This is a genomic window from Yokenella regensburgei, assembly GCF_051486985.1.
In the GTDB taxonomy this organism is placed as follows: domain Bacteria; phylum Pseudomonadota; class Gammaproteobacteria; order Enterobacterales; family Enterobacteriaceae; genus CBFFRJ01.
In genome coordinates this window covers 1-54737 of the sequence record NZ_JAHVDV010000009.1, presented here as the reverse complement: position 1 = coordinate 54737, position 54737 = coordinate 1, and the positions used below count along the sequence as shown (strand labels likewise).

Sequence of the window (54737 nt, the reverse complement as noted above, 5' to 3'; positions counted from 1 at the left end):
CCGGCCTTTGACAAGAAGTGCAATGCCGATAACCGGCAGTACAGGCAATACCAGCAGAACATTCAGCGGGTGATGACGCAGAACATAGCGCAGAAAAGTGCCGAACATGTCCTGCTGGTGCAACGTGCCATCAAGATCAAAAAAAACAACGCGACGCTCACTGGTAGTCAAATGTTACTCCTCAGGATCGTTGAAACCTAAAAGCCAGGTGAACAGGAAGCCGGCAAAAACCGCTACCAGATAGCCTAACAGATAGAGCATCACTTTTCCGGTAACGATAGTTAATGCGAGCGGCAATCCAGAAATACCAAACGTAATCACCGTTGCCACTTTCGTATAGCCGATTACTGCTCCACCTACAGCGCCCCCCAGACAGGCCCCCAGAAAAGGTTTACCCAAAGGCAGGGTGACACCAAAGATGAGAGGTTCTCCCACCCCTAATAACCCAACCGGCAACGCGCCTTTAATGACTTTTTTGAGCCGGATGTTACGGGTTTTCATCAGCACGGCGATAGCGGCCCCTACCTGCCCTACTCCCGCCATGGCCAGAATCGGCAACAGCGCATTGTAACCATGCGCCTGGACCAGTTCGACGTGAATAGGCACCAGTCCCTGGTGCAGCCCCGTCAGCACCAGCGGCAGGAAAGTGCCTGCAAGTACTGCCCCCACGAGCAGGCCGCCACGCTCGATGGCCCAGGTGGCCCCGTGGGCGATGGCTTCAGAAATAATGCCGCCCAACGGCTGCAGGGCCACGATTGCGACCGTCCCTGCAATCAGGGTCGTTAACAGCGGGTTGAGGATCAACTCGACCGAACCGGGTAAAATGCGCCGAAGACGTTTTTCAATCCAACACATCAATCCCACTACCAGCAGAACGGCGATCACCCCGCCGCGCCCCGGTTGTAAGCTTTCACCAAAAAGCGTGATTTGAGCGAGCTGTGGGCTGGAAAGGATACCGGCCATCACGCCACCGAGCGCCTGAGAGCCGCCAAACACTTTCGCCGTGTTTACCCCCACCAGAATGCTCATAATGGCAAAGACCGCGCTGCCAAAAATGCCCAGCAGTCCAAGCATGTTGGGGTATTGCGTGGCAAAGTCACCGACGATATCAGGGCGTTTTAAGATGTTGATAATGCCGGTAATGAGTCCAGATGCGATAAAAGCCGGAATGAGCGGAATAAAAACGTTAGCCAGCTGACGCAAAGCATCACTCATCGGGGCTTTGTATCTGGCTTTTGCCTGCGCTTTGGTGCGATCTATGTCGTCAAAACCTGGCGTGACTGCCTCCTCCGCCATGCGTGCATGCATTGCCTCTACCACCTGAGCGGCTTTTCCGGGCCCAACGATAAACTGATGCTGCTGGCCCTGTTTTACGTAGCCGCTGATACCGGTTAGCTTTTTTATGCCTGTAAGATTTAACCTGTCGTCGTCATGCAACTCAATACGCACGCGTGTCATACAGTTTTCGAGCCGCAGAATATTACCTTTCCCACCGACACCCGTAAGGATGCCGCTGGCGAGCGCCGCTGTCTTCTCCATCACTGCCTCTTTAGTTTTCTAATGCTGCCCGTAAAAAACCCTGGTGATGTTCAAGTCGGGTTCTGGCTGCTGTCGCATCAAGACCGCTCAACACCATTAAAATGGCGGGCTTAACCTCATATTCCGTTTGCTTAAGCACAGTTTCCGCCTCCTTACGGGTTACTCCCGTCGCTTCCATTAACATCCGACAGGCTCTGTCTATCAGCTTCACGTTAGTCGCTTTCATATCCACCATCAGGTTCTGGTAAACCTTGCCAAATTTCACCATCGCCCCGGTAGAGATCATGTTCAGTACCAGTTTTTGCGCAGTACCGGATTTCAACCGCGTGGAGCCGGTAAGCGCTTCCGGGCCCACCACTGGTGAGATGGCGATATCGGCTTCATGCGCAATGGGAGAGTCCGGATTACAGGAGATGGCGACCGTGGTGCAGCCCGAACGGCGGGCAAACTGTAGTCCACCAATGACATAAGGTGTGCGCCCGGACGCGGCCAGTCCGACCACCAGATCCTGCGGCTTAAGCGTGAGGGCCACCAGGTCGTCCTCACCCAGTTGGGCATTATCTTCCGCCCCTTCAACCGCTTTAAGCAGCGCCCCCGGCCCTCCGGCAATCAGCCCCACGACCAGCCCGTGTTCGACACCAAAGGTCGGCGGACATTCAGAGGCATCCAGCACACCCAGTCGCCCGCTGGTCCCCGCCCCCATATAAATAATGCGCCCCCCTGCTTTAAGGGAGGCCGCCGCCGCCTCTACCGCGCGGGCGACGTCGGGTAAGGTTGTTTTAACGGCGTCGGCAACCAGCGCATCCTGCTGGTTAAAACGGGTAACAAGCTCAAGGGTTGATAAGGCGTCTAAATCCATCGTCTGTGGATTACGCGTTTCTGATACCAGTGCGCCCAGATTCATTTTTTGCTCCTAAGGAATTTTTAATTCATAATAACCGTAATAATCTGGAATATAAAATTCATCTGCCTGCGTAACATGGCTGTTTGTAATTGTCGTCACATTTTTGCACCGGAGTGGTTATGAATTGTTTGATGCACATTCGCCAGCGTTATGCCGGGTTTGCCCAGAGCGACAGGAAACTTGCTGATTTCCTGCTGACTCATCCTGAACTGGCGCGCCATTTAAGCTCACAGCAGCTGGCGGCCGATGCCGGCGTGAGTCAGTCAAGCGTGGTGAAATTTGCGCAGAAGCTTGGGTATAAAGGTTTTCCGGCTCTGAAGCTGGCGCTCAGCGAAGCGCTGGTCAGTGCGCCTGAGCCCTGGTCAGTAACCGTGCATAACCACATTCGCGGCGACGATCCGCTGCGCGTGGTGGGTGAAAAGCTCATCAATGAAAACCTGAGTGCGATGCGCGCTACGCTTGACGTAAACAGTGAAGAGAAGCTTCGCGAAAGCGTCGAGATGCTGCGTAATGCCAGGCGGATTGTAATTACCGGTATTGGTGCGTCGGGTCTGGTGGCACGAAACTTTGGCTGGAAACTGATGAAGATTGGCCTCAACGCGGTTGCAGAGCAGGACATGCATGCTCTGCTGGCTATCGTGCAGGCGATGTCGCCTCAGGATCTCCTGCTACCGGTTTCGTATTCCGGCGAACGCCGCGAGATCAATATGGCTGCGGATGAAACCTTGCGTGTCGGTGGAAAAATTCTGGCTATCACCGGTTTTACGCCTAATGCGCTTCAGCAGCGCGCCACCCGCTGTTTATATACGATTGCTGAAGAGCAGGCCACGCGCAGTGCGGCCATCTCATCGTCCAGCGCGCAGATGATGCTGGTGGATGTGCTCTTTATGGCGCTGATCCAGCAGGATCTCGACCATGCGCCGGATCGTATCCGTCAGAGTGAAGAGTTGGTGAAAAAACTGGTCTGAGCAGGGAATGCGCGTATAATTCCCGCCCTGTTTGTGTGAGGTTTCTGAGATTTTCCTGATGGCGCTGTTAATCACTAAAAAATGCATCAATTGCGATATGTGCGAACCGGAATGTCCTAATGAGGCCATTACGATGGGCGACAGCATCTATGAGATTAACAGCGATCGCTGTACCGAATGCGTCGGTCATTATGAGACGCCAACCTGCCAGAAAGTGTGCCCGATCCCCAATACCATTCTGAAAGATCCGGCACATCCTGAGAGCGAAGAGCAGCTGTGGGATAAGTTCGTGCTACTGCATCACGCTGATAAACTCTAACTTTCGAGGATAACCGTCGCGCAGGCATAGCGGCGTTCATCTGCCAGTGTGACGTGCATATGTGTCACCCCAAGCTTTTCTGCCAGCAGTAACGCTTCGCCCCATAAGCGCAGACAGGGCTTACCGAGCGCATCGTTATAAACTTCAAACTGGTCAAAGGCGAGCCCGTTACGAATGCCGGTGCCAAAGGCCTTGGCGGCAGCTTCCTTCACCGCAAAACGTTTAGCAAGAAAGCGCACCGGTTGCTGGTGCGTTTCCCAGATTGTCCACTCGTAGTCACTGAGTACACGTTTTGCCAGCCGATCGCCACTGCGGGCGATCACCGCTTCAATACGGGCGATTTCAACAATGTCCGTCCCCAGCCCCAGAATCGCCATTACTTACGCGCTTCCACCATCAGACGCTTCATTTCTGCAACGGCTTCTTTAAGGCCGCTCATGACCGCCCGGCCAATAATCGCGTGACCAATGTTGAGTTCATGCATTTCCGGCAGACGCGCGATTGCCTGAACGTTATGGTATGTGAGACCGTGCCCGGCGTTCACTTTCAGACCGAGGCTTGCCGCGTAGGTTGCGGCTTTGGCAATACGCTCAAGCTCATGCGCCTGCGCGGTTTCGTTTTTCGCTTCGGCGTAACAGCCAGTGTGAATTTCGATATAGGGGGCACCGACATCGGCTGCGGCTTTGATTTGCTCAACGTCAGCATCGATAAACAGCGAAACCAGGATGCCCGCATCCGCCAGACGTTTGCAGGCGTCGCGCATTTTGTCGCGCTGGCCTGCCACATCAAGGCCGCCTTCGGTGGTCACCTCCTGGCGCTTTTCCGGTACCAGACAGCAAAAATGCGGCTGTGTCTCGACGGCAATCGCCAGCATCTCTTCGGTTACCGCCATTTCGAGGTTCATGCGCGTATCCAGCGTCTGACGCAGCACGCGCACATCGCGGTCAGTGATGTGGCGACGGTCCTCACGCAAATGCACCGTAATGCCATCTGCCCCTGCCTGTTCGGCAATAAACGCCGCCTGCACCGGATCCGGGTAGGCGGTACCGCGCGCATTGCGCAGGGTGGCGATATGGTCGATGTTGACGCCCAACAGTAATTCAGACATGACAATCCTCATTCTTCATTATTCGTTTTGGTTGCTCGCTTCGGCATGAACTGCCGGAACAATTCCCGACTCTTCAGCGGTTTACCTCCAAGATACGGCTTTAGCGCTATGCGGGTAAAGCGTTTAGCCGCCCTGAGGGTGTCCATATCAGGAAATTCACGTTCAGCCAGCGCGCGCAGTTGGCGGCCGGTAAAGGTGGTGTTATCTATCACCACGCTGGCGATAAACCCTTTTTCTTCACGGTAGCGGTAGGTCATGGTGTCTTCCACAGCCTCGCCGCTACCTGCACAATGCAGGAAATCCACGCCATAGCCCAGGTGCCCGAGCAGGGCCAGTTCAAAGCGCCTCAGGGCGGGTTCTGGGGATCCTGCCGCCCCCGCCAGTGCCTGAATGCAGTGCAGATAATCAAAGAAGAGTTCAGAAAAGCGGGTTTCCTGTTCAAGGACGCGTGCAATGAGTTCGTTAACGTACAAGCCGCTGTAAAGGGAGATACCGCTGAGCGGGAGCGCCAGCGAAACGGCTTCCGCGCTGCGTAGCGTTTTGACATCGCCGCGGCCACCAAAGCGCACCAGCAGAGGGGTAAAGGGCTGTAATGCGCCTTTGAGGTTAGAACGTTTGGAACGTGCACCTTTGGCAACAAGGCGCACGCGACCCGACTCTTCCGTGAAGACGTCCAGCATCAGGCTGGTTTCGCTCCAGGGACGACTATGCAGAACGAAGGCGCGCTGCCAGCCTTCCATTAATGCTTATACTCTATGGCGTTCAGGTTGCAGGAAGGCGGCAAGCTTGCCAGCCCCCTGGCGCATAGATAGCTATGTGACGGGAACGAACAAGCGTAGCCAACGTCTATGCAGCCTGAAAGATGACGAGGATCAGAGATCGTCGACGTAACCGAGACTACGAAGTGCGCGTTCATCGTCGGCCCAACCGGATTTCACCTTCACCCAAAGCTCCAGGTGTACCGGGGCTTCGAACATCTCCTGCATATCTTTACGAGCTTCAATACCGATGGTTTTGATTTTGGCACCCTTGTTGCCAATCACCATTTTCTTCTGCCCATCACGTTCCACCAGGATGAGACCGTTGATGTCATAGCCGCCGCGCTCATTGGCAACGAAACGCTCAATTTCAACGGTGACCGAGTATGGCAGTTCCGCCCCCAGGAAACGCATCAGCTTTTCACGAATGATCTCAGAGGCCATGAAGCGCTGAGAACGATCGGTGATGTAATCTTCCGGGAAATGGTGAATCGCTTCCGGCAGATGCTTGCGCACGATGCCTGCAACTGTATCGACGTTAAAACCGGTCTCAGCAGAGATCGGCACGATATCAAGGAAGTTCATCTGGCTGCCGAGGAACTGCAGATGTGGCAACAGGTCCGCTTTTTCCTGCACGTTATCAACTTTGTTGATTGCCAGGATAACCGGTGCCTTACCGTCACGCAGTTTATTCAGCACCATTTCGTCGTCCGGCGTCCAGCGGGTGCCCTCAACCACAAAGATCACCAGTTCAACATCACCAATGGAACTGCTCGCCGCCTTGTTCATCAGGCGGTTAATGGCGCGTTTTTCTTCCATGTGCAGACCGGGGGTATCCACATAGATAGCCTGATAAGCCCCTTCCGTGTGAATGCCCACGATACGGTGCCGCGTCGTCTGCGCTTTTCGCGACGTGATCGACACTTTCTGCCCCAGCAGATTGTTCAGTAAGGTCGATTTACCAACGTTAGGACGACCAACGATGGCGATAAAGCCACAATAACTTTTTTCTTCAGTGCTCATTCCAGCTCCAGATTTTTCAGTGCCTGTTCGGCGGCAGCCTGCTCAGCCTTACGGCGGCTTGACCCTGTGCCAACCACCGGCTCTTTCAGGCCACTGACCTGGCAGTGGATAGTAAATTCCTGATCGTGCGCTTCGCCCCGCACCTGCACCACCAGATAGGAGGGCAGCGGTAAGTGGCGACCTTGCAAAAACTCCTGCAAACGCGTTTTCGGATCTTTTTGTTTATCGCCCGGACTGATTTCATCCAGACGCGTCTGATACCAGCTCAGGATCAAACGCTCGACGGTCTGGATGTCGCTGTCCAGAAAAACACCACCGATTAAGGCTTCAACCGTATCAGCTAAAATAGATTCACGACGAAAACCGCCGCTTTTCAACTCGCCCGGCCCTAAACGCAAACATTCGCCCAGCTCGAACTCACGAGCAATTTCTGCGAGCGTGTTACCACGAACCAGCGTTGCCCGCATACGGCTCATATCACCTTCATCCACACGGGGGAAACGGTGATAAAGCGCATTGGCAATCACAAAGCTCAAAATGGAGTCACCCAGGAATTCGAGGCGCTCGTTGTGCTTGCTGCTGGCACTGCGGTGGGTTAATGCCTGCTGCAACAACTCCTGATGTAGAAAAGTGTAGCCCAGCTTCCGCTGAAGCCGATTTATTACGATGGGGTTCATGCGATACCAATAGAATGAATGCGTCAACAATGCAGCACACGAAACCGACCTGTAACAACCAACGCGGTTTCGTGTGCTGTGGCACCCGTAGGGCCAGCCTTAAACTTCGGGGGAATATTCTATACGTAACGACAAGGTATGTCGTTAGTCTGAAGGATTTATAACTGAAATAATTTGGGGTGCAGAATTTGTTCTGCACCCCAGGTAAATTAATGAATCCCACCGATGCGATTTAAACGCACGCCGGTCGGCCATTCACCTTCCTGTTTCTCGAAACTCATCCAGATAGCCGTTGCCCGACCTACCAGATTCGCTTCCGGTACAAAGCCCCAATAACGGCTGTCAGCGCTGTTATCGCGGTTGTCGCCCATCATAAAATAGTGTCCGGGCGGCACAATCCAGGTCGCCAGCTGTTGGCCCTGCTGTTTGTAATAGATCCCAAGCTGATCCTGGGCAATCGGCACGGTCAGAATGCGGTGGGTCACGTCGCCCAGCGTCTCCTGACGTTCAGTCAGACGTACGCCATCGTCGCGGGTTTCGCTTTTGGGCATCTGGAAGAAGCCACTATTTGCTTCACCGCCTTCACGACGACCAAAGGTCTGTACGAAATCGCTCGGCTCAACGTTGCTGTAGGTTATCGGTAAGGCATTCGCACAGGCCTGGCCAGAACTGCAATTTGGCTGAACCGTTACCTGCTTGGTCACCGGATCGTAGCTCACTTTATCGCCAGGAACACCAACCACACGCTTGATATAGTCCAGACGAGGATCGTCGGGGTATTTGAACACCGCAATCTCGCCGCGTTTCGGGTGCCCGGTTTCGATCAATGTCTTCTGGTAAATCGGATCCTTGATGCCATAGGCAAATTTTTCTACCAGAATGAAGTCACCAATAAGCAGGGTGGGCATCATCGAACCTGACGGGATCTGGAAAGGTTCGTAAATAAACGAGCGCACGACCAGTACAATCGCCAGCACCGGAAAGACCGACGCGCCGGTTTCCAGCCAGCCCGGTTTCGGCCCCACTTTCTTCAGCGTCTTTTTATCGAGCGCATCCTGCGTTGCGAGCTGAGCCGCAGCCTGTTGCTCACGACGCTTTGGTGCAAAAACAAACTTATCCAGGCACCAGAGCAACCCTGTAACCAGGGTCGCAATCACCAGGATCAGGGCAAACGTATTCGCCATGCCAACTCCTTAAAGGTTATTTGCCGTCTTTCCCAACGTGCAGAATGGCGAGGAACGCTTCCTGGGGCAGCTCGACGTTACCGACCTGCTTCATTCGCTTCTTACCGTCTTTCTGTTTCTGCAGCAGCTTTTTCTTACGGCTGACGTCACCGCCATAGCATTTCGCCAGAACGTTTTTACGCAGCTGTTTTACGGTGGAACGCGCGATAATGTGGTTGCCGATGGCCGCCTGAATAGCGATGTCGAACTGCTGGCGCGGAATCAACTCTTTCATCTTTTCTACCAGCTCGCGACCACGGTACGGCGCGTTGTCATTGTGGGTGATCAGCGCCAGCGCATCCACGCGCTCGCTGTTGATCAGTACGTCAACACGCACCATGTTGGAAGCCTGGAAGCGCTTGAAGTTGTAATCCAGCGACGCATAGCCGCGGGAAGTGGACTTCAGGCGGTCAAAGAAGTCGAGAACCACTTCCGCCATCGGGATTTCATAGGTCAGTGCCACCTGCTTACCGTGGTAAACCATGTTGGTCTGTACGCCACGCTTTTCGATACACAGTGTGATGACGTTACCCAAATATTCCTGAGGCAGCAGCATATGGCACTCAGCGATGGGTTCACGCAGCTCATGAATGTTATTCAGCGGCGGCAGCTTGGATGGGCTGTCGACGTAGATAACCTCTTTCGACGTGGTTTCCACTTCGTACACAACGGTAGGCGCGGTAGTAATCAGATCCAGATCGTATTCACGCTCCAGACGCTCCTGGATTATCTCCATATGCAGCAAACCGAGGAAGCCGCAGCGGAAACCAAAGCCCAGCGCTGTGGAGCTTTCCGGTTCATAGAATAATGACGCGTCGTTAAGACTCAGCTTGCCAAGCGCATCGCGGAAGTTCTCATAATCGTCAGAACTTACCGGGAACAGGCCCGCATAAACCTGCGGCTTAACCTTTTTAAAACCAGGTAGCGCTTTGTCGGCGGCGTTACGAGACAGCGTCAGGGTATCGCCAACCGGTGCACCAAGGATGTCTTTGATAGCACAGACTAACCAGCCAACTTCGCCGCAATTCAGTTCGGTGCGATCGACCTGCTTCGGCGTGAAGATACCTAAACGGTCGGCATTATAAACCTGACCGGTGCTCATCACTTTAACTTTATCGCCTTTGCGTAAGGTTCCGTTTTTCACCCGGATGAGAGACACAACGCCCAGGTAGTTATCAAACCAGGAGTCGATGATCAATGCCTGCAACGGTGCATCCGGGTCGCCTTCAGGGGCCGGGATTTCACGTACCAGACGTTCGAGAACGTCAACCACGCCCACGCCGGTTTTCGCTGAACAGCGAACGGCATCGGTTGCATCAATGCCCACGATGTCTTCAATTTCTTCAGCAACGCGCTCCGGATCGGCAGCTGGCAGGTCAATTTTGTTCAGGACCGGCACAACCTCAAGGTCCATTTCCATCGCCGTGTAGCAGTTTGCCAGCGTCTGCGCTTCTACGCCTTGTCCTGCGTCCACCACCAGCAATGCGCCTTCACAGGCTGCCAGTGAGCGGGAAACTTCATAAGAGAAGTCAACGTGACCGGGCGTATCGATAAAGTTCAGTTGATAGGTTTCACCATCGGAGGCTTTGAAATCCAGCGTAACGCTTTGCGCTTTGATGGTAATACCGCGTTCACGCTCCAGATCCATTGAATCCAGCACCTGGGCTTCCATTTCGCGATCGGACAACCCGCCACAAATTTGAATAATGCGGTCAGACAGCGTCGACTTACCGTGGTCGATGTGAGCAATAATGGAGAAATTTCTTATGTTCTTCATAAATATGAATTTATTAACTCGCTATGCGGATTGATTCTTCTTGATGGACACAGCGGTGGACATTCCACGATAACTACCCCATCAACGACTGGCGAGCATATTACACTGTACCGTTGAAATCGTCAGCAAACGATCTGTTAGTTAACATATGATGTTACATCACCGGGCAGCCGTCCTCATCCGCCCTGTTTACAAAAAAAGTGACCAGACCGATCACCTGAATCCCCTCCATACCCTCACCCTCGTAAACGTCACCATCAGGCGTGACGAATGCCTGTCCATGCAGCCGTACAAATTGAAATCCAACGCTCCCTCCAATAAGCAAAGTATCCCCCTGCTCGATTCTGACCGGTTGTGTTTCAATAATCGCGTATCCGGTGGCAGTATCAATAACGCCTGCTGTTGGCGTTAGTCCGCAGACCGTGTTCAGGTTTATTCGCTGCTCTACGTAGTCGTGCGCTGGCGACGGGAATCCCATATCAAAGCCCCCCGTTCGGGTTGTAAAGCATGAAAGTGCGGTTATCGCCCTCCTGGGTGGAGATGTCTTTAAAGGTGCTGACGTAATTCTCAATCCACTGATTCGCCTCTTTTAATGTCCAGTTCCAGTTATGTTTAGCCAGCTCTCTTACAAAGCCTTGAGTAGTGACCGTTCTCTGCCCATTTTTCGGCCCAAAGACGATTGCCTGCCGAAACGAATGCTCAATATCACTGCGACGCGCCATAAATCCCCCTATCCAAAATACTGTATATACAAACAGTAGTTTTATTTGACGGGCAAATCAATACTGGTTTCAGCTATTAATCTTTACGGCAGAGGAAGTTGTTGGTTAAGGCTGTTGGCTGTCAGAGCAGTCATTTTCAGATGACGAACAAAATTCATGGATGCTTTGTGGAGTTGGCCAAATGTACCTGTCTCAAGAGAAGCCTGATAAGGCTAGTTTGTGCCAGAAGTGGACGCTCGTAAAAACATTAACGTCAGTAAGAAAAGGTTTGTCTCACTACATTCAGGTTAGAAAACCGATCTCATCTTCTAATTATTTTTCGCTGTGCGATTGTCACGATATCTTCAACGAAGCCGTGGAGGGGTCACTCCACGACTGGGATTGCTTCTCACCGGGACAGGGAAGACGAAAAACGTAGCGCAGTTTACGCTCAGTAAGTTTTTAATTATCGTCTTAGATCAACAAACTTTACTTCGAATTTTGCCAGACTGCAATTCACTGCCCAAATCAGAAGAAAATAAAAGTGGATTTATGAGGCTGAAGACTTAGCTTCTGAAGAAATAAGCTGTTTTCTTGCCGAACAGTTTACCAAATACGATTCCCAGAACCCATATAAACATGAAAATAACGGATGTTTCAACAAATGAATAACCCTGAGTTATAGCATATCCCACGAAAGCAACAGCGAGACCTAAACCTATCCATTCATATAGTCTTATAGGTTCGTACCTAATCCGAGCTGTGCAGCCCCGGCAATATTTTTTTCCCCAAACGCTTTCCGTTTCGCAGTAAGGACAGGTGACTTTTTTGATACTGTCTTCGGTTCTCTTTTTTTCTTGATCCGCTTCAATTTTCTTTAGCGTTTCAAGAGCACTTTGGTTGCCATTCTCACCTGCCATACGAAGATAGTCTTTGCCTTTTTCATAGTCATTACGGGCAATGTACATTCTCCCCAATTGCGCTTGGCTATCGCTATCCCCTTGTTGCGCTGCCAATGAATAGTATTCGAGTGCCTTATTTTCATCTTTTGGCACCCCTAATCCTCCCCTGTAAAAGTTTCCGAGATTATATTGACTAGTGCTATTACCCTTTTCCGCCGCAAGTGCGTAATATTCCGCAGCTTTTGAGTAATCTTGAGGAACCCCAAATCCCTTTTCGTGTAGCCACCCCACGTAAACCTGAGTATCCGAGTCGCCCTGATCTAACGGAAATTTGAACCACTCAAGGGCTTTTGAATAGCTTAGAGGGACTCCATTTCCCGAAGCATATATGTCGCCCAAAAAGTAATGGGCATTTAGACTACCTTGCTCAGCGGCCTTAGTTAACCACTCGACGGCCTTCTTGCCGTCTTTTTCAACTCCGTCGCCGTCACGGTACATTTTTCCGAGTTTAATTTGGGCCTCGACATCTCCCGAAGAGGCAGATGCATAGACGGGATTATAATCGCGACCTGAAACTGAATTTGATTTAAGTTCTTCCATTTCTGTAACAACCCTCTGAGAAGTGCCGTAAGTTATTTATCGTCTTGTAAAGCTAGCGCGGACCACTATCTGGGAACCTTTCAATTGAGGTTAATTCATGTACGTCCGGCGATATGATTATCGAAAACACCTTACTAAAATATCATGAATCAGTTTCGTCATTAAAGTACCAGGTATCGAACCATTTATTTTAAGCCATGCTAATCAAAAATTAATTACTAACTCACTTCGTACGCAAGTTGACACCCACCCCTAATATTTAGTATGAGCAAAAATATTAGCACTCGACAGGGATTGTACGAACTAAAGCCAGCGTAGTTAAGAATGTCAAATCACCTCGTAAAAGGCATAGTGATTGACCAGCTCTAAGATATGACGCTGATTAAGGCAAACTCAAGGTCCACTCCTCGCTCTCAACAGACACTGATTACGCATAATCTGCCCGGGAGCATATTGGCGGGCAGGTCGATACCTGTTCAATCATCATTTTTCACGGCTGAATATCTGGCTGTTTTTCTTCGCTCGCAGATGTATCAGATGGTGAGTTACCTTCTTCAGAATTACCTGGCTCTTCTGCAGTCGGTGTTTCCGTGGGAGCCGCCACCTGCTCACGCTGCAAATCTTCCAGCGACACCGTTAACGCCTGCGCCTCAGCCTCAATATCTGCAATCTGCTGACGCGCTGCATCCGGGTCATCCAGCGCCAGCTTAACCAGCCCGAACAGGGCCTTTATCGCCTCGTTATGGTAGGCCGCTGAGACCCCCGACACGTCCAGGGATTTATGTTCAGGCAGGGCGGTCCCGTCATCAAAATACGTAACCTCATCGTGAATCGTGACGGCTTCCGGGTGGAATCTTTCCACCTGCTGCGCAATCAGACCGATGCCCGGCACCGGTGCGGTGGTCACCCCTTTTCGTGGTTTATATTTCCACTGCGCTCCGACCAGAGAAAGCACCGCCGGCAGGGCCGCTGTCACCGGTTCCACATCATATTTAACGTGAATATCTGAGCCTGTCTGCCACCCTCCCGAGGCATAACCGATCCCCGTGTTTGCCAGGGTGAACCGGGACATTTCCTGGCTGTTTGCCTGGTTTACGGTGCGCATTACCCAGCCACCGGCTGTGCCCGCGCCGATATTGCAGGTTAAAACCCCTGACCCGGATGAGCCCAGATTCCAGCCCAGATACGCGCCCTGGTTCGACGGTGAATACGTGTCGTTTGCACAAATAAACGGCAGCGTGATACCGCCATTGATATTCCCGCCCCCCATGCCATTTACGGAACTGAATCGCGGGTCGTTACCCGCGGCTACTGTCCCGGCTGCTGAACCCACATTCAGCACTGCGGCTCCACCCAGGCCAAGGCGTGAGCGTGTGTCCGCCGCGTCCACGCCCGCCGCCACCTCCAGAATGGAATAAACGCGGTTGCCGTTTGTGCCGCGAAACACGCCGTTGAACAAACGCCGGGATGTCCCCCCTGTTGAATACACGGCCACCTGAAACAGGCACCAGGCAATCGAGGTGGTGCTCGACGGGTCCCCCGACATGCCGAGGATGTTTACCCCTAACGACGCGGAGGTAAATGCATTGAGGGGCGCAGGCGCGTTTGCCTGACTGGCACCGGATATCTGATAGGCAGCGCCGTTTACGAAACTGAACGTCTGCCAATCCACGCCGGACTGAGACGAATTGGATGCCCCGATCCCGTAGATAATCCCGATGCTGCTGTCGTCCAGTACCTCACGCCACGGCGTCCAGGGGTTGGTGCTGTATTTTGAACGGGTGAATTTACGCCCGTTATACTGAGCCCCCGAACCGTACAAATACCAGTCCTGTGTCACGCACAGGTTAGCGCGCAGGGTGCGCACCTCAAGGCGGCAGTTATTCACGCCCGACGATAATCCGGCAACGGCAGGTAATCCCGTCGTGGTTGCCAGTGTCGGATAGCTGCCGTCGTCAAAAAGCGTATCCGCGTTTCCCGTAAAATAAGCGGGGCAGGCCTGAATCGACGCGTTGACCCACGCTGACCAGGCGGTGGGGGTATTCAGGTAACGCAGGTAGACGTTGCCGTAAACAGATACGGCGGTCTGTTGTGCGCCGCTGCCGTAGCCCTGCTCGACAGTCAGCGTCCCGGAAAACCCCTCATAGGGCCAGCCGTTGGCTACCGTGCCGTTTGCAGCCGCCACACGATACGAGCCGAACGCGTTAACGTTATTCAGGGTGCTGATATCCACGTTACCCAGCAGGGTGGACCGCAGGGAGCTTGTCGCGACGTTACTCCAGCCTGACCAGGGTCCGTCGGTTCCGTTCCAGGCGGCGGTTAATGACCGTACCCAGATATACGCGGGGCCGTCGTAGCCGCTGTTGGTATAAATCTGCGTCCCGCCGAATCGACCGCCAGCGACAACTTTCAGCACCCCGGGTAATGCGCCAGCGGGAAAGCCGTTCGCCTCATTCAGTCCGGTGCTGCTGCCTTTGCCCCACTCACCCTCTGTGGTGGCCGGCGCCATCGTATTCAGATTAGCGTCAGGCGGTAACGGTCCCCTGTCCTGCCACGACGATCCGGCGTCAGCCTTCAGCTTTGCCCAGGACGGGCCGGAAACCTGTTTACCTGTCGGGGTGCCGTCGGGAAGCGTTACAGTGATATCCCCGCTGCCGGAGTAAAACGCCTGCCAGTTGGCATTCTCCTGGAGAATACGCCTCACGGCCTCTGCGGTCTGCGTGGCCAGCGCGGCAGTGATGCGGTTGAGCGCCAGCTGCGGTACCGCGACGTATGAGACCCCGGTGGTCGTCGGCCCGGTAAACGGGTCAGTAATAGTGACAGCGGTGTTACTGGTTACGGTATCCACAAACAGGGTGTAAAACACCCCACCGACGGTCGCCGTAATCACGTCGCCCGATTTCAGGTCTGAGGTGAATGTGGTGCCGGTACCGACAACCGCTGTCGAATTGTTCGTGAGTCTGATTGTTCCTGCGGACATATTTTCTCCGGGCATAAAAAAACCCGGCCGGAGCCGGGTCTGCTTGTTGTGAGGACGTGAGGACTAATTATCTTGTCTGTACGAATGAGCCGCTGCCACGCATGACCAGCACCGTCGGACTGAGTATTTGCACTGCGCCCATCCGTGCGAAAAACGAACAATCAACCACCGGCGCTCTGGTTTTTACAGTAAACATCAGGGTGGTATAAAAACTTGCGGTTGAACCGGATGGATACGCAGGGCACTGAATCACAAACTCCTTGGTTCTGTTACCGATAGAGATAGCAGCTGTTGCCCCTCCGCCGTTAGCCAGTCTGTATGTGGCCATTAACGTTATATTTTTTTCACGATTAGTCGTTCCTGAGTCCGTATATGTGAATGACACAGTTGAGGAGGTGTCATACCCGGTATCAGGGAACGACTGCCCGTTTGCAACGTCACCGACAAACGAATCAGCCTCTACGGTGCCTTTAAAGGAGCCGCTGGTCGCAGTAATTTTCCCGGTAAATTCACCATCTCTGGCATAAACAACTCCATTAAACACGCCATCGTTAGCATAAACATTGCCGCGAACCGTCACACTGTTAAACTCCGCGTCGCCGCTCTTGTTTATCAGCCAGCCCGAGACATTAGTCCTGTAATTATTCGAGGCGATGTAATTGCCAATTTTCGCGTTTGTGATAGTGCCGTCCTGAATAAACGCGTCATTCAGAAACACCTGACCGTTTACGATTGCAAACGGCGAGAACATCTGGCTCGTACTGCTGCCGGATAACATCACCAGCTCGTTGGCGTTGATGGCCACACGCGTCGTGATCCTCCCGTTGTCAGCCAGCACAGCGACTGACAGGCCTGCGTCGTAATAATTGCCGTTGTACTGAACGCCTGCCTTCAGGGTGTAGATAGCGTTGGCACTGGTGGCGTCTGCGTAAGCCGTGAATTTCTGGTTTATCGCTGCCGACTGCTCGATAAATTTCTGGTTAGTCGCGTTTGCCTGGTTAACAATCTGCTGATCCTGCACCGTAAATTTTGCCGTCGCCTGCTGCTCAAACGTAGCCAGAGACTGCTGTGTATCAGTCTGTGCCTGGCTGATACTCACCACACTGGCTTCAGTTTTCGTGATCCTTCCAGTAAGAGCATCCACACTTTGCGTGGTGGCCTGTACCGTTGTGGTCAGAGAGGCCATCGCAGAATCCGTGGTAGCCTGCGCTTTTTTAACGGTCAGGATTTCAGCTGCACTGTCACCGAACTGAACAGCGACCAGATCCTTGAACTCGGCGTAGGCCTGATTGGCATCAGCGATTAACGTCTGAGCCTGGGATATTTCAGCCCGCGCAATGCCAAACTGCTCGAAAGAAACCTTTGCCCCCTGGATGTCTGCCAGCGTGCCCTGCAATATCCCGGCGATGCCAAAATCAATTTTTTCAGTCAACGCCTTACCGTCCGCGGCCAGAAGCACCTGGTCTTTGATGGCGTCCAGATAATCGCTGGCCTGGTCGTTCGACATCCCGCGCACCCAGTCAGTCCAGTCTGACTGGTTACCGATACGGTCGACAAGGCGTGCCCGGTACCAGAACTCCTGCCCGGCACGTAAACCCGCCTGGGTGTATGAATGCTGGGGATAAGGTACGCCGGCCAGGAGCATCGGGGTGTTACCCGTGCTTGATACTGAGTATTGAACTTCTGTCTGAAGAGTATCTTCGCTGCCTGCTGGGAACGCCCAGTTGAGTTGAATACCCCAGTTGATTGGCGTGGCAACGAGCCCAACAGGCTTGGGTACCGCGCCGATTCGCCCACTTAGGTGCGTAAGAGTGGAGGAAGCCCAGAGGCTCGTCGCCCCCCCGGAATTAATGGCACAAACTCTGACGAGATAGTCGCCTTCAAATATCCCAGGCACTTCAATATTACGTAGCCCTGTCGCAGGAACATTGATCCACTCGTTCTCACCCCGCTTCCACTGCACCCGGTATGAAACTATATCTGCCTGGGGGTTGCCGTTCTTATCCAGAGGAGGATCCCAGGATGCAACCAGAGTGGCGATACGCTGCCCCTGCCGGACTGAGTCATAACTGGAGATAACTACATTTCGTGGTTGTGCCACCAGCCCGGTCGGGATGAGGCTAATTGGAGGCGTATCCAGGCGGGCATTATTATCTACGGCATCGTATTTTGATGCATTGTATTCGACCCCGGTAATGGTGAATGTATTTTCCTCATCATTAAATGTCAGGTTTGTTACTCTGAAATACTGCAGACGGAGTTGTCCGGCATCGATAACGAATATGGCGTTAGGGAGTGGTGCAGCTTTGAACGGTGTGGATACAATCAGCTGCGTGCCATTTACTGCCTGGATAATCCGACTTTCAACAGTGCCGCCCTGAGTGCGGATCAGCAATGTATCCCCTGCAACAGCACTTGTCCCGCGATCCGTTGTAACAGCTTTAATCCCGGCCTTATATTCGGTGATGCGTCCGCCATAAATGCGACCGGACACCCGTTCATCAGCAAAGGCAAAAACTGTTCCCGGTACATAAACAACCCCGTCCAGACCCGTCTGCAGTGTGATGATTCGGTCCAGGAAATTAGAGTAAACCGCCCATCCACCTCGTCGCTGCGCCTCGCTTTCACGCGTACAACCGATAGCTGTTAACTGTGTCTGCTTAAATTTGAACTGCTTCACGAGTTCGGGGAACATCACTGCCGTAGTACGGTCCTGATAGTGATTGTCCGGATCGCTGAAGTTAACAAGCGCACTGGAGAAGCGGGTCTTTTCACTGGCGCTCGAGTACACCGGCTTGCCAACAACCGAAGCACGGGTAAGGATCTGCAACCTGGACGTGTCAGCTGGCATATCGGAGACAACATTGAACATGTTGTTGCCCCAGAAAGTCATTCCGTTGAAGCCCGCGGCGATATCCTTAATTACCTGCCAGGCATCGGCTTCGGACTGGATATAGACGTCGAACATGAAGCGAGGCTCATTACCGTTGCCACCTTTCCCGTCCGGTACCTTCTGATCGCAGCGTTGGGCAATGCGGTAAAGCTCCCACTTATCCAGCATGTCTGCAGTTACACGACGACCAAGACCAAAACGCGGCTCAGTAAGAACGTCGAACCATATCCAGGCTGGATTGTTGCTCCATCCCCATTTGAACGTACCGTTCCAGGTTCCGCTGTAACTGCGGGCAACCGGGTCATAGTTTTGGGGAATACGGATGATGCGCCCTTTGGGCTTGCAGGAGATCTTGGGAATATTGCTGAATGATTTTGCATTAAATGACACATACAACAGCGCTGTATGCGGATAACGCAGGCGCGCATCGATCACTTCAGTAATCGCCTGCACCTGCGTTTTATTTTGCAGCAACTGACTGGTACTGTCTGCGGTGTCGCGGACTACACGAATTTGCCAGCCAGTATTGGCCTTTGGCAAATTAATGCGATGCGTCAGTTCGTACAGCGCGCTGAGTTTCTCCGTGACTGTTTTAGTCATGATGGTGGAATAAGCGCCACCATCTGTAGCCAGGTCGATATGGTATTTGACGGTTGTGCCAACAATATCACCGTCTTTTTCCTGCTTTTGTAGCTGCGGAATACCAATGCGCACCAGCACTGCGTCGAGCTGGGTATTGCTGATAGCCCGTGTCCATGACGTTGCTTTCGTGAGTGAAACGCCAATACTTGTTTCATTTTCGACAGCGGGGAAACCGGGAATTGGTGTCTGGGTCTGCGTTCCCGGTCGAAAATCCCACGAAATGCCCTCAAAATTCATTGTGCCGTCAGCATTGCCCAGCGGAGTGCCATCCAGGAATATACGTGTCGCATCCAGCCCACCCGCAAATTCCCCCTCCCCTAACGCCAGCAGCATACGGCACCGCGCCATCGACTGAGCTGAATCCGGCTGTTCAACGGGCTTATGCTGCTTCTGGCCGCCGCCCTTTGCACCAGTAATCGTTGCCATATTGCATCCATAAAAAAGCACCCGATTGGGTGCTAATTGAAGAGTAAGAAATTCTCAGATGTCCTCGGCCACGATCCCCGCACTGATTATGGCGCCGCCAATCTCGCGCTCACCATAAAGCAGGGCTACAGGATTGCCCATTGCCATCGTGTTAACAGCTCCACCGAAGGCATAGCTTGGTTTGTTATCAGGATCTTCTCTGCCCTGTAACCCCTTAGGTTGAGGAGAAAGCATCTGATAGATACCGCCAGCCATCATTGAGGCACCTGACATAATAAGTCCTGCGCCAAAAGTTAGACCGGCACCTGTCCACAGCGTAGAAACACCGACAACGATCCCGGCGACAACCATCACTGCCCCCAGTATCGTCTGGAACATGCCCGCCTTTTTAGCGCCCTCCATCACTGGAGCAATACGAATATCGCTATCGCCATTCAGATCTTTGAAATCCTCCACGCTGATATTTCGCTTTCCGCGAAACACCGCGAACGTCATTCCGTTATTTTTGGCATTCATCAGGTAGGCTTCCAGCCCATCAAGGTTGATACACAATGCCTTCACCGCTTCGGCTGATGTCTGAACAGCCAGTCTGTGAACGCGTCCAAACCGCGCACCCATTACGCCATAAAGTCGAATAGTGGTTAACCGCGCCATGGCTTAATCTCCTGAGGCAAGTTCTTGTGGCGGACGCATATCATCGTCCGGTCTTTGAAATAACCGCGGGCGTACGGCGTAATACAGGATGGCTGGCCGTACAAGTGGTGAAGCAGCTCGCCTTCTTCGGTGATGATCCCCGCATGGTTCCACTTGGCAGACTCAACCTGCATGATGACCATGCAGCCCGGCGCCGGGTCGCATTCGATAAACCCCTCACGCTCCCAGTTCTCGAAATACAGGTTGTCCGGGTACTGGCTCTCCCACCATGGATAATCCACACGGAAATCGTTAAGCGTCACGCCCTGGGTGGCGTGCCAGTCCATGATCAGCCCCCAACAGTCGTGCGAACCGAGGATGAACGGGCGGCCAACTAATGGGGTGACATCAGGTGCTATCTCTGCATACTCATCGCAGTCCGGCGCGTAGATTCCCCAGACCACGCCGGAGTTATTGCACTGCTGGCGATCGCGGTCTGAAGGAATAGGCCGCGCCCCATCGCCCGGATGGGAGTGGATGACGCGAACAATCGTTCCGACATCCTCAGCATTCGCCCAGTGCTCGCCGTCAATGCGAAAATGTTCTGTCGGATTTTCGTGGCTGTTCAGTACCGGGATGTAACGCTGACGACGTCCCGACTGAACGACGAAGCCGCAGCATTCACGCGGAGATTCCTCCAGCGCATGTGCGCGGATCGCCGCCATTATAGTTTTGTTCATTGGTATGTCCGGTTATCGGGAGAAGAGAACAGTTGCCGGGAAGCCGCCAAAATCGAGGTTTGCTGCGTTAGGTTCTGCCAGTCCGGCCCCAAACCGCTTACGACAATCACTCAGGCAGCCGCCGCACACATCCAGCGCCGGATCAGTGATTGCATTCCCCTTCGCATCGAAATACGCCGTGCCGTTGTAGGTGCAGCCGTCACCGCTGCGATATTGTCCACGTAGTGCCCATTCGCATAATGACGTGATTTGCCGGGTTGGAATCACGAGGCTTTGCAAATCCGCAGGGCTACTCAGTGACCACGTTACAACCTCGTCGTCTTCAGCCGTTTTCGTATCAAACCAGAAGGTCTGGAGAGAGAACATTGTCGAATCTGCTGTCGGGTTAACACCACCCGGGAAGTTCACCGCATCGATGTAAACCGCGTAGGTGTCGATGATGCTCACTTTCGCATTCACCATGTCCTTAAACTGAAGGCAGAGCGCCGTGATGTGCCCGTCAAGGTTGGAAACGCTCAGGGTTGGCTCAGCGGCCTGGTCAGTGGAGAGGGCGAGACCTGTTATCTGGAACGGCCAGTAATCGAAAGTTTTACCACCCCATATAATTGGTTTGGGCCCCAGTTTGTTCTCGTCCCCTTTAGCCGCATCGATTTCAGCTGGGGTATGGTGAAATGGCGCGTAGTGAAAGCGGTGGATCCCGCCGCTGAACTCGGAGGCGTCTACTTCGACCAGGCGGACCCTGCCACCCGGTGCCAGCATCGCCGCCTGATCGACAAGTGCCATTATGCGTATACTCCGTAGGCCCGTTTGATAGTGAAGGTCAGCTCAGAGAATTTACTGCTCAATTGGTTTTTCCGCACGGAGTCAGCGACAACCCGATAAAGCCCTTTCACCTCACCTGGCGGCGTGATGATGAAAGCCTTGACCGTGTGGGCCAGCAGAAAATCGCGGATCGTGTTTACTTCCGCCTCAGTCCCAGTGTGCTTCATCGGCACCTGAATGGCCGTGGAGTTGATGCCATTGTCAGCAACCTGTTCATAGCCATCGCCAAACTGAGCTGTTCGTATAGCGTGACTGTATTCGATAGCGCCCGCTCCAAGTTGCGAACGCCAGCTGTAGGTTTCAACTGCCATATTTGCTCCATAAAAAAACCCAGCCGGAGCTGGGTTCGTTGTTAATATATGTTTGATATTCAAGATGCTATAGCTTTTTTTAGGTCATTCCATTTTTGGAAAAACAGTCTGGAACTAGCTAGTGCTGTTTCAGCCATTACCTTACTTACAGTAACTTCCGATATATGGTAATCAGCCTCGTTACGCGCCTCTCGCTGTTGGCGCAAACTGTAACCGAGCAGTTTCATCTGTGCGGAGTCGTATGGCTCTAATTTGTTTTCCGACTTGTTGCACATGTATCCAATCAGATTGCTGTGATGATTTGATGAAAATGCAGGAACGGACTGAAGTGATTCTATAGCGTGGTGATAACTCGCATAGTAGGCACGAGAAACACAACTGCGATAGCCAGTTTCGTTTTGCAATTCAATTAAGGAATCAGCACAGCTTAAAATATCATTACTATTCACTGGCATAACTAATCCCAGAATGTAGTTCACGAGAAGGTGAGAATCTGGCCACCAAACCACAATCATCTAACAAATCGACATTGCATATTTCTTGGGCTAACTCCCAATTGAGATCTGCGATAAAATTCGCATCTTTATCAGGCACATCAACAATGTAGCATGGGCTCCGGTTTTTACTAACCTCTACAAAACCAGTTATAAGTCTGTGCTTTTCAGTTAAGTCCCAAATGATACTTGCAAGAGTATGGAATTGTTCTGAAGTGCAGCCACTCAGAGAGTATGCTCCGTCCACCTCAGATAGAAGCTCAAGTTTATGCTTCTCAGCACCAGCACGATTTTCATCCTCAGAAAGTAGCTTAATGTGCATGTCCATGTAGTGAATTAAACGCTCCCTATCCCCAAATCGATAGGCCATGGAGTAGGCCGTGCAACTTAAGGTTTTCGAACGATGGACATCAGCTATGGCATAGATCCGAGAATTTAAAAGATTTACGCAACCAGAGTGGCGTAGCATAAAGCAATAATTTGTGGCGAGTGTCGAGTTATTCATTATGTCGAATGACTCAAACGTTGTTATTGCTTCTTGTATATTTCCATAAAGTGCATGCAAGAAACCAAGCGCAGAAATTGAAAAGTTTGAGCTCAGATTTTCTAGCTCTCTCACGCCTCGCCTGTAAGAAAATTCATCAATTGGCATACCCTCTAACAGCATGTGCCCGTAGAGTTCCAAAAGTTGAATGGCCTTTTCTTGAGGTACACCTGTTGCCATTTTCAAACCCAATTACAGAAGATAGAAAAAGTCTACGCGACGGATAACGCTAACGCAATCACTGTACAGGTACTGTATAGGCAGCGCCAAGTTTTAACCAGAGGCCAAAAGCCCCGCGTTAGCGAGGCTGGTGTTAAGGTGGACGGCTTTAAAGAAGATCCACTCCGCAGTTAGTTTTATACAGCTTTTTCAGTGTTGAATCAGGTTGGGGAATGATCCGGTTTGCCTCAACTGAGTAATTCACCCCTCTTGAAAAGATACCTTTTGAAGTCATCGTCAAATAGACATAAAAGGGGTTATATCCACCGTAAGCGCCATAAAGGTTTTTTCCGTTTATTTGCCCACAGATATAACCGCTTACTTCATCGCCATTATCCTTATCTAAGCGAAATATTACATCGCGGAACTTGGCGCTTTCCGGGTCCATCATAAGGTCAGCGACTTGTTTTTTACCTAGCTCAATCGCCTTTTTTTCATCGGGTTTGCAGGCTGTAAGCGCCAGACAAGCAAGACCCAAGCATAGCCATTTATTCATCATCAACCCCTTGATTGCCGTGTATTTCACATAATAACCAAGGGATGCTTTTGTGTAACTAAGTGCGTGTGATATTGCTATCTCAGAATCAAGCCTGGCCAGTCATTTGGTCTGGAATTGCCTACCAAGCAGGCCATCACTTCTTGCCGCCCTCATTAAGACCTCGGTCACCTTGGCCTCAATCTCCTTTCCTAATGCCCGTGCCGCAGAACTACCATCTCCGGAAGTGTTTGCTGATGTGTTCCCCTTATTGTCCACATAGATATCAATATTCACCTGCGGCGCACTTCCGCCACCGCCCTGCGCCCTGACCCCCAATCGCCCAGCAGAATCACGCGTCAAAGGCATTATCGCCTCAGCACCAGCCTCAGCAAAAACACCACCTTTTGCAAACTTCGACGCGCCCTGGAAGCTGAAATACTGCGGGGAGTCATAGACGCCATTCACATACTTACTGAGGCCTGGAGAGTCATAGACTCCGCCTTTAGCATTACGGATGGGCCCTTGAAAATCGGGACTGCCGATACCACCGCCTTGAGGGTTAGTTTTTGCCGAACCACTTATCCAGCCCATTGCAGCCTGGACTGCATATGCTACAAGCAGTTGATTAACTACTTGGGCAATCATCTTCAGCATTGAAGTAGCGAACGATTTAAAACTGGCTGTACCTGTTGTCACAAGGTCTGTCAGCATGTTGGAAATGCCGCTAAAAGCTGACCCGGCTGCATTCCGCATTGCTTCATATGTGTTTGTGGCCGTATCCACATAATCAGCCCATCCGCGTTTTGCTCCGGCTTGCCAATCACTTCGGAGTTCGTCCTCTTTTCGATATGTTTCCTCTTGCTGCGCTAACACCTTTTCCTGCGCAGCAGGATTGAAAGCATATGCTTCGGATAACCGCTGCCGGGTAGCCGCCCGCTCTGTTTCGCGGGTAGATAATCCCCTTGCAGCGGCCTCAATTTCCGCCAGCTTTGCCGCCTGCTGTTGCGTGAACTTTGTGGCTTGGTCGGCAAGAGTATTGAGTTTCTGCTGCCTAGCAATCTGATCACCTAGCCCCGCATTTATATCTGCCTGGGCCAGCAACTTCTCTTTGTTCGCCAGCAGAGACTTTTCATCCAGCGTCAGTGCGCGACCTTTTGGGTCATTCGCCGTCGCTTCGAGAATGCTGATTTTAGAGATAAGATCCCATTGCTGCTTTCGCTGCTGGCTTATCACATCGTTGATATCTCGATGTTCTTGCAATGTTTTTAACTGCGACTGAAGCGCAAGCGTCTCAACGTTGAAAGTGTCAACAGAACGGTCGCCAGCATCAACTTTCACTGCTGGAGTTTTAGGTGTCTTCGGATCTTTATACCGCTCGTTAAATTGAGCAAGATGTCTATCCGCTTCAACCTGCGTGATATAGCCAGCCTTAACTGCCCGTGCGTATTTCTCGGCCTCTTCTGTTCTTTTTTGCGCATTGGTAGCTAACGATTTCTCACTGGCATCCATTTTAAGGCGAAATGCCAGTTGCTCATCATTGAACTGCTTGGCTTTTGCTGAGTTTTCCTGCTGTAGGTTTATCAAATCCTGCAGACCAGCCTTCGCAACCTCTACAGTGGGGAGTTGTGGTTTAGCTGCCTCGCGGTTGACGTAATCCCATCCAGGCAATTCATTCCCACCAGTCCGTATACCTTGCTCCCGAAGCCCTACGGTTGGGGTCGCTTTGAGGTCATCCAGCGAGAACTTATATTTACCCACCTTATCAATCAGTTCATCCCACCAACCGCCCGTGAGCTGAAGAGATGACACAGAAACATCTCCGAATTTCTTCTGCGAGCCAGCCAGTTCATCGACAATGGCTTTGGTAGCCCCAGCCTTATCTCCTGATTCAGTGAGGGCTTTAACGTGCTCATACAATGCAGCAGTGGCGAAATGGTATTGTTCGTTCAGGCTCACCAGTGACTGAACAGGATCATTACCAATGCGGGAAAATTGCTTTAGCAACTCATCAACGCTTTGCCCGGTTGTTTTGGTCATCAACAAGGCGGTTTCGGAGAATTGTGCTATTTGGTCTGCAGATGCTCCCAGGGCCGTAGCCTTGGTTACGGCATCAACGGCAACTGATTTACTAACATCCCGAGCCGATGCCAATTGCCGGGACAGCGCCTGCAGGCCTTCGGCGCTTTTCCCCGAAATATTACCAGTCTTTGCCAATGCCTGATTGAGTGCCTCAATCTGCTTATTGTTCTCATACGCCTGATAAGCAAGGTAAGCAAATCCACCAGCTACAGCCGCCAGCCCAACGGTTACAGGATTTAATAGTCCCAAAAGGCCTGTGATATAAGAAGTCACCCCCGAGATTGCGCCCTTCACCCCACCAAACTGGTCTTTTATCTGCCCGCCCTGCTGTAGCAGGATCAGGAATGGAGATTGCCCGCCAGCAAGCTGCGTTGCAATGTCAGTAAACTGCGCCGGCAGCGTGCGCATTGCTGCATTGTACTGACCAACTGAAATACCTGCTTTGCGTGCCGCTGCCTCCTGTCGGGACAGCGCTTCAGGGATTACGTCTGCGACGCCAGACAGGCGCTCACGCGTCTGGTTAAGAAGGCTGTTGAAGTGTTCGAACTGCGCGCCGTTAATGCGTCCTGCTTCAAAATGAGCCACCAGTTGCGCATGCTGCTCATCCAGTGAACTGAACGCACGAATCGTAGGGTCGATTGCACCCAGCAGGTTTTTCAGTGACGCCGATTGCTTCTCAGCTGCCTGGGTGGCTTCCAGTTTAATCTGAGCACGGGCAGCAGCCTCGCCGGTATCCGTCAACTTCAGGCGCGTATCGTCGAGAATCTTGTTATAGGCCTGGAAGGTGTCGGTATCCAGAAAACCCCTGGTCTTGAAATTACGCAGTGCATCCTGCTGTTCATCAAGGCGATTCAGAGCCTTGGTGACAGGATCGATATTTTCCAGCAATCCTTTCAGCGCTTCGCGCTGTTCCCGGATGCCTTCCGCTCCCTCGCGAGCGGACGGCTTCACCCTCTTCGCGGCGTCTGCCAGGGCATCAGCACCAGCAACTGCACCCGTTGCGGCTTCGTTCAGTTTATCGAGTTCATTACTGGCTGTTTTCAGGTCGGAAACATCGGCCCGCAAAGTAATCGAGGCGATTTGATCTGTCATTAGCTCGTCTCCTTATGCATCACTTTGAGAGCTTCACTTTCCATAATTTGAATATCAGCCATGCAGGCCGCCGCATCCTCAACCCCGTGTAATTTGAACATCCAGGGGAGAACGTTGTAATCAAGGCCAGTAGCCCCGCTCGCGCCGACGCGCCATTGTGTCGCCAGGGCAGAGAAGATGGTGAAGGCACGCCAGGCCGACGGCAGGATCCCCACCTCTTCCTCCACATCCTCAGGCGTCAAACCAAAAGCGGCCAACTCCGCGAGAGTCGGTCCAGGCGTATACAACGCTGCAGCGACCTGCCTTAGTTTTTTTCGCGGATCGCCATCAGCTCTTTGGTATACGCCAGCCCGATGTGGTCGAATGCGCGGGGATAGTTCTTCAGCAGGGTAATAACGTTTTCACGGTTGAAATCGTCCGGTAATGCCCACGCCTCAACGATCTCAAGCAGGTAATCCGCTTGAGGTTCTACAGCTGATTTCTTGCCTTCGGCACCCTTCTGGAGCTTTTCATCCATGGCGTGCAGTTCGTCCAGGGTTTTGTGGCGAAAGGTGAAGGTCAGCTTTCCATCCTCTTTCCCGGCACGAGGGATGCTCGCAGTGGTGGAAAAAGTGGGGTCCGGAATCAGGGAAAATTGGGTCATTTTGGTTCCTCAGAGAAAAGAAAGCCCGGCGAACCGGGCCAGTTAATTAGCTGACGGTGACCGTGCAACCAGATGAGGCCAGGGTCTTGCCTGCGGCGTCGGTGACCTCGCAGGTGTAAGAACCGGCATCGCCGGATGCAACCGAAGGGATGTTGAACGTCGAGGCTGTTTTGCCCGGGATAGCGGTACCGCCTTTCTTCCATACGTACGTGTAAGGCGCGGAGCCGCCCTGCATAACCACCGCCAGATCCAAAGAAGAACCTGCAGCAACACTTTTGGTGGATGGAAGGTTAGTCAGGAAGGCAAGAGGTGTAGCGGATGAGTCGGCGATCGGGTAAATCTGCATGTCCGATTCGAAGTTCATGCGCGCTTCGTTACTTTCCACTGCGTTGATTTCGGTTTTAGGCACGCGCTGGAATGACACCTTGGCGGAATAGAAGCGGTCGGCCTTACCACGCGGATTGTTAAACCATACCGCAGTGGTATCACTCGAATCATCGAGGTCAATCAGACGCTTATAGATAGCCAGTTGCGGGTCGTGGGCGAACGTATAGACCTGAACCACGGCGTTTTTAAACGTCGGGATGGTACGGGCCTTATCATCTTCCAGGAACTGCACACTGATGGTCTGCTGGTCACCACCTTCGGTGGACAGCGTCATAACCTGCGGCATGGTGATCCACGAGTCGATTTTGCGCAGAGTACCCGCGCCGGTGCCCGCGGGGAATTTCCTGGTGTCGGTGGTATCGAATGCTTCCAGCACTATCTTGGTGCTGGTAACCGATTTAACGCGTAGCACCATGTTATCGAGCTTCAGCCAGCCAGAGCTGACCTGAACGACATCGCCCGCCAGAATGCCGGCAGCGGAGGAAACAGTAAGCTCACACTCCGTTGCATTCGATGCTGCAGTGAAAACAATTGGTGCCAGATAGGCCCTGGCCACGTTCACACGTGAGCCATTGGGGATAGCGAATGCCATAGCACTCTCCTGAATTTAGATAATAAAAAACCCACCGGGTGGTGGGTCAGTAATCAGCGCGGTACTGCATGCTGACGGGAGTGGTGTAGGTGATGGAGCCGCTGCTGCCGTTTGGTGCTGACGTTGGTCGGTCCTGTACTGGCGTACGAACTTGTGGTGGTCCGTTTATGTACACTGTCAGGTCGCCATCCACGAGCGGCAGACCTTCAGGGAAAGCATCAGCAACAGACTTAGCTAACCCCCTGGACAAGCTCACACCGTTACCTGCTGGTGCGATGATGTTGAGTTGGAGAATGCCCTGATAGGTGCGCAGCTGGCCTTCCATATCCTGCCCCACGGTTTGCGCCGGTAAGACATAAACGCGCCCATACGGCGCATTATCAGGGGGAGCGAAGCCGATGTTTGGCCAGGCCACTGGCAGCCCAATAGAGGAGCAAACAGCCGCTACACGACCTTCCAGCAGATCAGCAATCCGCATTGACTGATCACCGGCCATTACGCACCTCGCTCATTGCTTCACGGAATAGTTGTGCCGCGTCAAGTGCTGTCAGTCCGACCATACCGCCTGGCGCCTGATTTGAATGTCCGTTTTCCAGCGCCTGCGCATATGGCAGGTTGTTGGTGAAGAATATCGAGCTGACCTGCCCTACCCTGAACACCTCAAGCACCGCCAGGCCGCGGGAATTTGAGCCCTGGCCGGAGGCGTCAGGCGTGTCGTTCGACTCTGTCGGCTGGCTATCAAAGCCCACATACCAGTTGTTTTTGAAGCGCCCACCGACATAGCCATCTGGCTTTTTGATGTCCATCGAATCATTGACCTTAAGCCCACGCTTAAGCCGCCCGGCCTTCGTCAGGTTTGCCGGGTCATCACGCAGCGCAGCATTGTGGTCTCGTACCGCATCGTTATAGGCTGATGCAGTCTGGTTGACCTCCCAATTATCAGGCTGGCCAACCGGGGACATATCCACCAGCCGCCCCAGGATTTTGATACCCGTTCGCCTGATAACGTTATCCATTTCCTCCTTAGAGCCATCAACGAACAACTTAATGGCAGCCAGGAACGGCTGATTAGCAGAACTGTCCATAGTTACGCCCTTAGTTGGATGTTATAGGAGATCAGCACGCCGGCAGGTTTAACCGGATTAGGCTGTACCACCCGCCATGCCTTGCCGTCGATCTCAATGCGGTCGTCAATACGCACTTCAGTTTCAAACGTGGCTGCGAGTTTCTTGTCACCAGTGGCAATCAAGGAGCCATCGATTTCACGGGAGGAATACTCGGTGATAACGCCAGTGACGGTCGAAGTGATCGCCGGAGTCGTTAACTCTTTACCGAACTGATCGCGGGTAGTGCCGCCACCGCGGGTTAGCGGATAGGCCTTCCCGTTCTCGGTCAGCAGCCGGGTCGCGGTGTTTCGCATGCGTCGGTAGTCGATTGCCATATCACCCCCTTTCAATGCGGATCTGATTGCCGCCGACCACCAGCCCGCGCAGCGAGGAATAGAACCAGGGGAACGACGGCGTAGCCTTGTTCGTGCCAGGTTCGTACTGGACCGTTACCGCGCCCTCAACACGCTCCATAACCACCGCGCCACCACCAGCGACCGACGGCGTGAGGTCAATCTCCTGCGACTCGATAGCCAGGCGACATTGCGCATCAACCAGAAGTTGAGGGATGGCGTCATCCGGCATGTCAACGCCATCGAAGCGCACGCCCGAACGCGGCCATGACAGCGGCTGCGATGCGCTGGAGCGCTGCCCTCGCCATATTTTCCCTTCCAGAAAGTCCATCGCCTGCATCAGCAACGTCTCACACTCTTCATCGTCGGCAGGAATGGTATATCTGCGCCCCGCCACGAATGCGCGCAGGTCAACCACGCTGGCATAGCTGTTGAAATCACGTGAATGGGGATCGGCAACCAGCATGGTTATTCCTCCAGACGCCAGTCCAGCGCCAGCCAGTTGTCAACCTCGTCAGGGTGAACCCCAGCGCTCAGCGGGCCGCCTGGGAACTCCGGGGTATCACGCACCATGACCACCAGCACAACTCCCTGCTGTTCCTGCTGCTGTTCCTGCTGCTGTTCCTGCTGCTGTTCCTGCTGCTGTTCCTGCTGCTGTTCCTGCTGCTGTTCCTGCTGCTGTTCCTGCTGCTGTTCCTGCTGCTGTTCCTGCTGCTGTTCCTGCTGGGCAGGAGTTTGATCAGCACCGTTCTGCGCGGCAAGCTTTTCAGCTTCACGCTTCGTGCGTTGCTCTCTGGTTAATCCGGCCATTGGGCCTCCTGAAAAACAAAGGGGCCGAAGCCCCTGTGGTTAACCCATGATGATGGTGGAATGCTCAGGCTGAACGGATGCAACACCCCACGCTACACCAACCTCATAGCGCACCTGACGGTACTGGCGATAAAGCGCGATCTGGAAGGTGATGCCAGAGACCGGATCGGTTACGTTCATCACGTCGTCAGCGGTATCTCCGCCTTTTGGCATGGCCGGGGTACGGCAAGCCAGCAGGAATGCGTTACGGTCAAAGGCAACGTTTGGCACGAACTCGCTCAGCACTGTGACAGTTGCCTGGTCTGCAAGGTCCTGACGCAGGCCGGGCGCTCCGATGGTGATAGCGGAAGAGGTTGCCGCTACGACCATGTACTGGTTGTCATCGCCATCGAACTTCACTGCGGTCCCGGCAGCAATACCGCCAGTGCCAGCAGAGATAGCAACAATGATGTCGCCCTCTTTCTTCGCGCCGTTGACCTTATAGCCAGCCGCAGTGCTTTTCGCGGTGCGCTTGATGTTGGCAGATTCGTGCAGGTTAAAGCCCATCACACGACCAATGATGCCTTCACGCAGCAGTTGATCGGTACCGGCTTCGTTCGCTTTGAACAGTACGGACTGTTTGCCACGGATGGACGCCATCGCTTCGCCGCCCAGGACCATGCGCAAGTCAGTGGTTGGTGCGCCGTTATCAGTCAGCACCTGGCGAGCGTTCGCCGCATCAGACAGGTCGTCTTTGATGCTGAACGGGGTGTCTTTCGGCGCGCCAACTGCGCGGGAAGACTTGTAAGCCAGCGCTGCCAGGTCAGCGTCCATTTCGTTGCTCAGTGCGCGGAACGCCTGAGAGAACTGGTCAGCCAGAACAATGTCATAGGTGCCTGATGGCCCGATGGCAAGCTGCTCTTCACCATTCCATTTGACCGGAGCCATTTTGGATTTGGTGATTTTGACGTCCACAGTACCAATGTTCTGATCACCGTCGTTTGGCGCGGTTGCCGCCGGAGTGATATCAACGGTGGTGGTTTTTGGTGCGACCGGTGCGGTCACGGTCTGGTTTTTAGCCGCGGCATCGGCTTTGGCGTTACGGGCCACTGCCGGGATAAAGCCTACCTGCTCACGGGATACGCGATTCAGGGCGGTGAAGATAGTTGGGATAAGGCCAGTGAGGGTGTTGGACATTCAGGTTTCCTTTCGGTTAATCAACGATGCTCGTGCCGCCGCCAATTACCGTTTGTTGTTCAACTGGTGGTAAGGCGTCGAAAGCAGCGCGTTTCATGGTTTTCTGCCCGGCCTGATGCTGCGACTGGTGAGAGCCACCGCCGCTGGTGCCGGACGATTTGAGGATGTAGTCTTTCTGCGGATGCAACTCGACCAGGGATTCCAGCGCTTCATCGAAGCCAGCCAGTTCGCCAGGCTTGGTGCGAGAGAACACCTTGTTGCCCTGCCCGTCGTAGGCCACGACCTTGCCGTCTTCGATTTTGAAGTTCTGGCCGAAGTGGGAACGCACGAACTCAGCCGGGATCGCCATCTTCTCGGAGATAAATTTCGAACCACCGAAGCGGCCGCCGATCATCTCGTCGTAGAGCTGGGTTTCGAGCTGTTTGGTCTTGCCGTTCGCTTCGTCCAGCTGCTGCTGGTAAACCTTGGTGATCTCGGCCTTCACCTGGTCAACGGCGCCAGCGTCGATCAGCTTCTTCTGGTCGATTTTGGTCATCATTTCCAGGGCCTCAAGCGCCTTGGTCGGGTCGGAGATGCCAGCGAATTTCGCGAGACTGGCTTCCGCCGCCTCCTTCGCTTCGCGGTGAGATTTGGCTTCACCGTTCAGGGAGGTGATTTTGGTCATCGCTGCGACCGCGTCAAACGGGATTTCTTTGCCGTCATCATGGACATAGACAGGCATACCGTTTTCAACGACCACATTGCCGTTAGCATCAAGTTTGAGTTTCATTGTTTTGCTCCAGCCTTCCGGCCATTGATAATGGGTCATCCGACCCGGGCGCCGCGTCGCATCCGCTCAGCGGCAGGCATAAAAAAAGGCCGCCGGGAGGCAGCCTTGATTTGATTTATGAAAATCAGAGGTGGGAATTATTCAGTGCTGTGAAGCCTGGTATAGACAGAGCCGATCAGGACGCCAATCATTCTTCCTTCAGGTGTGTTTTCTCCGGCCTCCTTGCAGATAACATCAAGCTGCTCAATAACGTCATCAGGCAGCGGTTCGGCATGGGCCAGTTCAGATGCTTTTTTCAGGTACGGGAATTTATTCTCAGCCACTCTAATATCTCTGGGTCGATAATGTTTTGGTTATCACCATTCATGAATGCGGAAATAATCTCAGCAAACAGTTCCCTGGGCGATTCTGCAGAATAGGCGCTTAATGCACGCCACCAGCCTTTATCATAGGCACTTTGAATAAGTGGGCCAACTTCTGGATTAGCGTAATACAGGTGATGCCCCATCTCATGCCAGACAGTGCCCTGCACCGAAGGTACTGCGACAAAAGGCAACTCTGCGGGGGCAACATCGTCTACGGATTTGGCTATTTCTCCGGATAAGAGTTCTGGCCGCACCATGAAAGTCATGTCCACGCCGACACTGTTTTTCCTGATGGTTTCCCATGCTGCCGGGTCAAGCGCCCACGGGGCCACATGCACTGCCTTACGATCTGACAAATATGCACCGGCGGCCGTACTTTTAATTCCTTCCTGTTCGCCAAACGACGTCAGTGGGGGCAAGTCAAATCGAGTGATAACGTCTCGCGCAGCGCCAGCCGCCACTCTTGCAGACTCAATCGAAGTACCCTCAGGGAAGTGAAGATCCTCAGCAATAACACCGCGCATACCATGTTCAATTTCTGCAACGGTCTGCGCATCTTCCAGTGAAAAGTTTTTGCCTTCAGGACTCGATACACGCCTCAGTTGTTGAAGGGTGAGAAACTCCCCACGGTCGTTAAACATCTCAGGTACAGTGATTTTGCCATCACGCAACATCAGTGCCCTTGTCACGCCCAGTACCTGTTCCTGCCGTGCGTATGGCTGCCGGGCGAGCCAGTCGGCATAGCTGGTTTGCGCTGGCACCTGTCCATCCATTGATGCGCGTGTGGTGCTACTCAGCTCGCCGGAGGGAATCTTCAGCTCTTCCCACGATTTCGTAACCAGAATTTCGCATGAGCGACAACAGAAATGGATTTTACCGGGTCCGCGCAGATACGGAATCTGATGCCCCAGCGGCTTGCCATCGAGCGAGTAAAGTTTGCGGTCGCGGATGATGCACCACTGGCTGGTATGGGTGTCCAGCGTGGATGACCACTGTTTGGCCTTCACGATATCACTATTAGCCTGGGCGAACTCCTGACGCGCAGTGGCGGCCATATGATTAACCGCTGTACGCGTCACTACAGCCAGGTCGCGCCGGGATGCGTTGATTGCCCCGTCTTCACGGTTGAGTTTTGGTGTGCCGGCAACGCGCCGGACAATCTGCTCTACTGTTTCCCCCTGGAGGAACCCAGATCGGACAGCGTTGGTGATTTTGTCCAGCCGGTCAGCCTCAAGCTTCTGGCCCCACTCCTTCAGCAAGCGCCCCTGGAACGGCTGCGCCACTGCTGCGGCGTAAACCTGCTCAGATGCGATGCTCTGCAGCGGCACATGCTTGAGGATTTGCTGCGGTATGATGCTGCTGAACAGGTCCAGTTGATACCCGACCTCATACTCAACGTAGTGCATCAGTTCGCGTGCCAGCGCCTCGTTAATCGGTTCGTAGGCCTGCTGATTAAGCTCACGTACTCCAGCCAGCATCGATGCCAGGCGACGGGCGGTGTAGGTATCCGCCCGTTTGCCGTCCAGAAGCACCAGCAGTTTCGCGGCCAGCTCTGCATCCAGTTTATTCAGCAGCGCCACCATGCGCCGGGCGACGCCAGTGCCGTAGCGCGTCACATACAGGCCATGCGCTATCGTCTCATCCTGCAGACGGTCGTTGACGGAACGGGCCATGTCACACCTCTTCTGTTGGAGGTTCGGTCAGGGAGGCCGACTCGGTCAGCAGTTCGCTCAGCACCACGTCAGGGTCCGCATCGGCATCGATGATGTTCAGCTTCTGCAGGGATTTGATAGCATCCACACGACGGATATCACCGCCCTGACGTAACGCCTGGATGGCCAGCGCAGCTGGTGGGTTAAACTCTTTCGACTCCACATCCAGTTCGGTACGGACATCAACGCTGCCGCCATCTTTCTCACCGATGTACTCAGCCATGATTTGCAGGATGTTGTCTATCGCATCCTCCAGGCTGGTTGCCATGGTGTAGAGCGGCGATTGCTCCTGCATTTTCTCTTCAGAGGTCTGGTCTACAGACTTGGTCGAGGTATTGTCGGTGCGCAGCAGCTTCGCGCCAGCCTGGCGCATCTGTTCTACCAAATCGGTAAGAGAATCTTTTCCGGCACCAATGGCAGACCCGGTGTGCTCGGTGTATTCCATCCCCTGCTTTTGCCGATCGGAAAAGCTGGTAGCCGAAGAGGAACCAATAATTAGTTCCTGCCCTTCCTCAAGCCCAAAGACGGACAGAATGGGAACTCGAACAACATGGAGAATGTTGTCCTGCTCGCTCTGGCTCTGCCAGTGCTTCACGTTCAACAGTGCCATATTCAGCAGCGGCGGCGAGCCGCACATAAAGCCGGTGCGCTTGGTGTAGAGCGTGACCAGGGTGATATCCCGACGGGAGGTTTGCCATTCGTCGTGTAACGCCCAGGTGGCCTGCACCTCTGCACCGGTAGACTTCCGGAAAATCTGCACCTTGCCCGGCGTCAGGAGGCGGATCTGTTCGACTTTCGTTTGCCCGAAGTCATCACCGTCTTCGACCACCACCTCTTTTATGCGCAGCGCAGTGAGCTGAACCTTGCCACCAACCATCCTCGACTTCCAGCCGATCACCTGGCGGGGATTCAGCATGGTGACGTACGGGCGCGCGCCGGTGGCCTTCTCATCCGCTTTGGTCTTCACCTGTTCGGTGTCAACGCGAGGATAGTCCACCAGCGCATGGGAAAGGCCATACTGCATCGCCAGGCTAAAGAACGACTGCGCCCATACATCCAGACGGGTGCCTTCAAGGTCCACGTTTTTTGCGAACTCACGCAGCTGGTCCGGCACGTTCTCGCCCAACTGGATTGGCTCAGCGAATACGCGTCCGACGTTCTGGTTGATCGTCTCTTCGTAGGCAGGAAGGAGCGTGGCTACCGCCAGGCGCTTTTTGTAATCCTCTTTGTCTTCTTTAGGCCAGCGCGGGAGATATGTTTCACCGAGCTCGCGCATGTACAGTGTGCCGCCCATGAGGGCGTCGTTAATGTCCCACGCCTGCACCATGTTCCCATAGTCCAGATTGGGTGTTGAAATATCAGGCATGGAGTTAAATCCGAAGTTGAGTGACTTTGCCGGTAGGCTTAATGATCGGGAATTGCTTCACGATGTAATACCCGCCAGCATCATTGGGGTGATCGTTGTCGGCTGATTTGTCCGGCTCGCCGTTCGCCGCCCAAACCTGCTGTTCCAGGCTGTCGGTATAGACCGGACAGCGGGTAACGTTCACTTTGTAACGTCGCTCGCCGTTGCCGTTGCAGAACATGGCATTCATGGAGTTAATGCGATCTTTCACCGGCGGGTTGGCTGCATTCACCACCACGCTGAATCCGGCCTGTTTGAGCTGCGCGATGTCCGTGGCGCTGGCATTGTTCGATTTGCGCGAATCACCGGAGGCGTCGGGATAGATGTAAATCTGACGCGAGGCGACGTAACGCCCACCTTCATAACGCCAGAACTCCTCCTGGATGCGCTTAATCATCGCCGGGGTATCGTAGACCTTCACCAGTTCACGAACGGCACGTGGCTCTCCGTTACGCAGCACATGAACAATGGCCGCCATCTTCCCGACGTTGAAGTCCATACCGATGTAAAGCGGTTCGCCAGCTTGTTCCTCATCGACACATCCATTCAGCCGGCGGTCGAACTGGTGGTAGATAGTGCCGCTGGTCAGGTTGGTGAACCGTCCTCGCAAATACGCCTTAATCAGCTCTGGCGGATAGGAATCCATCAGCGAAGGGATGTAATCGTGGGGAAGGTTCGCTTCATTATCGAACGTTGAGGCCTGTATCAGGCCATACAACGTCGCCAGTTCAGGCTTATCGCGCACCGCTTTAACAAACTGCTGGTAGACGAACTTAAAGCCCTCTGGTGTCGTGGTCACATCAATGCCGTTACGCAGGCCGTCAACCTTGTAACGCATACGAGCGATGATTTTTCGCCATGCCTGCTGCGCTTTTGCAGCGGCCATAACGTCCAGTTCATCAACCATCGCGTTGCCGATTTTGAAACCGACAATAGAACCGGGCTTCTCCATCGAACGGCAGATAGTCGTTCCGCGGTACTGACGCCCGGCGTAGAAGTGAACCTCTTTGTTCCCCTCGTTAATTTTGACGTTCATGCCCCAATCGAACGCTACCTCTTCTACTGTCGGGTAGAAGATGTCACGGATCTGCGGATAGGTCGGCGCGAAGTAGCCCTGGTTGATTTTGGGGAACTCCCACATTCCTTTGCAGATACCGCCGCAGCCAACCCACGTCTTACCGGAACCGAACCCGGCAACGTAGGCCTTAAACTTATGCGGCATAGCGAGGAAGCGCGCCTGGGGAACGTTAAGCGTCGGCGCTATCATCACGAATCCTCGCGTCTACCACGTTAATGTTGATTGCAACTGGCGCCGGAACATCATCATCAGGATCGGCTGCCAGCTCTTTGCGGAGTTTTTCCACCTCCAGCTGCCGACGCTCGATTTCAATCTGTTGCAGACGCTGCGCAAACTCACTATCGGCCAGGCCAAGCCGCTTCATCACGGCTTCATACATGCGCTCGCGGCTTATGGCTGTTATCTCAACGCCATTCTTACCCAGCTTCACGCCGGAATAAGCCAGGGCAGCATCAGGGGGAAGTTTCCGTGTATCCGCGAAGTATGGCTGTCCTATTCCGTCGCCATTGCATCGTGGACAATCAGGGTTAGGTTCCCGGTTGTGGTCGTAGCCATAGCCACCAACGTCTACCGGCTCTTTACCCTTTTTCTCGAGCGCTTTTAGCCGATGCTCTTCAAACTCCACCATGTCACGCCACTGGTAATGGTGGCCGAAGCCCCAGCAGTAACGACACGCACCGCGGCGATACTGCGAAAGCTGGTTTGCATCGAAGGTGGCGAGCTGCCACATCTGCGCGAGGACTTCATCTGCACTACCAAGGGTGCGCTCAATAGATGCTTTCTGCTGCTGCGCAATAGCCTGAGCCACACTAACTTTTGCTAACAGCCTTGCACCCTGCTCATTGGCTGTCTTTTTACTGTACCCCGCCCGGATAGCAGCCTGTGTGGCATTGCGATCCTTAAGGTATTCTGCGACGAAAAGTCTTTGCTGTGCCGTCAAGCCATCATCATCCACCAGCTCATCTGCGCACTTTTCCTTTTGCGCAGTGCGAACTTTCTTCTGCGCAGTTTGCGCAGTAGGCTTTTTGATGTGTCGGCGTGCGGTTGCATAATTCAGTCCCTGCGCTTCACACCACTCCTTCGGTGATACGCCGGTTACGGCATGGTCGGACAGGAACCGTTGCTGAAGCTCGCCCCAGTCCGGTTTTGCCATAAATTATCTCTTGAGCTTTGCAAGTGGTGGCAGATAGTTACTCAGTCACTAATTAAACAGAGTGATAAGAATGAAATTGCTTAATTTGGAAGGTCAGCAGGTTTAACGTGGTAGGCGTTCGATCTTTACCTCGCCATAACGAATGCGATGTTGCACTTCACCGTTTACCGCCACAATGTGGCCTCTATAATCACGCTCAACGTACACGACTTCCCCCTTAACATCATCAGCAGTCAGACACGTCTTCACTTCAACGCCATCGAGATACACGGTGATACTTTCACGACCGGGGATGATTCGCTCACCCGGATCATCTTCAAGGACTGTTATTCGCATCGTGACCATCCTCCTTAACGCAACAAACCGCCGGGATTTAACTCTTTACTGATGGCAGCTTTGACGAGGCTGGTAGCCAGCTCGGTGAAGCGCTCATCAACAGTCTGCTCCCATGACTTCACCGAAGAAGCTGAAAAAATTCTGCCGGAAATGAAAGCTTCATTGATGAACACATGTCCATCCTCAGTCTTAAATTGCGGTTGTTTGCCGAAGTCGCCCTCCACCAGATAGCTAATAGCAAACTCTTGCCCGGCAGCGGTGAGGAAGTTGTAATGATTCTCACCACGAAACGCCGCCACCGTATCCTGCGTCTTCACAAAGCCCAGCTCACGCAGTTCGGCAGCACCAGCCTTTGACGGCAAATCGCCATTCGCCAGCGCGCCACGAAAGAAAAGCGCGTGCAGGACGTCGCCAGCAGCGCAGGACAATTCTTTATTCATGGTTGTTTCCCTTTTAGGTGTGAGCCTGTCGAACGGGAAAACCGCCGCTGAAGCGGAATGCCCCAGGCTCACTACTGAAAGATATCGTTAGGCTGCGCGTACGAGGCGCAATAAAAAAGCCACCAGCGGATGCCAGTGGCTTAGACAGAGAAAGTAAAAATCCGCCTAAAGGGGATTAAGACCACATTTAGGAATTATCAGCACCGCCAGGGCGGTTAACTGGATTTGTAACTTCAAACAGGCGAACTACAGGTTCAGATACACCATCGCTTACTGATGTTCGAATGGTATGATCATCACGTGGGGTGAAAGTAACATCAACTTCATAACCCATTGCTGCATGCTCATCGCACAAATAAGCGTTGGTATTTTGTGCCCAAATGGCAGAAAGATCATCGAGTTCACGACGAAGACGAACGCCGATAATCTTATTTGCCGGACGGCCACACCCTCTAATGATACAGATGCCTGACATCCTATTTTCCTTTTCTGGTTAACCACAAAGGAAAGTATCACATCAATAAAGGTTATTCAGCGACTTTTCTAAATGTAACCATTCCGTGCTGAATTTTACTCTCAAGCCCAATACGCTCTTTAGCAACTTCGCAATGACTTGCAAGCAATTCAAATCCAACTGAATTTCTGGATAATTTTTCAGAAACCAGCAAGGTGGTACCTGATCCAGCGAATGGATCCAAAACGAGATCACCCGGTTTAGTGAAAAGCTTAATAAACCATTCAGGCAGAGACTCTGGAAACGCAGCGCTATGGCTTTTGTTTCCGCATTCGGTAGCCATGTGGAGAACGTTTGTTGGGTAAGCCATTTCTCTTTCCTGCCAGTTAGAAATATTCTTTCCAAAGCCACTTCCCACTCGCGACTCATCACGAATGACGTCTGTAGAGCTAAGTTTTTTCAATCGCTCTTTTTTCCAATCCCCCATTGGAACCATAACTGCATCTTGGTACATCGCGAACTTTTTGGCTTTTGTAAAATGTAGACAGCGCTCCCAAGAATCTCGAAACCGATTCGGCCATTTCCCAGGGAAAGAGTTTTTCTTATGCCAGATATATTCTTCCGTCCATAACCATCCAAGCTGGCGCAGTCGGATTATTAACTCCAGTACGTATGTGTGCCTTTCGCCATTTACAGCCTTTTCTTTGATGTTAAGCACAAACGAGCCAGTTGGTTTAATAACACGATGTAGTTGCTCAGCGATGGGAGAGAACCACTCCACATATTTATCGGGAGAAATGCCACCATAAGTCCCTTTGCGCTGGTCTGCATAAGGTGGAGATGTAACAACGAGATCGACGCATGATTCATCCATCATGGATAATAAATTGAGACAGTCACCCTGATAGAGATTTGTTCCCTCTGTCATGATTTTAGTGGTGGCTTTTTTTAACATCCCATAGACCTCATTATGAAAGTGTTTGGATACTATCAAGCAAAAGAAAAAAGGTCCAGTGATTTGTGCAAAAATGATCACCTCAAGCACTGCCCACGCACATACGCCTGCAGGCCAGTCAGTTGTTTGGTGATGGTTTCGATTCGCTCTCTGAGGGTGAAATAATCCCGTTCAGCGGCGTCAGTAAGTCGGGCGGTGTTGCCATCATCCACGCTGGTGGTGCTGGCCGTTCCGTTCGTGGGACATTTTGCGTTGATGCGCAGCCCGCACTTGCCAGAGCTAACGCAACGCTGCAGATCATCAAGCTGCTTTTTCGCATCTGCTAAATCCTTTGTGTATTTCTCATCCAGTGCGGCAACGTCACGCTGGCGCACCTTCATATCGTTAATGGTGTCGTTCGCCAGGGCGAGTTGTTCAGCAGCCTTATCGCGCTGCTCTTTGTAGGTGATGGCATTATCGCGGTAGTGATTGACCGCCCAGCCGAGCGCCACCAGCAGGCCGGCGACTCCCAGCAAGATAATTAGTTTTGCTTTAAAGGTCATGTTTACCTTCCGCCAGGCACATGGAGCGCTCCATCTCGCGCCGGTTCTGTAGTCCCTTCCATTTCATGCCACCAGCGTAAACCCAACGGCGCATCTCTTCGCACGCACCTGCATGGTCGCCTGTATTGAGTTTCCGCAGGAGAGTGGATTTAGAAAACGCGTCAGCTCCGACATTGAACACGAAGCTGTAAAGCGCCGCACGCTGGTATTCTCCAAGAGGTACTTTCACCAGGCTGTCCACCGTACGCTTGGCTGGCTGGAGGTCTTTCCACAGCAGCTGATCACACTCGCGATCGGTATACGTTCTACCCCTGACGATATCCCGCCCTGTATGACCGTCACAGACAGTCCACACACCTGCGACGTCTTTATAGGCTTCATACTTCCGGCCTTCGACGCCATCCTGCCCACCGAGGAACAGTGAGGCGATCAGCATCGCGCCACCACCAGCTGCGGCTATCAGTTTATTGCGAAGGCTACTGGTCATCGGCATATCATTCATCTCCTACCTTTACCGCCGGACCGTATTTCTCCAGTGCTTTTACCTGCGCATTGGCGACCTTACGTTTGAAATACCAGTTAATGAGTCCGGTAACGATTATCCCGGCAATACCTGCCAGTACGCCGATGGCGCTCCATTCGTCAGGACTCAGTTTTGTGAGGACGCCGTTCAGGATGGTTCCTCCTGAGGTGCCGAGGGCGACTCCGGTGACTAGTTTGCTCATATGGGACATATCTCTCACCTCCGATAAGGTCGGGGTGCTGTGTGAGTAGTTGGAGGGTGACAACCAATTGGCGGCCAAAATGCACTCTGTAAAAGACGCCCGGCGGACGCCTTTAGAAGAATGTTATTTCGTTTTCTTAAGGAGCGGCCAGAGCAGAAGTACCGCACTAGCCACCAGCACACAGTCAGCCAAGATCGACATCAGCTTGCTGGTAAAGTCGAGGACGATTACCGAACAGCAGGACTACCGAAACGCATTTAGTAGGTATGATACCCACAAATATCTTGACCTCCATAGTATGAGTGGGTATTATACCCACAAGTTAACGAGATGGAGGATTGATGAGCAGTGCAGAGTTAATGAACAGACTGATGGCTGATGGATGGGTTAAGCAGCGGCAAAACGGAAGTCATGTAACGCTGAGTAAGCCAGGGGTACAGGATATTATCACCGTACCCCACCCCAGAAAGGATGCATCAAAGGGGGTTATCCGACAGGCTCAAAGAACGTCAGGAATTAAGTTGTTATAACAAGGGTGCGGCGCAAGCCGCCCCTCTCTGCAACGGTCATCATCCGTAACTGATGAGGTGAATATGATTTATCCGCTCTTTATTTTCAGAACAGACAGCGGCACGTATGACGGCTATTTTCCTGATGTGGAGGGATGTTTCTTTGCCGGTGATACGTTCGAGTCGGCCATACGCGATGCGGAAACCGCGTTCGGGCAGCACATGGAAGTGCTCACGGAACAAGGCGGCCATGTTCCAGCGCCTCGCGATCCGGGTGATTATCTGGGTGACGAAAGATTAACCGCCGATGGTGGTTTTCTCGCGCTGGTGGAGATTGATCCGACCAAGTATGAAACCAAAGCTGTTAAGTTCAATCTTACGATGCCTGGCAATCTGTTAAACGCGATGGATCGTTACATCGAACAGAACGGGCATAAAAACCGCTCTGCGTTTCTTGCCGACTTAGCCAGGAAAGAGATCGCCAGAAACTGATTTATGGGCACCTTCGGGTGCCTTTTCTTTTGACGCAAAAAAACCCGCTCAGTGGCGGGTTTCGTAACGGTGAACACACAATGCCCATCGTTGAAATGAAATTAACACAGATTCGGGAAAAGTAAACAGTCCACGATTGAAACGCACACCGTTTTCGTGAGCTTTATCGTGTTATCAGCTTGAGCTGCGCTTCTGCCCAGGCTTCTTCAATATCAAACTTGGTGATCAACTGGTCGTAAAATGGCTTGACCGACTTCTTCCATGTATCCAGGCTGATTGCATCAGTGATCTGGCAGACAGCTGCATGAGCCTCTGTCGAAGGAATCCGCTCATAACCGCGACCACTGCAGCGCTTACAGGCAGCCAGCACTGGCACGCCCTGCTCCTCTGTAAGTACCTGATTCACTGCCAGCCCCCTCCCATGACAATCTCTACAGGCGCAGCTGACAACCTTCTTCCCTTTGCAGGTCGCGCATAGAACACGAGCCATTCCTTTTACCTGGCGCCGGTTCTGATGCTGCGAGGGAATAACCTTCAGTCCCCATTTCTTGGATTTTTGTATGATGTCCTTTGCGCACCCAGACATGCTGGTTTTCATAGTGAAGACATCAGCCTCGATAAAACCCTGCCCCGCGCAGCAATAGCACAGTTTTACGCTGGCAGCGCTGCGCGAGTAGTCTTCAAAAGCGAACGTAGCCAGATGATGCATTACCAGCGGCTTAACTCCGTCGCCCAGCTTGCGCAGCGCAGCAACTTTGTCGCATTTGGTCAGCGCATATTCGGTCAGCAGCGCGATCGCCCTCTCCCGGTCGTTATGACTGATCCCCATCTTACCGAGGAAAGCGCTGTAACCCATGGCGGCACGTTCCTGTGTCATGCCAATGGCTGCCATGACGTCCGTACCAGTCAGAGAATCTGATGAGGTGGCACGCGGGGAATCGCTGATCATCGTGGACTTTGCAAAGTGGTATTTCACGGTGTTTTCGAGGTTCATGCTGGCTCCAGCTCAGTGATGGTTAATTCCAGTTTGCCGCCCTTAATAATCGGCATCCGCTTTACGCGGTAATCGTCTACCTGCTGGTCGTCCTGCCAGAATCCGGCTTTCGTCAGCGCGTCGAATGCCGCCTTCTGAAGATTGTCCAGGTCTCTGCGTCGGCGGTCTGGCATATGGCACTTGATACTGATCTTCACCGGCGCAGTGATGCCGATATCCAGCATTCCGTCTTTGATGATTTGGGCTACGTGGTCGCGGTACGCCTGCCCTTCTTTGCTGATGTGCGTACGTCCACGATTGTGCCGGTAGTAGCGGTTGTTGCTCGGCGGCCATGTCAGGCTGATTCGATATTCGTTCATATTTTTACTTTCCCTTCTTTCAGCCAGATAACCTGTGTGCGGGCCATGCCTTCAAGCGCGCACTCCTTTGCGTAATCTGCATCGACTACGCGGGTGCGGCGGTCTAATTCGTCGTGGCAACTGCTACAGGCGATAGTAGCGATCAGATCAGGCGGCTTGATACCGGTACCGCAAAGTCCGGCCAGGCGGATATGCGCCAGAACTGTCGTTTCAGGATTGCCATTGCAGACGCCGGGGATCCGCATCTGACATTCGCGACCGCGGGCCTCTTTGCGTAAATCTGCCATGATCACCCCCAGACCTTTTGGCAGAATGCCCTCGGCGTACGTTCTTGCCGCCGGGCTTCCGGTAACCAGACGCTGACGGTCCAGGTGAAGTAATCGTGGTTCAGGCTGCGCTCGACCTTCACGCCACGCGCACGGTATGTTGCCACCAGTTCGTCAGCCTGCGCCGTCGTGCAGTCGGTATGTTGGAACCATGAGGATTTCATCGCCATCACCCCGCATAGCTCATCAACTGCGCTGCAGCATTCTCCGCTTCCGATTTACAGGTAAATACGCGGGAGAGGATGAAGCGCCATAACACGTTGAGAGATTCGTTGTAGAGAGGGGCAAACGTGGTGTCGTCCATGTTTGCAAATGAAATGCTTTTTGCTCGCTTGCGCTGGGTGCCATCCGGCAGGTTTACGATGTCATAATACCCGGCGCTTACTATGACCCATTCCCGATAAGCGTCGAACGATTTACTGGCAGTGATATTTGATGAACGGCGCTCTGCTACGTCAGCAAAGAACTCTTCTGCATAAGACGTAAGGGCGTCACCGTTACCCACCCGGAGGGCCAGATAACCTGCATAGCGATTTACTATGGATTTTTCAGCAGGCGTTATCGCACCGCCGTTCGGCTCCCAGTATTCGAAGCCCAGATTCAGGAGAGAGAAATATTTGCGGTGTAAAGCGGCATTGCGTACCTGGCGGAACTCGCCTTCCAGCACGGCACCGAGCTTGCATTTAGAATGCAGAAAATCTCTGGTCTCCGGCGTAGCGGGGATCAGGATTCCTGAGGGGTGCTTGATGAGTTGTAACTGCGCCATGGGTTTCTCCGTGGCGCACAGGTTGTCAGTTGTTCAGGCTGACAGAGGTATTATGAATGGGTGATTTCAGGAAATCAAAGAATGTTTAAATCTCTCCATGAACCTCTGGAGGAACGGGGCTCATTCGTGAAGATTCTATCAAATCCACAATCTCTTTCCCTGATACATCTCGTGCAATAGCGACAGCATACCGCTGCCCCATGTGATGAATTATCTGTACAGAAAAATGCCTGGTAGGGAACTGAGGGCTATCTCCATTCGCAGGGTCAAATGTGATGTCAGAATACAAAACATCACCCTCTTCATGCTCAACATGCTTGATCTCGCCATCTCGCTTATAACCAATCAAAAGATAATCCACCAACATTACATCACCTCTCATCGTGTTACTTTTTAGTGGCATCAGCCATTTCAATGTACCGCGAGTCGCTCGCTCGCGGCAGATGCAAGCTCTTTTCTCGGTAGAAGCGCACGCGCTCCATGAAATATTCGAGAAGGTGATCAGGCTGATCGCGAGCTGACTATCCAGCGATTACCGGCATGTTCAGTCGCTCTTTATGTACTACCCCGGAGGCGGCAAGATCAACGTTAACCCTGTCGCGGTCCTCCTGAGGTTTTGCTGCAATATTCCAGTCTGACATTTATCTAGCCACCTTTGGTGAGTATTCTTTTTTCCACAAGTCATACTCAACTGGTATCGGATCGCCACATGATGTCTTGATTAACTCGTTCTTTCGATTTCCTTCCGCGTTACAAACGACCATGACCACATCTTTAAGGACCTCATCAAAGCAAGTAAAGATTGCATTGACCGTGTAACTATCTCCCCTCCAATTGACATAAGCCTTGTCTAAAGCCCACTTTGATTTCGCTTGGTCGGTAAACGAACTTCTCAGAAGATTATGGATTGCCTCGTATGCTGAGCCGTAGTCACACCAGAGGTCGTCTTCATCTTCAATTCTGAATAATTTCATAAGCCAATCGCCTCACTTTTTAAGGCGTATGTTATGACATATAAAGCATAAGGAATACGCCTAATGGCTCCTTAACTACATCTCGTGCTGCGGTACTATTGCGAGCAAGCGCATTGACTCCTCACGAGCGTCACAGCTCCATACCGCGCTGAATGTTCCACGGCTGCCGTCGCTATCCAGTAGACGATTAATCGCACCACGAACATCAGCAGGCAATGTGCAATCCGTAGTAATAGGTTCGTCTCTACCCTGAAGCATGGCGGCGCAGGCAACGCGGAAACTTCCTACCACGGCACATGTGCCAATCATGTCCATATTTCTGCTGCCGTCAGCGTTGTAATACTCATCCGGCAACTTAACGGTGAGCGTGAGGGACTCCACCGAGCAAAGGCGCTTACCTAATCCGTGGTTTGTCCTCTCCAGAGAATCAATCCGGTCGGCCTGCTGATTGATGTGGCAGTCCTGCGCTGCGTTAGCTGTCTGTAATTTCGCAATCAGCGCCTTATCAGCCTCACTTTCGACCAATAACGCCTGGATTTTCTGTGCCTGCATTTCAATGACGTTTACCGGGCATAACCCAGTGATAACTGAATATTCCCGTGAATTACCGCGCAAAGCGTGCGCCTGCATTTCAACATTCGCGTACAGCGCTTTGAGTGCCTGAATCTGTTCGTTGGTCATGCTGCACGCTCCTGTTTCTGCTGTGCTGCCGGGTTAATCCAGAGGCATTCGGTACGGACTTTGGTGCCTCGCCCAGCGCTGATACGCGATTCCTTTTCTGACTTAAACCAGCCGGTCAGCATGTCGTTATAAACTTCATGGTCGTAACCGCTGATCATCACCATTCCCTGCATCGTTCTGGCCACAGCAAGCAGTTGCTCATGACCCTGAACTGTCATTTCATGGTTGTAGTAGCGATTTCCCTGGACGCGTGTTTCGGGAACATACGGCGGATCGATATAGTGCAAGGTCGTTTCGGCATCGTGGGCCCGCATCACTTCAAAAGCGTCTTTGTTCTCAATAATGACGCCCTGCAGGCGCTGGCAGATGACAGCAAGGTTTGAAGGGTAACGCTCCCACAGATGTGCAGCTGTAGCGTATTTGCGCTTGCTGTCGCTGCGGAAACCCGATGTGCCGCCGATACCAGCAGCTGAACCAAATCCCATGCATGCACGTACCACCATGCGGCGGGCACGTTCTACCGGATCAGTGGTTTCTTCGCGAGCGGCGCAAAACTCATCGCGGGAATATGGCGTAAGAATGCATGCATCCTGCAGGCGCTGATTCATATCCGCATCACGCAGTACGCGAAACAGGTTCACTACTTCGCCATCGAGATCGTTATAAACTTCGGCGTAACTACGGGGCTTTTGCAGGAGCACCCCGGCAGCTCCTCCGAACGGCTCAACGTAGCAAACGTGATCCGGCATCTGCTGGATAATCCACGATGCCAGACGGAACTTGCCGCCGTGGTAACGGATTGCCGGGTGCTTGATTTTGGTTTCGGTGCTCATCCCTGCGCTCCTTTGCTCTCGCGAAGCTGGCGGGCGAATGAAGACGCAAGTTCAGACAACTTGGCGTAGATAACAACCTGCCTGTCGAAATACCCTCCAGACTGTAATTTTTGATGCTGGGCAGACATTTCGGCGGCAAACATCTCTACCCCTTCTGCTCGAAGGGCTGCGATTGCGGCGTCGGTAGCGGGGGTTTCGATATTGGGTAGAAGAGCGTAATCGCAAACCGTATCAATAGAAGGGTCGCATCTATCATCTTCATTACGTGGGCGTTCGCCAACCTTCGAAGATGTTTGCATGATTACACCCCAGCAAATACTGGTAACTTCTTCCGACCACCCATCGCAAGCATCACCGCGATAGTCATCAATTGCTGCCTCTGCGTTTTCTGCGGCTTCTTTGGCTGTTTTGTGCCATTCAAATCCGTGCTCTGAACCATATGAGAAAAACGCATCACCAGATTTCAGGGCTTCCATCTCCGCCACCACCGCGTCGCGCTGCTCAGTCAGCAGGCGGACCTGTTCGGCTTGCTCTGCTATGCCACCCTGGTAGGCTTCCCACATGTGCTGGGTTTTTACACGCTCAAATTCACCTGCAGCGTTAACAGTTGGCGGATAGCCGTTGTTGTTCTGGGTAAACCACGCGATAAATTTCTGTTTCATGCCCGTGCACTCCCGAAAATTTTGTGGATGCGGTAGCCCTGCCAGTTCTGACGGCACTCATCGAAAATGCCATTACCGTTTCGCTGCATCGCCTCAATCTTCAAACGTCGTTGGCCATACGGGCGGCGTGCGCGGGAGATGTTGTATTCCGCTATCGTTTTTTTGTTGCGGAACAGGCCGAATTTTTCAAAGCGGATTACTTCGCCAGTGGCCCCTGCGTCAAGGAAGCGGCGCCGCATGGTTTCCTGCTCAATGCCAAAATGTTTGGCGGCCTCAGAGGTTGTCAGGCGACCGCGTGATTTGACCAGGGCGATGATTTCGCGAATCAGCTGCTCGCGGAGTTCTTTGGTTGCGTATTTATGTGCCATGTTTATCTCCCGATTCACTTCACTGGCCGCAGGTGGCTAACGTTCTTGCGGTAGCTTCCCCAGTCAAAATTCACCCACATTCCGCCATCCATTTGCAGGCGGTCCATGACGCGAGCACCCAGCGTTGAAACCAGCTCGCCGTGGTTCAGGTTGGTCAGGATGCCAACGGGACGCATGGAGGACAGCCGGCGATCGATAACCTGGTTGATGATTACCTTTTCGCCGCTGGTGCCGCGCTGAATGCCGACCTCATCAAGCACCAGAAGGTCTACGCCGCAGAGGTCATTGAGCAGTGACGATTCGGACTGCCCATCGTCGTAGCACTCGCGAACGCGGAGCATCAGGTCAGGAATAGTCACCACCAGAACAGAATGGCCAGCAGCCAGCAGGTGATTGCCAATTGCCGCTGCAAGATGATTCTTGCCCGTGCCTGGCGCGCCGCTGAACACGAAGCTGGCGAACCCGCCGCCGCCAAAGTTCTGCGCATAGCTTTTCGCCATGCTGAATGCCTGCCGTTGTTCAGGGCTGGAAACCTTGTAGTTTGCAAACGAGCAGCTGCGGTGAAGCGCCTGGATGCCGGCACGACCGAAGATTTTTTCTGCCCGGTTACGCTGGTTAAGTTTGTTGATTTCATCGCAGCGCTTACGACCTTCCTCCTCCTGCCATGCCTGCCACTCAGCTACGCTGGTGAACTTCGGCGTAACAGTTTCTGGGATGATTCGCTTCAGACGCTCAAGCGCGCCACCAGTACCGATCATGTTTTTCATCGTTACCCCCTGAAACCATCTGGAATATTTTTGCCAGGCTGCGAAATCTCGTTCACATCCCGGGCAGCTTTACGACTCTGGAAGCCGAACTTTGGCTTGAACAGGCCCTGATATCCGTTTGCAATGCTGGTGTTAATGACTTCGACAGGGTCAAAGCCTTCATCCAGGCAATCCTTCAGGAGCTTGAAAGCTTTGGTGACGGTCAGTTCGGTTTTGATGGCTTTGCCAGACTGTTGGCGATAAGCCACCCATTCCTCCCAGGACGATGAATTCAGCCATTCAGGAACTGGAATACTCAGTGGGTCAAACTTCACTTTCCCCTTTGGGGGATTAAAGGGGGTTAGATCTTTTATATTTGTCTTTGGAAGAATGTCTTTGGTGTTCCCTGTTTCCGGGGATACCTTTCCCTGTTTTTGGGGATAACTATCCCCGTTTTCAGGGATGGTTTGAGGTGGGTTTTCCCCATCCCCTTTTTCAGGGATAACCATCCCTTTTTTCAGGGATAACCATCCCTGTTTCCGAGGAATGTAGATATTGTCTTCGGGGATGGTAATAACCAATGCAAATACTTCAGCAACCGGAAATTCAACCGGACACTTTGTGCAATTGGGCTTAATGTAGGCCCATTTGTCTAGGCTGGTATTGATCCCTATGTATCTTGTTTGCCCGATACGGCGCAGGGTAATGATGTTCCGATAGGCAAGACTCAGCACGGCTTCGGATACGTGTTTTACCTTCAGCGTGGTTTTATCCGCAATGAGGCTGTTAGCGATCCGGTCTGTTTTTTTTGACCAGCCATACGTCAGCCGGACAATCGCATTCAGAACACGGAACTCACGCCCCGACAGCTCGACGATACACAAGGCGTCCTGGATCTGATTGGCTAAGCGAAGATAGCCTTTTTCCAGATCGGCCATGCGACTCTCCTGATGCGCCGGAAGAGGCGCAGGGAATTTGAATATTTCAGCGGTGTTTGACATACTGCTCTCCGCAATTACGCACAGTTTTTGCACCTGAAAGCCGTTGGTGTTCGAGCACCTCGGCTTTCGCCATTTTTGAACCTGTCATACTGCCCCCAGCATCGACGTTACGATTGTCATCAGTGGGCCAACCTGATCCGGCATCAGCCGAAACAGGCTTGCTATCCCCTCACTCACCTCCTTCAGTTTTTGATGCTCAGGTGCGCCCAGCAGCACCGCCTGCTTTGCTTCCGCACACTCCTTCATTGCTGCCGCTATGCGCGACATTGTGTCCTCCTGCGGCGCCAGGCGGGTACGGAACTCCAGCGGGAGAACGGCCATGATTGCCGGTGTCAGTAAACGGACGTTTTCAGCTGCGTACTCCGTCTCGCCATCCAGCCAGCGAAAAATCTTCTGCATCTGCCGGGCCGGTTCAGTCGGTATTTCCAGCCCTTCACCACCAACGCGATGCCACTCTTCAGCTATCAGTGCGGCCACAAATTCACGACTGCGACAGTCAGCTGCCCAGGCGCGAACGGCGGAACGGACAGCCGCCGGGCCCGGTATTTTTTCGCCTTTTACCTGATTTCGGTAAATCACTGCCTCAGGTTTAAAGGCGTTATTCTCTTGATACCTAAGTGATTGCGTCTGCATTGCTTTCCCTTTCGTGGTTTCACCATGAATATGGTGATTAAAGAGTTATTGGTGGAAGAACATCGTCAATGCCCACTGCGGCACCATGCCGATTGAGCACTGCAACGATTTTTCTGCATTGCTCAACGCTCAGGCTTCGTCTGCCATTTTCGTAATGACAAATCGCGCCTGTTGTCAGGTCGAGTTCACTCGCCATCTGGCGCTGTGTTAAGCCAACACGTTGGCGTATGTTTCGAAGGTTGTTCATTGGTCCTCCTTAAGAGACAAACTTAATATACAAATTGTATTCATATCATGCAAGACAAAATATACGTTTTGTGTCTCGCAGAAAAATATACAACTTGTATCATTTGGGGTATGACTATGAAATGGTACGAATTAGCTAAGTCCCTCATGAAAAGGGACGGCATCACTCAAGAGCAATTAGCGGAGCACCTTGGTATCACCAAAGGTGCCGTTAGCCATTGGCTAAACGCCAGAAGGGAACCCAGTATTCAGGAGATCGCAAAAATACTGAGGTTCTTAGGTAAAAAATCTTTTTCTGTTGGCGCTGACGGTTCAATCATTGATGAGAACCTCGGTGGTGACATTGCCTACGTTGGGCCTTACAAGCCAGGAAACAAATATCCAGTGCTCAGTAGCGTGCAGGCCGGAGCATGGAGCGAAGCGATTGAAGCTTACACCCTAAAAGACATTGATTTATGGCTAGAATCTGATGTCCATATTCAGGGGGAGGCATTCTGGCTTTACGTTGACGGTGACTCTATGACCGCTCCCGCTGGTTTAAGTATTCCTGAAGGTACTTACGTCCTTTTCGATACTGGCCGGGAAGCAGTAAATGGAAGTTTAGTTATCGCTAAACTTTCCGATTCCAACGAAGCAACCTTCAAAAAATTGGTGATCGATGGTGGGTTGCGCTACTTAAAAGGACTTAACCCACAATGGCCAATTGTGCATATCAATGGTAATTGTCGAATCATTGGAGTAGCGGTAGAAACTAAATTGCGTCTTATATAATTAGAATAATAGATTTTTATCATGTCTTTATGTTAGAAATCCTAGAAAAATCAATAAACTAATATTAATACTGAAAGGGATGAATCATGCTTGCAAAAGCTTTGCAATTTTGTGCTTTATTATTTATTTTTAACTCCTCACTAGTCTTCGCCGTCTCGCCTTATGACGACGACTTAAGAGCCATGTCTGGCGATCTTCGTGCAATGATAATGCAGGCTGAAAAGATAAAGAATTCTCAGGAAGCGAATAATTTGGCTAATAACTTATTTGAGTTATCTAAAAGATTGCATCGACTTGAAGAGGAAGCTGGAAGCGCAAATAACTACCTAGCACAGCAGGGCAAACCAAGCGATAAAGGCCTTGAATTTGCTCAGAACATTTCTAAGTCATTGGATTTGTCCCAACGTCTTTTAACATCATATATGTATACGATGGATCAAAAATTCTTGAACCTATCTAAAAAACAAGCGACCTTTTCACGTGAGATGCTCGCTAGCCAATAAAATTTTGGCCTGGGATAGCCAGGCTTTCACGTCACAATCTCTACCCCCTCCATTTAGATTTTTGCTGATCTAAGCTAAATCAATTTCCTTACCCTAATTCCTTCAGCATCTACGATGCTCATCCTGCAGATGACGTTCTCACAAGCATCTTAACCAATAAATAAATACCTATATAATACAAAGCGTTACCTATTTTCGCGCTTTTGGTATACATTTCGTATTGCATTGATTGGATACGTTTTGTATATTCAGTCCATCACAACGAAACAGCTTCGCGCACAGGTTTCATTAACGTTCTGACGCCGGGAAAGACCGGGAGGATGAGTTGGAAGTAACTCATAACAACGAGCAGTACAAAGTCACACCGCTGGCCAATGGCTCGCTCTGGCGTCTGACATCAATCAAACACCCTCGCGAGTCAGTTGTTCTGAACCGCAAGCAAATGAGTGTCGCAGGTCTGCTTGAACTGATGTCTTCAAGCTCCACCATAGACCTTAACAAAGCCCGTGCGGCTCAAAACAAAATCGTGATTGCCCGCTTCCTGGGTGATGCACACATGTGGCATCAGGCTGTTCAGGAATACGGCCAAGCAACGGGAGCAAAACCATGAGTACCTTGTTCGCATTAGTTCTGACGATCGGCATGACCAACGGTGATTTTCAGGATGTGGTTCTGGGCGTCTACGAAAGTCAGCAGGCATGCGAAGCAGCTGCTGTTGAGCAGAAGGTTGCGGGAGTGTGCTTTGAAGTCGAACGCATTGTCCGGGCTGGCGAACAGCCAGTTGGTTACAACGCGAATTTGTGAAAGGAGTGATTTGTGGAAATCAAATGCGGTTATTGCAGCAAACCAGTGAAGCCTGAAGAGGTAGTGAAGAGCACCCTGCTCTATCGCCACGGCGCGCAGCTGGCGCGCAAAGAACACGATTATTGCTCTGAGCAGTGCGCAGAGCATCACCAGATGGCAAACGAGCCATAACGTAAAAACCCGCCGAAGCGGGCCTGTACGTCCGGTGCCACCAACCAAAGTACACCGGAAATTACCAAAACCAATGAATACCCAATGGGCGCTATCAATGGCTCGGGGATCTTACATCCAAAAATGAGGATCTGACATGGAATTTTTCAATCTGCTTAAAGCCAGTCAGAAGTCTGGCAAGAAGGATGCAGTGATTTGGTTCACTGCGAAAAGTGCAGCGCGCGCCAATCTCCAGCTCGATGTGGCGCTTGAAGAAGCAGGCATTGAAGAAACCGGCCGCGGTAAAGATTACGCAAAACCGATCCGCACCGATTTTCCGGTAGTTAACGACCTGCCTGAGGAAGGCGCAGTGGATTACACCTGGTGCGAACGATATGAACTGGCCGAAGATGGCCGCACATGGCAGCAGAAAGCCGGCAAGGCGTCGGCAGATGAATTTCACCCTGCTTCTGAAGATACCGTCGTGGCTGATAACGCTGAAGTACTGCTTGGAAACCGCTCTGGTGCCGTTCGCCTGGCTGTTCACCTTCTTAACGACAAATACCTTACCCATATCAGCAAAGAGCAGCAAATGACTGCCAGCGAACTGTCTATGGATGAAAGCAACCTCTACATGCAGAACCTGTTGCTGGCCAAAGCAGAAGCACCGGGGTTTACGGATTTGTCAGTGCATGCCGAGTGGAAGCTGGTGCAGGCGGTTAAATCTGTTTTCCCCCAGGATGCCGACCACGACCCCGTGCTTATTTGTGAATTCATGACGGACTGGATCCAGGCTGAACCAGAGGCGCGTAATCAGATGGTTGAAGACTGGCTAAGTGCAAAGTCTGAGGACGGTACTTCGGAAGATTTTAGCAGCGACGTTGAAGAGGCTATGCAGTGGCCGGTTGCCCAATTGCCGTTTCGCAATTTACTTCTGTCCCAGTTCATCGTCGATGAGTTTACTCACCACGTCACTGCAGAACAGCGCAAAGAAATCTCCGCGCTGGAACTGGACATGGACAACAGTTATATCCAGAACATGCTGCTGGCGTCTGAAAACGCTGAC

General features: G+C 52.4%; 70 protein-coding genes and 2 pseudogenes (1 of these 72 running past the window's edge). 10 read left to right on the top strand and 62 right to left on the bottom strand.

Going from position 1 to position 54737, the window contains the following annotated elements; all coding sequences use genetic code 11:
- The 3 genes in view from yfhb to murQ are tightly spaced (at most 10 nt apart) and all read right to left on the bottom strand, a layout consistent with a single transcriptional unit that may run on beyond the window.
- Positions 1-171: the 5' end (the start) of a phosphatidylglycerophosphatase C gene (gene yfhb, locus KXR87_RS08695; RefSeq protein WP_437431866.1), read on the bottom strand. Its footprint begins 465 nt before the window's first position; only the first 171 of its 636 coding nucleotides appear in the window; it begins with the start codon at positions 169-171; its stop codon lies beyond the left edge, outside the window.
- Positions 172-174: 3 nt separating this feature from the next.
- Positions 175-1539: a PTS transporter subunit EIIC gene (locus tag KXR87_RS08690; RefSeq protein ID WP_437431865.1), complete on the bottom strand. Its 1365-nt coding sequence runs from the start codon at positions 1537-1539 to the stop codon at positions 175-177.
- Positions 1540-1549: 10 nt separating this feature from the next.
- Complete coding sequence (gene murQ, locus KXR87_RS08685) at positions 1550-2443, bottom strand: N-acetylmuramic acid 6-phosphate etherase (RefSeq protein WP_437431864.1); 894 nt, start codon at positions 2441-2443, stop codon at positions 1550-1552.
- Positions 2444-2562: 119 nt separating this feature from the next.
- Here murQ and KXR87_RS08680 point away from each other — a divergent pair, with 119 nt between their 5' ends.
- On the top strand, positions 2563-3411 hold the full coding sequence (locus KXR87_RS08680) for a MurR/RpiR family transcriptional regulator (RefSeq protein WP_437431863.1): 849 nt from the start codon (positions 2563-2565) through the stop codon (positions 3409-3411).
- Between the two features lie 58 nt (positions 3412-3469).
- Positions 3470-3730 (top strand): YfhL family 4Fe-4S dicluster ferredoxin, encoded by a 261-nt coding sequence (locus tag KXR87_RS08675; protein WP_437431862.1) that lies wholly within the window; start codon positions 3470-3472, stop codon positions 3728-3730.
- On the opposite strand, the gene acpS is transcribed toward KXR87_RS08675, so the two are convergent.
- The 43 genes and pseudogenes from acpS to KXR87_RS08460 all read right to left on the bottom strand — a co-directional run bounded on the left by acpS (position 3727) and on the right by KXR87_RS08460 (position 42081).
- Positions 3727-4107 (bottom strand): holo-ACP synthase, encoded by a 381-nt coding sequence (gene acpS / locus KXR87_RS08670; RefSeq protein WP_437431861.1) that lies wholly within the window; start codon positions 4105-4107, stop codon positions 3727-3729. The genes KXR87_RS08675 and acpS overlap by 4 nt on opposite strands.
- Positions 4107-4838 (bottom strand): pyridoxine 5'-phosphate synthase, encoded by a 732-nt coding sequence (gene pdxJ, locus KXR87_RS08665; RefSeq protein ID WP_437431860.1) that lies wholly within the window; start codon positions 4836-4838, stop codon positions 4107-4109. The genes acpS and pdxJ overlap by 1 nt, the downstream gene beginning before the upstream one ends.
- An 8-nt stretch (positions 4839-4846) precedes the next feature.
- Positions 4847-5578, bottom strand: coding sequence for a DNA repair protein RecO (gene recO / locus KXR87_RS08660; RefSeq protein WP_437431859.1), 732 nt, complete (start codon positions 5576-5578; stop codon positions 4847-4849).
- Positions 5579-5710: 132 nt separating this feature from the next.
- Positions 5711-6619 carry a GTPase Era gene (era, locus tag KXR87_RS08655; protein WP_437431858.1) on the bottom strand — a complete coding sequence of 303 codons (909 nt, stop codon included), beginning with the start codon at positions 6617-6619 and terminating at the stop codon, positions 5711-5713.
- On the bottom strand, positions 6616-7296 hold the full coding sequence (rnc, locus tag KXR87_RS08650; RefSeq protein WP_437431857.1) for a ribonuclease III: 681 nt from the start codon (positions 7294-7296) through the stop codon (positions 6616-6618). The genes era and rnc overlap by 4 nt, the downstream gene beginning before the upstream one ends.
- 209 nt (positions 7297-7505) lie before the next feature.
- Positions 7506-8480 carry a signal peptidase I gene (lepB, locus tag KXR87_RS08645; protein ID WP_437431856.1) on the bottom strand — a complete coding sequence of 325 codons (975 nt, stop codon included), beginning with the start codon at positions 8478-8480 and terminating at the stop codon, positions 7506-7508.
- Between the two features lie 16 nt (positions 8481-8496).
- The gene (gene lepA, locus KXR87_RS08640) at positions 8497-10296 is read right to left on the bottom strand and encodes a translation elongation factor 4 (RefSeq protein ID WP_437431855.1); all 1800 of its coding nucleotides are present in this window, start codon (positions 10294-10296) and stop codon (positions 8497-8499) included.
- A 154-nt stretch (positions 10297-10450) separates the two neighbouring features.
- On the bottom strand, positions 10451-10774 hold the full coding sequence (locus KXR87_RS08635) for a hypothetical protein (RefSeq protein ID WP_437431854.1): 324 nt from the start codon (positions 10772-10774) through the stop codon (positions 10451-10453).
- A gap of 1 nt (position 10775) precedes the next feature.
- On the bottom strand, positions 10776-11018 hold the full coding sequence (locus KXR87_RS08630; RefSeq protein WP_437431853.1) for a DNA polymerase V: 243 nt from the start codon (positions 11016-11018) through the stop codon (positions 10776-10778).
- Positions 11019-11563: 545 nt separating this feature from the next.
- Positions 11564-12499 carry a tetratricopeptide repeat protein gene (locus KXR87_RS08625; RefSeq protein WP_437431852.1) on the bottom strand — a complete coding sequence of 312 codons (936 nt, stop codon included), beginning with the start codon at positions 12497-12499 and terminating at the stop codon, positions 11564-11566.
- Between the two features lie 490 nt (positions 12500-12989).
- Positions 12990-15479 (bottom strand): pyocin knob domain-containing S74 family peptidase, encoded by a 2490-nt coding sequence (locus KXR87_RS08620; RefSeq protein ID WP_437431851.1) that lies wholly within the window; start codon positions 15477-15479, stop codon positions 12990-12992.
- A gap of 67 nt (positions 15480-15546) precedes the next feature.
- Positions 15547-19440 carry a TipJ family phage tail tip protein gene (gpJ, locus tag KXR87_RS08615; protein WP_437431850.1) on the bottom strand — a complete coding sequence of 1298 codons (3894 nt, stop codon included), beginning with the start codon at positions 19438-19440 and terminating at the stop codon, positions 15547-15549.
- 54 nt (positions 19441-19494) lie between these two features.
- Positions 19495-20094: a tail assembly protein gene (locus tag KXR87_RS08610; protein ID WP_437431849.1), complete on the bottom strand. Its 600-nt coding sequence runs from the start codon at positions 20092-20094 to the stop codon at positions 19495-19497.
- Positions 20082-20813: a C40 family peptidase gene (locus KXR87_RS08605; protein ID WP_437431848.1), complete on the bottom strand. Its 732-nt coding sequence runs from the start codon at positions 20811-20813 to the stop codon at positions 20082-20084. The genes KXR87_RS08610 and KXR87_RS08605 overlap by 13 nt, the downstream gene beginning before the upstream one ends.
- Positions 20814-20825: 12 nt before the next feature.
- A complete protein-coding gene (locus KXR87_RS08600) occupies positions 20826-21596 on the bottom strand; it encodes a phage minor tail protein L (protein WP_437431847.1) in 771 nt (256 codons plus the stop codon).
- Entirely contained in the window at positions 21596-21946 is a 351-nt protein-coding gene (locus KXR87_RS08595; RefSeq protein ID WP_437431846.1) for a phage tail protein, read from the bottom strand. The genes KXR87_RS08600 and KXR87_RS08595 overlap by 1 nt, the downstream gene beginning before the upstream one ends.
- 59 nt (positions 21947-22005) lie before the next feature.
- Positions 22006-22401 (bottom strand): hypothetical protein, encoded by a 396-nt coding sequence (locus tag KXR87_RS08590; RefSeq protein WP_437431845.1) that lies wholly within the window; start codon positions 22399-22401, stop codon positions 22006-22008.
- Positions 22388-23164 carry a hypothetical protein gene (locus KXR87_RS08585; protein ID WP_437431844.1) on the bottom strand — a complete coding sequence of 259 codons (777 nt, stop codon included), beginning with the start codon at positions 23162-23164 and terminating at the stop codon, positions 22388-22390. The genes KXR87_RS08590 and KXR87_RS08585 overlap by 14 nt, the downstream gene beginning before the upstream one ends.
- A gap of 148 nt (positions 23165-23312) precedes the next feature.
- Positions 23313-23702, bottom strand: a complete 390-nt coding sequence (locus tag KXR87_RS08580) for a hypothetical protein (protein ID WP_437431843.1) — start codon at positions 23700-23702, stop codon at positions 23313-23315.
- Between the two features lie 99 nt (positions 23703-23801).
- Positions 23802-26852 (bottom strand): phage tail tape measure protein, encoded by a 3051-nt coding sequence (locus KXR87_RS08575; protein WP_437431842.1) that lies wholly within the window; start codon positions 26850-26852, stop codon positions 23802-23804.
- Positions 26852-27109, bottom strand: a complete 258-nt coding sequence (locus KXR87_RS08570) for a DUF1799 domain-containing protein (RefSeq protein WP_437431841.1) — start codon at positions 27107-27109, stop codon at positions 26852-26854. Before KXR87_RS08570 ends, KXR87_RS08575 begins: the two co-directional genes overlap by 1 nt.
- A 47-nt stretch (positions 27110-27156) precedes the next feature.
- The gene (locus KXR87_RS08565; RefSeq protein ID WP_437431840.1) at positions 27157-27495 is read right to left on the bottom strand and encodes a phage tail assembly chaperone; all 339 of its coding nucleotides are present in this window, start codon (positions 27493-27495) and stop codon (positions 27157-27159) included.
- Positions 27496-27541: 46 nt separating this feature from the next.
- Positions 27542-28474, bottom strand: a complete 933-nt coding sequence (locus tag KXR87_RS08560; protein ID WP_437431839.1) for a phage tail tube protein — start codon at positions 28472-28474, stop codon at positions 27542-27544.
- 46 nt (positions 28475-28520) lie between these two features.
- Positions 28521-28970: a phage tail terminator-like protein gene (locus KXR87_RS08555; protein WP_437431838.1), complete on the bottom strand. Its 450-nt coding sequence runs from the start codon at positions 28968-28970 to the stop codon at positions 28521-28523.
- The gene (locus tag KXR87_RS08550; RefSeq protein ID WP_437431837.1) at positions 28960-29559 is read right to left on the bottom strand and encodes a hypothetical protein; all 600 of its coding nucleotides are present in this window, start codon (positions 29557-29559) and stop codon (positions 28960-28962) included. The genes KXR87_RS08555 and KXR87_RS08550 overlap by 11 nt, the downstream gene beginning before the upstream one ends.
- Positions 29560-29561: 2 nt before the next feature.
- Positions 29562-29915 (bottom strand): hypothetical protein, encoded by a 354-nt coding sequence (locus KXR87_RS08545; protein WP_437431836.1) that lies wholly within the window; start codon positions 29913-29915, stop codon positions 29562-29564.
- Between the two features lies 1 nt (position 29916).
- Positions 29917-30399, bottom strand: coding sequence for a DnaT-like ssDNA-binding protein (locus KXR87_RS08540; RefSeq protein ID WP_437431835.1), 483 nt, complete (start codon positions 30397-30399; stop codon positions 29917-29919).
- Positions 30400-30401: 2 nt separating this feature from the next.
- Positions 30402-30743 (bottom strand): hypothetical protein, encoded by a 342-nt coding sequence (locus KXR87_RS08535; RefSeq protein WP_437431834.1) that lies wholly within the window; start codon positions 30741-30743, stop codon positions 30402-30404.
- A 39-nt stretch (positions 30744-30782) separates the two neighbouring features.
- Positions 30783-31919: a P22 phage major capsid protein family protein gene (locus KXR87_RS08530; RefSeq protein WP_437431833.1), complete on the bottom strand. Its 1137-nt coding sequence runs from the start codon at positions 31917-31919 to the stop codon at positions 30783-30785.
- A gap of 16 nt (positions 31920-31935) precedes the next feature.
- Positions 31936-32688: a DUF6651 domain-containing protein gene (locus tag KXR87_RS08525; RefSeq protein ID WP_437431832.1), complete on the bottom strand. Its 753-nt coding sequence runs from the start codon at positions 32686-32688 to the stop codon at positions 31936-31938.
- 137 nt (positions 32689-32825) lie between these two features.
- Positions 32826-33011 carry a hypothetical protein gene (locus KXR87_RS08520; RefSeq protein ID WP_437431831.1) on the bottom strand — a complete coding sequence of 62 codons (186 nt, stop codon included), beginning with the start codon at positions 33009-33011 and terminating at the stop codon, positions 32826-32828.
- Positions 33012-33616: 605 nt separating this feature from the next.
- A pseudogene (locus tag KXR87_RS08515) lies at positions 33617-34726 on the bottom strand (phage minor head protein); the annotation flags it as partial.
- Position 34727: 1 nt separating this feature from the next.
- Positions 34728-36131, bottom strand: a complete 1404-nt coding sequence (locus tag KXR87_RS08510) for a DUF4055 domain-containing protein (protein WP_437431830.1) — start codon at positions 36129-36131, stop codon at positions 34728-34730.
- Positions 36132-36135: 4 nt separating this feature from the next.
- Positions 36136-37440 carry a terminase large subunit domain-containing protein gene (locus KXR87_RS08505; RefSeq protein WP_437431829.1) on the bottom strand — a complete coding sequence of 435 codons (1305 nt, stop codon included), beginning with the start codon at positions 37438-37440 and terminating at the stop codon, positions 36136-36138.
- Positions 37418-38401: a terminase small subunit gene (locus KXR87_RS08500; RefSeq protein ID WP_437431828.1), complete on the bottom strand. Its 984-nt coding sequence runs from the start codon at positions 38399-38401 to the stop codon at positions 37418-37420. The genes KXR87_RS08505 and KXR87_RS08500 overlap by 23 nt, the downstream gene beginning before the upstream one ends.
- A gap of 102 nt (positions 38402-38503) precedes the next feature.
- Positions 38504-38737, bottom strand: a complete 234-nt coding sequence (locus KXR87_RS08495) for a hypothetical protein (RefSeq protein ID WP_437431827.1) — start codon at positions 38735-38737, stop codon at positions 38504-38506.
- Positions 38738-38751: 14 nt separating this feature from the next.
- Positions 38752-39177 (bottom strand): hypothetical protein, encoded by a 426-nt coding sequence (locus tag KXR87_RS08490; RefSeq protein ID WP_437431826.1) that lies wholly within the window; start codon positions 39175-39177, stop codon positions 38752-38754.
- Between the two features lie 187 nt (positions 39178-39364).
- Complete coding sequence (locus tag KXR87_RS08485) at positions 39365-39652, bottom strand: hypothetical protein (protein ID WP_437431825.1); 288 nt, start codon at positions 39650-39652, stop codon at positions 39365-39367.
- A 52-nt stretch (positions 39653-39704) separates the two neighbouring features.
- Positions 39705-40586, bottom strand: a complete 882-nt coding sequence (locus KXR87_RS08480; RefSeq protein ID WP_437431824.1) for a DNA-methyltransferase — start codon at positions 40584-40586, stop codon at positions 39705-39707.
- 77 nt (positions 40587-40663) lie between these two features.
- A complete protein-coding gene (locus tag KXR87_RS08475; RefSeq protein WP_437431823.1) occupies positions 40664-41128 on the bottom strand; it encodes a lysis protein in 465 nt (154 codons plus the stop codon).
- Positions 41118-41615, bottom strand: a complete 498-nt coding sequence (locus tag KXR87_RS08470; protein ID WP_437431929.1) for a lysozyme — start codon at positions 41613-41615, stop codon at positions 41118-41120. Before KXR87_RS08470 ends, KXR87_RS08475 begins: the two co-directional genes overlap by 11 nt.
- A gap of 7 nt (positions 41616-41622) precedes the next feature.
- Positions 41623-41862: a class II holin family protein gene (locus KXR87_RS08465; RefSeq protein WP_164529886.1), complete on the bottom strand. Its 240-nt coding sequence runs from the start codon at positions 41860-41862 to the stop codon at positions 41623-41625.
- A 114-nt stretch (positions 41863-41976) separates the two neighbouring features.
- The gene (locus tag KXR87_RS08460) at positions 41977-42081 is read right to left on the bottom strand and encodes a DUF3927 family protein (RefSeq protein WP_437431928.1); all 105 of its coding nucleotides are present in this window, start codon (positions 42079-42081) and stop codon (positions 41977-41979) included.
- Between the two features lie 113 nt (positions 42082-42194).
- On the opposite strand from KXR87_RS08460, the gene KXR87_RS08455 reads away from it, so the two are divergent.
- Complete coding sequence (locus KXR87_RS08455; RefSeq protein ID WP_437431822.1) at positions 42195-42383, top strand: type II toxin-antitoxin system HicA family toxin; 189 nt, start codon at positions 42195-42197, stop codon at positions 42381-42383.
- A gap of 63 nt (positions 42384-42446) precedes the next feature.
- Entirely contained in the window at positions 42447-42854 is a 408-nt protein-coding gene (locus KXR87_RS08450; protein WP_437431821.1) for a type II toxin-antitoxin system HicB family antitoxin, read from the top strand.
- Positions 42855-43017: 163 nt separating this feature from the next.
- Here the strand turns inward: KXR87_RS08450 and KXR87_RS08445 are convergent, their stop codons facing one another.
- The 16 genes and pseudogenes from KXR87_RS08445 to KXR87_RS08370 form a co-directional block, all read right to left on the bottom strand.
- Complete coding sequence (locus KXR87_RS08445) at positions 43018-43848, bottom strand: antitermination protein Q (RefSeq protein ID WP_437431820.1); 831 nt, start codon at positions 43846-43848, stop codon at positions 43018-43020.
- The gene (gene rusA, locus KXR87_RS08440) at positions 43845-44207 is read right to left on the bottom strand and encodes a crossover junction endodeoxyribonuclease RusA (protein ID WP_437431819.1); all 363 of its coding nucleotides are present in this window, start codon (positions 44205-44207) and stop codon (positions 43845-43847) included. Before rusA ends, KXR87_RS08445 begins: the two co-directional genes overlap by 4 nt.
- On the bottom strand, positions 44204-44494 hold the full coding sequence (locus tag KXR87_RS08435; protein WP_437431818.1) for a DUF1364 domain-containing protein: 291 nt from the start codon (positions 44492-44494) through the stop codon (positions 44204-44206). Before KXR87_RS08435 ends, rusA begins: the two co-directional genes overlap by 4 nt.
- A gap of 2 nt (positions 44495-44496) precedes the next feature.
- Entirely contained in the window at positions 44497-44703 is a 207-nt protein-coding gene (locus tag KXR87_RS08430; RefSeq protein WP_437431817.1) for a hypothetical protein, read from the bottom strand.
- Entirely contained in the window at positions 44703-45299 is a 597-nt protein-coding gene (locus KXR87_RS08425) for a DUF1367 family protein (protein ID WP_437431816.1), read from the bottom strand. Before KXR87_RS08425 ends, KXR87_RS08430 begins: the two co-directional genes overlap by 1 nt.
- 85 nt (positions 45300-45384) lie before the next feature.
- On the bottom strand, positions 45385-45666 hold the full coding sequence (locus KXR87_RS08420; protein WP_437431815.1) for a hypothetical protein: 282 nt from the start codon (positions 45664-45666) through the stop codon (positions 45385-45387).
- A 19-nt stretch (positions 45667-45685) separates the two neighbouring features.
- A pseudogene (locus tag KXR87_RS08415) lies at positions 45686-45940 on the bottom strand (DNA polymerase III subunit theta).
- Positions 45941-46273: a hypothetical protein gene (locus KXR87_RS08410; protein WP_437431814.1), complete on the bottom strand. Its 333-nt coding sequence runs from the start codon at positions 46271-46273 to the stop codon at positions 45941-45943.
- A gap of 75 nt (positions 46274-46348) precedes the next feature.
- Positions 46349-46954 (bottom strand): hypothetical protein, encoded by a 606-nt coding sequence (locus KXR87_RS08405; protein WP_437431813.1) that lies wholly within the window; start codon positions 46952-46954, stop codon positions 46349-46351.
- Positions 46951-47787, bottom strand: coding sequence for a DNA adenine methylase (locus KXR87_RS08400; RefSeq protein WP_437431812.1), 837 nt, complete (start codon positions 47785-47787; stop codon positions 46951-46953). Before KXR87_RS08400 ends, KXR87_RS08405 begins: the two co-directional genes overlap by 4 nt.
- Positions 47784-48449: a hypothetical protein gene (locus tag KXR87_RS08395; protein ID WP_437431811.1), complete on the bottom strand. Its 666-nt coding sequence runs from the start codon at positions 48447-48449 to the stop codon at positions 47784-47786. The genes KXR87_RS08400 and KXR87_RS08395 overlap by 4 nt, the downstream gene beginning before the upstream one ends.
- Positions 48446-48817 (bottom strand): DUF977 family protein, encoded by a 372-nt coding sequence (locus KXR87_RS08390; protein WP_437431810.1) that lies wholly within the window; start codon positions 48815-48817, stop codon positions 48446-48448. Before KXR87_RS08390 ends, KXR87_RS08395 begins: the two co-directional genes overlap by 4 nt.
- A 14-nt stretch (positions 48818-48831) precedes the next feature.
- Positions 48832-49584: an ATP-binding protein gene (locus KXR87_RS08385; RefSeq protein ID WP_437431809.1), complete on the bottom strand. Its 753-nt coding sequence runs from the start codon at positions 49582-49584 to the stop codon at positions 48832-48834.
- Between the two features lie 2 nt (positions 49585-49586).
- On the bottom strand, positions 49587-50564 hold the full coding sequence (locus tag KXR87_RS08380) for a replication protein (protein WP_437431808.1): 978 nt from the start codon (positions 50562-50564) through the stop codon (positions 49587-49589).
- Positions 50565-50648: 84 nt separating this feature from the next.
- Complete coding sequence (locus KXR87_RS08375) at positions 50649-51197, bottom strand: toxin YdaT domain-containing protein (protein WP_437431807.1); 549 nt, start codon at positions 51195-51197, stop codon at positions 50649-50651.
- Between the two features lie 37 nt (positions 51198-51234).
- Entirely contained in the window at positions 51235-51444 is a 210-nt protein-coding gene (locus KXR87_RS08370) for a helix-turn-helix transcriptional regulator (protein ID WP_437431806.1), read from the bottom strand.
- Between the two features lie 110 nt (positions 51445-51554).
- Here KXR87_RS08370 and KXR87_RS08365 point away from each other — a divergent pair, with 110 nt between their 5' ends.
- From KXR87_RS08365 to KXR87_RS08340, 6 genes are all read left to right on the top strand, one after another.
- Positions 51555-52214 carry a LexA family protein gene (locus tag KXR87_RS08365; protein ID WP_437431927.1) on the top strand — a complete coding sequence of 220 codons (660 nt, stop codon included), beginning with the start codon at positions 51555-51557 and terminating at the stop codon, positions 52212-52214.
- 86 nt (positions 52215-52300) lie between these two features.
- On the top strand, positions 52301-52717 hold the full coding sequence (locus KXR87_RS08360) for a hypothetical protein (protein WP_437431805.1): 417 nt from the start codon (positions 52301-52303) through the stop codon (positions 52715-52717).
- A 325-nt stretch (positions 52718-53042) separates the two neighbouring features.
- The gene (gene kil / locus KXR87_RS08355; protein ID WP_437431804.1) at positions 53043-53327 is read left to right on the top strand and encodes a host cell division inhibitory peptide Kil; all 285 of its coding nucleotides are present in this window, start codon (positions 53043-53045) and stop codon (positions 53325-53327) included.
- Positions 53324-53521 carry a DUF1482 family protein gene (locus tag KXR87_RS08350; RefSeq protein ID WP_437431803.1) on the top strand — a complete coding sequence of 66 codons (198 nt, stop codon included), beginning with the start codon at positions 53324-53326 and terminating at the stop codon, positions 53519-53521. The genes kil and KXR87_RS08350 overlap by 4 nt, the downstream gene beginning before the upstream one ends.
- Before the next feature lie 12 nt (positions 53522-53533).
- Entirely contained in the window at positions 53534-53692 is a 159-nt protein-coding gene (locus tag KXR87_RS08345) for a YdaE family protein (RefSeq protein ID WP_437431802.1), read from the top strand.
- 136 nt (positions 53693-53828) lie between these two features.
- Positions 53829-54737 (top strand): RecE family exodeoxyribonuclease (locus KXR87_RS08340; protein ID WP_437431801.1); only part of this gene is annotated, 909 nt, incomplete at its 3' end.

Coding starts and splice junctions, on each gene's coding strand:
- KXR87_RS08480 (WP_437431824.1), bottom strand. CDS start 40,586: ATGTTAAAAAAAGCCACCACTAAAATCATGACAGAGGGAACAAATCTC.
- KXR87_RS08680 (WP_437431863.1), top strand. CDS start 2,563: ATGAATTGTTTGATGCACATTCGCCAGCGTTATGCCGGGTTTGCCCAG.
- KXR87_RS08435 (WP_437431818.1), bottom strand. CDS start 44,494: ATGGCAGATTTACGCAAAGAGGCCCGCGGTCGCGAATGTCAGATGCGG.
- KXR87_RS08420 (WP_437431815.1), bottom strand. CDS start 45,666: ATGTTGGTGGATTATCTTTTGATTGGTTATAAGCGAGATGGCGAGATC.
- KXR87_RS08585 (WP_437431844.1), bottom strand. CDS start 23,164: ATGGCAACAGGTGTACCTCAAGAAAAGGCCATTCAACTTTTGGAACTC.
- KXR87_RS08395 (WP_437431811.1), bottom strand. CDS start 48,449: ATGAAACAGAAATTTATCGCGTGGTTTACCCAGAACAACAACGGCTAT.
- KXR87_RS08555 (WP_437431838.1), bottom strand. CDS start 28,970: ATGGCCGGTGATCAGTCAATGCGGATTGCTGATCTGCTGGAAGGTCGT.
- KXR87_RS08535 (WP_437431834.1), bottom strand. CDS start 30,743: ATGGCCGGATTAACCAGAGAGCAACGCACGAAGCGTGAAGCTGAAAAG.
- KXR87_RS08605 (WP_437431848.1), bottom strand. CDS start 20,813: ATGAACAAAACTATAATGGCGGCGATCCGCGCACATGCGCTGGAGGAA.
- KXR87_RS08635 (WP_437431854.1), bottom strand. CDS start 10,774: ATGGGATTCCCGTCGCCAGCGCACGACTACGTAGAGCAGCGAATAAAC.
- KXR87_RS08500 (WP_437431828.1), bottom strand. CDS start 38,401: ATGGCAAAACCGGACTGGGGCGAGCTTCAGCAACGGTTCCTGTCCGAC.
- KXR87_RS08400 (WP_437431812.1), bottom strand. CDS start 47,787: ATGAGCACCGAAACCAAAATCAAGCACCCGGCAATCCGTTACCACGGC.
- KXR87_RS08550 (WP_437431837.1), bottom strand. CDS start 29,559: ATGGACAGTTCTGCTAATCAGCCGTTCCTGGCTGCCATTAAGTTGTTC.
- KXR87_RS08525 (WP_437431832.1), bottom strand. CDS start 32,688: ATGAAACTCAAACTTGATGCTAACGGCAATGTGGTCGTTGAAAACGGT.
- KXR87_RS08485 (WP_437431825.1), bottom strand. CDS start 39,652: ATGTCAGGCATCTGTATCATTAGAGGGTGTGGCCGTCCGGCAAATAAG.
- KXR87_RS08540 (WP_437431835.1), bottom strand. CDS start 30,399: ATGCTGGTTGCCGATCCCCATTCACGTGATTTCAACAGCTATGCCAGC.
- KXR87_RS08575 (WP_437431842.1), bottom strand. CDS start 26,852: ATGACAGATCAAATCGCCTCGATTACTTTGCGGGCCGATGTTTCCGAC.
- lepA (WP_437431855.1), bottom strand. CDS start 10,296: ATGAAGAACATAAGAAATTTCTCCATTATTGCTCACATCGACCACGGT.
- KXR87_RS08405 (WP_437431813.1), bottom strand. CDS start 46,954: ATGACCAACGAACAGATTCAGGCACTCAAAGCGCTGTACGCGAATGTT.
- KXR87_RS08610 (WP_437431849.1), bottom strand. CDS start 20,094: ATGGCGCGGTTAACCACTATTCGACTTTATGGCGTAATGGGTGCGCGG.
- KXR87_RS08530 (WP_437431833.1), bottom strand. CDS start 31,919: ATGTCCAACACCCTCACTGGCCTTATCCCAACTATCTTCACCGCCCTG.
- KXR87_RS08490 (WP_437431826.1), bottom strand. CDS start 39,177: ATGAATAAAGAATTGTCCTGCGCTGCTGGCGACGTCCTGCACGCGCTT.
- KXR87_RS08375 (WP_437431807.1), bottom strand. CDS start 51,197: ATGCAGACGCAATCACTTAGGTATCAAGAGAATAACGCCTTTAAACCT.
- KXR87_RS08370 (WP_437431806.1), bottom strand. CDS start 51,444: ATGAACAACCTTCGAAACATACGCCAACGTGTTGGCTTAACACAGCGC.
- KXR87_RS08425 (WP_437431816.1), bottom strand. CDS start 45,299: ATGGCGCAGTTACAACTCATCAAGCACCCCTCAGGAATCCTGATCCCC.
- murQ (WP_437431864.1), bottom strand. CDS start 2,443: ATGAATCTGGGCGCACTGGTATCAGAAACGCGTAATCCACAGACGATG.
- KXR87_RS08510 (WP_437431830.1), bottom strand. CDS start 36,131: ATGCCTGATATTTCAACACCCAATCTGGACTATGGGAACATGGTGCAG.
- KXR87_RS08545 (WP_437431836.1), bottom strand. CDS start 29,915: ATGGCAATCGACTACCGACGCATGCGAAACACCGCGACCCGGCTGCTG.
- KXR87_RS08675 (WP_437431862.1), top strand. CDS start 3,470: ATGGCGCTGTTAATCACTAAAAAATGCATCAATTGCGATATGTGCGAA.
- KXR87_RS08630 (WP_437431853.1), bottom strand. CDS start 11,018: ATGGCGCGTCGCAGTGATATTGAGCATTCGTTTCGGCAGGCAATCGTC.
- KXR87_RS08360 (WP_437431805.1), top strand. CDS start 52,301: ATGCTTGCAAAAGCTTTGCAATTTTGTGCTTTATTATTTATTTTTAAC.
- KXR87_RS08365 (WP_437431927.1), top strand. CDS start 51,555: ATGACTATGAAATGGTACGAATTAGCTAAGTCCCTCATGAAAAGGGAC.
- era (WP_437431858.1), bottom strand. CDS start 6,619: ATGAGCACTGAAGAAAAAAGTTATTGTGGCTTTATCGCCATCGTTGGT.
- KXR87_RS08580 (WP_437431843.1), bottom strand. CDS start 23,702: ATGATGAATAAATGGCTATGCTTGGGTCTTGCTTGTCTGGCGCTTACA.
- KXR87_RS08565 (WP_437431840.1), bottom strand. CDS start 27,495: ATGACCCAATTTTCCCTGATTCCGGACCCCACTTTTTCCACCACTGCG.
- KXR87_RS08495 (WP_437431827.1), bottom strand. CDS start 38,737: ATGCGAATAACAGTCCTTGAAGATGATCCGGGTGAGCGAATCATCCCC.
- KXR87_RS08470 (WP_437431929.1), bottom strand. CDS start 41,615: ATGACCAGTAGCCTTCGCAATAAACTGATAGCCGCAGCTGGTGGTGGC.
- KXR87_RS08445 (WP_437431820.1), bottom strand. CDS start 43,848: ATGAACCTCGAAAACACCGTGAAATACCACTTTGCAAAGTCCACGATG.
- KXR87_RS08625 (WP_437431852.1), bottom strand. CDS start 12,499: ATGGAAGAACTTAAATCAAATTCAGTTTCAGGTCGCGATTATAATCCC.
- recO (WP_437431859.1), bottom strand. CDS start 5,578: ATGGAAGGCTGGCAGCGCGCCTTCGTTCTGCATAGTCGTCCCTGGAGC.
- rnc (WP_437431857.1), bottom strand. CDS start 7,296: ATGAACCCCATCGTAATAAATCGGCTTCAGCGGAAGCTGGGCTACACT.
- gpJ (WP_437431850.1), bottom strand. CDS start 19,440: ATGGCAACGATTACTGGTGCAAAGGGCGGCGGCCAGAAGCAGCATAAG.
- KXR87_RS08595 (WP_437431846.1), bottom strand. CDS start 21,946: ATGGCAGTTGAAACCTACAGCTGGCGTTCGCAACTTGGAGCGGGCGCT.
- KXR87_RS08475 (WP_437431823.1), bottom strand. CDS start 41,128: ATGACCTTTAAAGCAAAACTAATTATCTTGCTGGGAGTCGCCGGCCTG.
- KXR87_RS08450 (WP_437431821.1), top strand. CDS start 42,447: ATGATTTATCCGCTCTTTATTTTCAGAACAGACAGCGGCACGTATGAC.
- KXR87_RS08560 (WP_437431839.1), bottom strand. CDS start 28,474: ATGGCATTCGCTATCCCCAATGGCTCACGTGTGAACGTGGCCAGGGCC.
- rusA (WP_437431819.1), bottom strand. CDS start 44,207: ATGAACGAATATCGAATCAGCCTGACATGGCCGCCGAGCAACAACCGC.
- KXR87_RS08465 (WP_164529886.1), bottom strand. CDS start 41,862: ATGTCCCATATGAGCAAACTAGTCACCGGAGTCGCCCTCGGCACCTCA.
- KXR87_RS08390 (WP_437431810.1), bottom strand. CDS start 48,817: ATGGCACATAAATACGCAACCAAAGAACTCCGCGAGCAGCTGATTCGC.
- KXR87_RS08455 (WP_437431822.1), top strand. CDS start 42,195: ATGAGCAGTGCAGAGTTAATGAACAGACTGATGGCTGATGGATGGGTT.
- KXR87_RS08620 (WP_437431851.1), bottom strand. CDS start 15,479: ATGTCCGCAGGAACAATCAGACTCACGAACAATTCGACAGCGGTTGTC.
- KXR87_RS08430 (WP_437431817.1), bottom strand. CDS start 44,703: ATGGCGATGAAATCCTCATGGTTCCAACATACCGACTGCACGACGGCG.
- KXR87_RS08380 (WP_437431808.1), bottom strand. CDS start 50,564: ATGTCAAACACCGCTGAAATATTCAAATTCCCTGCGCCTCTTCCGGCG.
- KXR87_RS08385 (WP_437431809.1), bottom strand. CDS start 49,584: ATGAAAAACATGATCGGTACTGGTGGCGCGCTTGAGCGTCTGAAGCGA.
- KXR87_RS08590 (WP_437431845.1), bottom strand. CDS start 22,401: ATGCCAGTGAATAGTAATGATATTTTAAGCTGTGCTGATTCCTTAATT.
- KXR87_RS08410 (WP_437431814.1), bottom strand. CDS start 46,273: ATGAAATTATTCAGAATTGAAGATGAAGACGACCTCTGGTGTGACTAC.
- KXR87_RS08350 (WP_437431803.1), top strand. CDS start 53,324: ATGAGTACCTTGTTCGCATTAGTTCTGACGATCGGCATGACCAACGGT.
- KXR87_RS08690 (WP_437431865.1), bottom strand. CDS start 1,539: ATGGAGAAGACAGCGGCGCTCGCCAGCGGCATCCTTACGGGTGTCGGT.
- acpS (WP_437431861.1), bottom strand. CDS start 4,107: ATGGCGATTCTGGGGCTGGGGACGGACATTGTTGAAATCGCCCGTATT.
- KXR87_RS08600 (WP_437431847.1), bottom strand. CDS start 21,596: ATGGCACTTGTCGATCAGGCGGCGATGCTGGCACCGGGTGGCAGGGTC.
- lepB (WP_437431856.1), bottom strand. CDS start 8,480: ATGGCGAATACGTTTGCCCTGATCCTGGTGATTGCGACCCTGGTTACA.
- pdxJ (WP_437431860.1), bottom strand. CDS start 4,838: ATGTCTGAATTACTGTTGGGCGTCAACATCGACCATATCGCCACCCTG.